Source organism: Micromonospora sp. NPDC049240, from assembly GCF_040647835.1.
In the GTDB taxonomy this organism is placed as follows: domain Bacteria; phylum Actinomycetota; class Actinomycetes; order Mycobacteriales; family Micromonosporaceae; genus Micromonospora.
On the sequence record NZ_JBEZCX010000033.1, the window covers coordinates 1 to 54,393 of the forward strand.

Consider the following 54,393-nt stretch of genomic DNA (forward strand, 5'->3'; position numbering starts at 1 on the left):
ACAGTGACGGGACCTCTTGCACAGGCTCCTATCAGGTCACGAACGCCCAGCAGGTGAGTGCAGGAACGGGTCACCCGGGCAAGTCGACGAATCCCTAGGACACCACGGTCAGTCAGAGGGTGAGTCAGACCGGCCGGGTGACCCGCTCCCACATCATCACTGTCAGGGGGCCTGGTCGGGGGAGCGGGTGAGGACGAACGTGGCGATGTCGAGTGCGACCGCCTCGCCGGAGTCGTCGCGGACGACGGTGAGGACCTCCCCGTCCTGCGGGCCGGACCGGCCCCGCCAGCGGTCCGGCCCCTGCGGGGTGAAGCGGAGCGGCGGGCCGCCCATCGGCCCACCCACCAGGTCACCGGCCGGATCGGCGCGGAACTCGTACTCGATGCCCATCCACCACCAGCGGCCGGTCAGCTCGGCCGCGTCGGCGGCGGGGGGAGCGGCCGGGCGCCACGGGGCGGGCGCGGGCGGCTCGGCGTCCAGCACCCGGGTGAGCACGTCGCGGGCCATCCCCACGACGTGGTGCCCGCGCAGCCCGTACGCGTTGGCGAAGTCCACCACCGCGGTCCGGGTGGGGCGGTGCACCACCAGGCCGGCGACGAAGCCGGGCATCGACCCGCCGTGGCCCACGTACACCCGGTCGCCGACCCGGTAGAGCTCCACACCGAGGCCGTGGCCGCCGGTCCACGAGTCCAGGTCGCTGATCGCCACCGGGACACACATCTCGGTCAGCGTGGCCGGGTCGAGCAGTGCCGGGTCCGGGTCGGCGAGGAACGCCGCCCAGCGGGCCAGGTCCTGGACCGTCGACCAGAGCTGCCCGGCCGGCGCCATCGCCCCGGTGTCGGTCAGCGGCTCCTCGCGCAGCGTCTGGTGCCACGGGTGCACGACGAAGCCGCGGGCGTACGGCTCGGTCGGCAGCACGGTGGTGCGGCGCATGCCGAGCGGGGTCAGCAGCCGCTCGGTCAGCAACGCGCTCCACGGGGTGCCGGTGATCCGTTCCAGCGCGCCGCCGAGCAGTCCGTACGCCAGGTTGGAGTAGTGGTAGACCCGGTGCGGCGGGTGGGCGATCTTGTTCGGGGTCAGCCCGGCGAGCAGCGTGTCGAGGTCGGTGCCGTCGGCGCGTTCCCACCATCCGCCGTCCGGCTCGCGTTGCAGCCCGCTGGCGTGCCCGAGCAACTGGCGCACGGTGAGCGCGCCGACCGGGGTGCCGGGCAGGTGCTTGTCGAGCGGGTCGTCGAGGGTCAGTCGCCCGGCGTCGCGCTGCTGCATCACCAGCACGGCGGTCATGGTCTTGGTGATCGAGCCGATCCGGTACTGCGTGTCGACGTGAGGGCGGGGCTGTTCGCCGGCGACGGACACGTGTGCCAACTCGCCGTCGCGGACCACGCCGAGGGCGACCGACGGCCCGCGTCCGTCCGCCTGGGCGTGGGCGACCAGCAGGTCCACCTGACGTGCGGTCTCGGGCAGCAGAGCCATCTCGTCCTCCTCGTCGCCGTCGGCCCGGCCAGCCTAGCGATCATGACAGTTCGATGACACGTGCTCCGACGTGTCACGATTGGCCACGTGGACGCCGTGTTCTGGATCGTTCTGGGTGTGGTATTGGCGGTCGCCGAGATCTTCACGACGACGCTCTTCCTGATCATGTTCGGGGTCGGGGCGTTCGCCGCGGCCGGCGCCGCGGCGCTCGGCGCGCCGGTGGCGCTCCAGGCGGTGATCTTCGCGGTGGTCTCGGCGCTGTCCCTGGCGCTGGCCCGGCCGGCGCTCCGCCGCAACGCCCGGTCGGCGCTGGAGAACGGCGAGCAGCCGTTCGGCGTCGAGGCCATCGAGGGGGCCAGCGCGGTGGTGCTGGAGCCGGTGGACGCCGACCGCGGCATGGTCAAGATCGACGGCGAGTTGTGGACGGCCCGTTCGTTCGACGCGACGCGGGCGTACGCCGTCGGCGCACGGGTGCAGGTGATAAAGGTCCGGGGCGCGACCGCCCTGGTCTGGCAGGACGACATTTCCGCCCCGGGCGAGCTGCCCGAAGCGAGAGGGTGAAGATATGGAGTTTGCAGCGGTCCTGTTGATCGCCGTGGCGGTGATCGTCGTGGTGACCCTGGCCAAGGCGGTGCGGATCGTGCCGCAGCAGCGCCAGGACGTGGTGGAGCGGCTCGGCAAGTACAAGCGCACCCTGAGCCCGGGCCTCAACCTGCTGGTGCCGTTCGTCGACGCGGTGCGCACCAAGGTCGACATGCGTGAGCAGGTGGTCAGCTTCCCGCCGCAGCCGGTGATCACCTCGGACAACCTGGTCGTCTCGATCGACACCGTCCTCTACTTCAAGGTGGTCGACTCGGTCCGGGCCACCTACGAGATCTCCAACTTCCTCCAGGCGATCGAGCAGCTCACCGTCACCACGCTGCGTAACGTGATCGGCTCGCTGGACCTGGAGCGCGCGCTGACCAGCCGCGAGGAGATCAACCGGCACCTGTCCGGCGTGCTGGACGAGACCACCGGCCGCTGGGGCATCAAGGTGACCCGGGTCGAGATCAAGGCGATCGAGCCGCCGCCGAGCATCCGCGACTCGATGGAGAAGCAGATGCGCGCCGAGCGGGACCGCCGCGCCGCCATCCTCAACGCCGAGGGGCACAAGCAGTCCCAGATCCTCACCGCCGAGGGTGAGAAGCAGGCCGCGGTGCTGCGCGCCGACGGTGACCGGCAGGCCCGGATCCTCCAGGCGGAGGGTCAGGCCAAGGCGATCCGTACCGTCTTCGACGCGATCCACACCGCCAACCCGAGCCAGAAGGTGCTCGCCTACCAGTACCTCCAGGCGCTGCCGCAGATCGCCAACGGCACCGCCAACAAGGTCTGGATCGTGCCGACCGAGCTGACCCGGGCCCTGGAGGGCATGGGCGGCGCGTTGGGCGGGCTGGCGAACATGGTCGGCGACCAGCCGTCGCCGGAGGCCGCCCGGACCGCCAGCGAGGTCGAGCGGGAGGCCGCCGAGGCGGCCCAGGCCGCGGCCGTCGCCGCCCAGGAGATCCACGACGAGGTACGCGTGGCGGAGGCGCAGGCCACCGGCGGCAACACGGCGAAGGGCCTGCCGGCCCCGGAGCCGGTGGCCCCGGAATCCCTGCTCAACGATCCGGTGGACCAGCGCGAACGGGGCTGACCCGGCAAATCCGAGAATCGCTCATCCGGCGCCCCGGCGCCTGCCACCATCGGTCTCAGGACGGGTGGTGACCAGGGCCGGGGCGTCGTTGCGCGTACCGGGCCACCCGTGGCGCGAGCGAGGTGGCGCATGACGGAACCGGCGAACCGGCTCTTCTCCCGTACCCCGGTCCCCGGCGCGCACGACCCCGGCGGACCGCTCGGCTCCCGGCGCACCGGTGGGGGGTTCCGGGTCCTGCCGTTCGTCTCCGAACCGGGGCCGGGGGCCCCGGCCACGGACGCGAGCTGGGCCTGGTCCGTCCGGCGGTTCGCCCGCGCGGCGGTCTGGCTGCTCCCGGCGTACGCGGTCCTCTACGGCGTGGTGGCGATGGCCAGTGACGGCGGGGTGGGCAACGACCCCTACCCGGCCGACGGCCAGCCGCTCTATCTGGTGGGCTGGGTGCTGTCGGTCTGGCTGGGGTTGCTGGCCCTGCTCGCGCTCACCGGCCTGCTCGCGGCCACCCGCTGCCGCCGCGTCGCGCTGGCCGGGCTGCTGGCCAGCATCGGCGGCATGGTGCTGATGCTGCCGTTCGCCGGACTGGCCGAGCAGACGCCGGTGTTCGGCCTGACCGCGCGCGGCATCGTGCTGTTCGGGGCCACCTGCTACAGCGCGGGCTGGTTGCTCACCGGCTGGTCGGTGGCCCGCTCCGGGATGTTCTCCTACGGCGACGGCACCATGCTGATGATCGCCGCGCCCCTGCTCGGCCTGGGCGGCGCGCTGATCGGCTCGTTGCAGACGTTCGGCGCGATCTTCGTGCTGGTCGCCGGCATCGGCATCGGCTACCGCAGCGGCCGGCTGGTCCCGGAGACCATCGCCCGCGACGCCGCCAGCGCCAGCGTCGCCACGCCCGCCGGGCCGGGTGGAGGCGGTGCGGTCCCCGGGGCCGGCGGCGGCCCGCTCGCCGCCGGCCGACCGGGCGCTGCCTAGCGCCAGCTCCACCGCTGGTTGTCGGCGGAGCCGCAGCTCCAGAGCACGATCTTCGTGCCGTTGGCGGTGGCCGCCCCCGACGCGTCGACGCACAGGCCGGACTGCACGCCCCGGATCGTCCCGTCGCTGTTGACGGTCCACTGCTGGTTCGCCTGACCGTTGCAGTCCCAGATGACCACCCTCGTGCCGTTCGCGGTGCCGGCGCCGTACGCGTCCAGGCACTTGTTGCCGTAGACCATGAGCTGCCGGCCGGTGGTGTACGTCCAGGTCTGGTTGTTCGCGCCGGTGCAGTCCCACAGTTGGGCCTGGGTGCCGTTGGCGGTGGCGAAGTTGTTGATGTCCAGGCAGCGGCCGGACTGCCGGCCGACAAGCGTGCCGGTGCGGTTGCCGCCGCCGGGGTTCTCGGTGCCGGTGACGACGAGCAGGACGGCCTCGCGGGCGGGCACGCTCGCGGTGTAGCTGGTCGTACGGGTCCCCAGGTCGGTGGCGCTCCACACGTTGCGCACGGTCGCGCTGGCACCGAGCCCGAGGTCGGCGAAGCGGGTCGTGACGTTGGCGGTGGCGCCGGTGCGGTTGAGCAGCAGGACCGCCCGCCGGCCGGTGGCGGCGAGCACCTTGCTGTAGACCTGGAGGCCGGCGGCGTCCTCGGCGACCTTGACGCCCTGCCGGCTCAGCGGGTCCTGGTCGATGGCGACGACCTCCGGGTTGCCCAGGATGGCCCGGGTCTCCGCGGACATGGTGGTGAGGTTGTTGCCGGCGAGCAGCGGGGCGCCGGAGATCGCCCACAGGCTCAGGTGGGTGCGGTTCTGGGCCGCGCTGAACCCGGGCATCCCGGCGACCAGCATGTCCGGGTCGTTGTAGTGGCCGACGCTCTGGGCGGCGGGATGCTGCGCGGAGTCGAAGTTGGCCAGCACGCGGTCCATCGACGGCTGCTGGCCGTAGTAGATGATGTCCCCGCTGGTGCGCCACATGGTGGACATGCCGGGGGCCCAGTCCCACGGGTTCTGCACGCCCCAGTTGCAGACCGACAGCACCATCGGCCGGCCGGTCTGCGCGGTGGCCCGGCTGATCGAGTCGCTGATGGCCTGGTACGCGGTCCGGGGGTTGAGCCCCTCGGCGGCGCCGCCGCACCAGTCGACCTTGACGAAGTCGAAGCCCCACCGGGAGAACGCCAGGAAGTCCTGGTCGTAGTGTCCCTCGCTGCCCGATCCGGGGGCGGCGGGCCGGCCGGTGGGGTAGTAGTACCCGCAGCCGTCCCGGCCGGCGTCGGTGTAGATGCCTGCTTTCAGCCCCTTGCTGTGGATGTAGTCCGCGATGGCCGTCATGCCGCCGGGCCACTCGGCGGTGTCCACGGTGATGTTCCCGGCCGCGTCCCGGGTGCCCTGCCACCAGCCCTCGTCGATGTTCACGTACTGGTAGCCGGCGGCGGCCAGGCCGCTGGACACGAGGCTGTCGACCTGCGCCTTGATCACGTTGTAATTGATCTTCGCGGCGAACGTGTTCCACGACGCCCACCCCATGGGTGGCCGGCTGACCACCGGGTCCGCCGCGGCTGCCGCCGCCGGGGTCTCGTCGGTCGTCGCCCGGGTCGCGCCCGCCGAGGCGCTGGCCGGCGTGGTCCCGCCGGCCAGCGTCGAGGCCAGCGCCAGGGCCACGGCCACCACCGCCCGTACGGTCGGCCCGCTGACTGCTCTCATCTGATGTCGCCTTCCGTTTCGGGGATGTTGCCGTCCGGTGCGCACCCCGTCAGTGTTAGCGTTAACATCGCTGTCTGTCAATTGCTGTCCGCGTTGTCCGGTCCCGGACCGGACAACGGCCCCCAGAGGCCACCCGACGCCGCGAAGGCGCTGGCAGTCCCCGGTGAATTAGCTGACAACCCGTTACCGGAGGTGGTCGGATCGCGACTTTCGTGGCAATCCTTGGCTCCATGCCGTCTCCCCGGTCGCCGCTGTCGCGGCTGTTCACCGTGCTGCTCGCGGGCCTGCTCGCCGGGCTCGTCCTGGCGCTCGCCGCGCTCCCGACCGGCCTGCTCGGCGGGTTCGTCGCCAAGGCGAGCCTCGGCGCGTACGCGGAGCTGCCCGACGCGCTGCGCACCCCCGCGCAGCCGCAGCGCTCCTACCTCTACGCCAACGACGGCAAGACGCTGATCACCACGTTCTACGACGTGAACCGCACCGACGTGCCGCTGGCCGAGATCGCGCCGGTGATGCGCCAGGCGATCATCTCGGCCGAGGACCGGCGGTTCTACTCGCACGGTGGCGCCGACCTGCGCGGCATCGCCCGCGCGCTGGTCGCCAACGTGAAGGGCGGCGGCACCGAGCAGGGCGGCTCCACGCTGACCATGCAGTACGTCCGCAACGTGCTCAAGACCGACCCCACCCGCACCGCCGAGGAGCGGCAGGCCGCCACCGAGCAGACCGTCGGGCGCAAGCTCCAGGAGATCCGGTACGCGAACGCGCTGGAGCAGTCGCTGTCCAAGGACGAGATCCTCAACCGGTACCTCAACATCGCGTACTTCGGCTCCGGCGCGTACGGCGTCGCCGCCGCGAGCCAGCGCTACTTCGGCAAGGCGCCGGCGGACCTGACGCTCGGCGAGGCGGCGCTGCTCGCCGGCCTGGTCCAGTCGCCCGACGAGTACAGCCCGATCGACGGCGACAAGGACGCGGCGCTGGCCCGCCGGGCGTACGTGCTCGACTCGATGGCCGAGACCGGCGCGGTAACCGCCGCGCAGGCGGCGGCGGCCAAGGCCGAGCCGCTGAGGCTGCGCCCGACCGCCCAGCCCAACGGCTGCACGGCGACCGCGCAGGGTCACGACGACTGGGGCTTCTTCTGCGACTACCTGCGCCAGTGGTGGCTCACCCAGCCGGCGTTCGGTGACACCGCCGACGAGCGCGAGCAGGCGCTGCGCCGCGGCGGCTACCGGGTTGTCACCACGCTCGACCCGAAGATCCAGCAAACCGCGCAGGCGCAGGCCACCAAGGTCTACGGGTACGACGACAAGCGCGCGCTGCCGATCGCGGCGGTCGAGCCCGGCACCGGTCGGGTGCTCGCCATGGCGGTCAACCGGCACTACAGCCTCGCCGGCAACCCGGACGGGCAGGCCAACCACCCGAACACGGTCAACCCGTTGATCTCCGGCGGCGCGAGCGTGGACGGTTACCAGGCCGGGTCGACGTTCAAGCTGTTCACCATGCTGGCCGCGCTGGAGGCCGGCAAGCCGCTCGCCACCGGCTTCGACGCGCCGGCCAAGCTGCCCACCCGGTACGCCTCCGACGCCGAGGGCAACTGCGACGGCATGTGGTGCCCGGGCAACGCCAACCCGGAGTGGATGGACGGCTACCGGATGATGTGGGACGGCTTCGGCCGCTCCGTCAACACGTACTTCGTCTGGCTGGCCGAGCAGGTCGGCGAGGACAAGGTGGTGGAGATGGCGCAGCGTCTGGGCATCACGTTCCGGGCCGACTCCGACGCCGCGTTCGCCCGGAACAACGCCGCCAACTGGGGCGCGTTCACGCTCGGCGTGGCCGCCACCACCCCGCTCGACCTGGCCAACGCGTACGCGACGGTGGCCGCCGAGGGCACGTACTGCACGCCGCTGCCGGTGGTCTCGGTCACCGCGCCCGACGGCGACGCGGTCGACGTGGGGCAGCCGAACTGCAAGCAGGTGCTCGAACCCGACGTGGCCCGGGCGGCCACCGACGCGGCCCGCTGCCCGGTGGGCCAGCAGTCGGCGTACGGGCAGTGCAACGGCGGCACCGCCACCGGCGTCGGCGGGATCGTCGACCGGCCGGTGGCCGGCAAGACGGGCAGCTCGGAGCGGAACGCCACCGAGACGTTCGTCGGGTTCACCCCGCAGGTGGCCGTGGCCGGCATCGCGGCCAACCCGGACGACGCGACCGACCTGGTCGGCTCCGCGGTGCAGGCGAAGGTGATCGACGCGGTGGCCCGGACCATCAAGGCGGCGGTCGCCGGCAAGCCGGTGAAGGACTTCACCGCCCCGAGCCGCGAGCTGGCCGGCAACCCGCAGCGCCCCCAGCCGCGCCCGCAGCCCCAGCAGCCCACCCAACCCCGCCCCGACACCCGCAACCTCCCCTCCGACGTCCTCCGCTGGCTCCAGGGCCGGGGGTAAGGCCGGGCCCCCGCTTAACGCCTCCGGTAGAGAAGGGGCCCCTTCTCACCTGAACCGGGGCGGTGAGTCGGATCCGGTGCGGCGGCTCCGACCCACCGGTGAGCGCGTCCGAGACCGGGCGCACCGGTGAGTGGAGGAGCGCGGCATGGGCAAGGTCATCTACTGGGTGCACCAGTCGGTCGACGGCTTCGTCGAGGGACCGAACGGCGAGTTCGACTGGCCGGCGATGGGGGACGAGCTGTCCGCGTACTCCCTGGAGCTGGCCGGGCGGGCCGGCGCGTTCGGGTACGGACGGCGGGTGTGGGAGCTGATGGCCGGCTACTGGCCGCAGGTGGAGTCGATCTCCGACCACCCGCACGACCTGGCGTTCGCGCCGATCTGGCGGCGTACCCCGAAGGTGGTCGTGTCCCGCACGCTCGCCGCGGCCGACCACGGCGCCCGGGTGATCGGCGGCGGCGACCTGGCGGCGGAGCTGGCCGAGGTGCGGGCCGGGCTCGACGGCGACCTGCTGGTCACCGGCGGCACCGGCGCGGCGGCGGCGCTGGCCGCGCTCGGGCTGGTCGACGAGTACCAGGTGATCGTGCACCCGGTGCTGCTCGGTGGCGGGAAGCGGTTGCTGCCCGGCCTCGACCGGCAGGCCCTGCGGCTGGTCGCCACGCGCGGCTTCGACGGCCGGTCGGTGCTGCTGCGCTACGAACGGGCGTGACCGGCCGGCGGCGAGCATCCCGACCGGGCGGCGGGAACGGTCAGCGACCGCGCCGGCGGGGCCGGTAGGTGGCCACGGTGGCGGGCAGGCCACGCCGGAGGATGCCCGCCCGGTCGCTGTCGCCGCGCAGCAGCGCGGCGGCCGTCTTGCCGGCCTGCTCGGCGGTGAAGTGCGGCGGCAGCATCAGCTCCGCCGGGTCCACCACCGCGTTGACCACCACCGGCCGGTCCGCGCCGAGCACCCGTGGCCACAGGTCGGGCACCTGCTCGGGCGCGTCGACCAGCTCGCCGCCGAGCCCCAGCACCTCCGCCCAGCGGTGGTACGCCACGTCCGGCAGGTCCTGGCTGTCCGGGAACCGCGGCGTGCCCTCGCCGGAGCGCTGCTCCCAACTGACGAACGACAGGTCCCGGTTGTTGAGCACCAGCACCACGAACCGCGGGTCCGCCCACTCCCGCCAGTACTTCGCCACCGTGATCAGCTCGTTGACGCCGTTCATCTGCATCGCCCCGTCACCGAGCAGCGCGATGACCGGACGGTCCGGGTGGGCGAACTTCGCCGCCAGCGCGTACGGCAGGCCGCCGCCCATGGACAGCAGCGTGCCGGAGAGGCTGGCCAGCATGCCGGGCCGGACCCGCAGGTGCCGGGCGTACCAGGCGGTGGCCGTGCCGCAGTCCACGGCGAGCATGGCGTCGTCGGGCAGCGCGTCGTCGAGCGTGGCGAACAGCGACTGCGGGTTGACCGGGTCGGCCGGCTGGCCGGCCAGTTCCCGCTGGGCGGCCCGCCACTTGCCGGTGGCATCGGCGATGGTGGCCCGCCAGGCGGTCGGCGCCGGGCCGGGGCCCAGCTCGTCCAGGAGGGCCCGCAGCGTCGGGCCGGCGTCGCCGGTCAGGTTCACCTCGGTCGGATAGCGCAGCCCCAACCGGCTGCCGTCCCGATCGATCTGCACCGCCCGGGCCTGCCCCTCCGGCGGGTAGAACTCCGAGTACGGCATCTGGCTGCCGACGATCAGCAGCCGGTCGCACTCCTGCATGAGCTGCCAGCTCGGGCGCGTGCCGAGCAGGCCGATCGCGCCGGTCACCCAGGGCTGCCGGTGGTCCACGGCGGCGAAGCCGAGCAGCGCGGTGGCCACCCCGGCGCCGAGCCGGTCGGCGATCCGGCGTACCTCGTTCTCCGCGCCGAGCGCGCCCTGCCCGACCAGCATGGCCACCCGCTCGCCGCCGCGCAGCACCTCGGCCGCGCGGCGTACGTCGGCCTCCGGCGGCACGGTGGGCGGGCTGCTCGGCACCGCGCTGGTGTGGTAATAGCCGTGCGCGTGCGGCGGCTGCGGCACCGCCGGTTCGTCCTGCACGTCGGAGGGAAGGACCAGGGCGGTCACGGTACGCCGCGCGAGCGCCGTGCGGCAGGCCCGGTCCACCAGGTGCCGGACCTGGGACGGGTCGTCGAGCTGGGCCAGGAAGCCGCCGGCCACGTCCTTGTAGAGCGAGAGCAGGTCCACCTCCTGGTAGTAGCCGCCGCCCTCGGCGGGCAGCGCGGTGTGCCCGAGCAGCGCCACCACCGGCTGGTGGTCGAGCTTGGCGTCGTAGAGGCCGTTGAGCGCGTGGATCGCCCCCGGACCGCTTGTCACCACCACGCAGCCCAGCGGCCCGCCGCCGTACTTGACGTGCGCGCCGGCGGCGAAGCCGGCGGTCTCCTCGTGGCGTACCTGGATGAACCGGGCGCGCCCCTCGGCGCGTTGCAGCGCCGACGTCAGGCCGTTGATGCCGTCCCCGGGATAGCCGTAGTAGCGGTGCACGCCCCACTCGGCGAGCCGGGCCACGATGTGATCGGCCACGGTGGCGCCGCGGGGCAGCCGGCCGTCGTCGGGGTGGTCCGCGCCCATCGTGGTGGTCCCTCCGTCGGTGTCCGCTTCCCCGGCTCCGTTCCCCGCCTCGGGCGGCGGAAACCCGGCCCGCGCCGGGGGACGGGTCGGGGCACCGGGCAGAATCGTCGGGTGCCCGTCCACGAGATCACCGACCCCGACGACGACCGGATCGCCGACTACCGCGCGTTGACCGACGTGGAGCTGCGGACCCGCTGGGAGCGCCCGCACGGGTTGTTCATCGCCGAGGGGGAGCTGGTGCTGCGGCGGGCGCTGCGGGCCGGTTACCCGGCCCGGTCGTACCTGGTCGACGCGAAGCGGGCGGACCAGCTCGCCGACCTCGACACCGGCGACGCGCCGGTGTACGCGGCCACGCCGGCGGTGCTCCAGCGGGCCACCGGCTTCCACGTGCACCGGGGCGTGCTGGCCTCGTTCCACCGCAAGCCGCTGCCGTCGACGGACGAGGTGCTGGCCGCCGCCCGCCGGGTGGTGGTGCTGGAGGACGTCAACAACCACACCAACCTGGGCGCGATCTTCCGGGCCGTGGCGGCGCTCGGAGTGGACGCCGTGCTGCTGTCGCCGACCTGCGCCGACCCGCTCTACCGACGCAGCGTCCGGGTCAGCATGGGCGAGGTGTTCGCGGTGCCGTACGCGAAGCTGGAGCCCTGGCCGGGCGGGCTGGACCGGGTGCGCGCGGCCGGCTTCACGGTGCTGGCCCTGACGCCGGCGCCGGACGCGGTGCCGATCCAGCGGCTGACCGCCGACCAGCGGGCCCGCGCGGCGTTGCTGCTGGGCGCGGAGGGCGCCGGGCTGACGGCGGCGGCGATGGCCGCCAGCGACGTACGCGTGGTCATCCCGATGCGTCGGGGCGTGGATTCGCTCAACGTCGCCGCCGCGACCGCGGTGGCCTGCTGGGAACTCGGCCGCGACGACCCACTGTGACCGTCGCTTGCATGACCATGCGGCTTGGTGCATAATCTTCCTGTGTCCAAGGTCCTCACCTCCCTGCCCACCGGCGAACGTGTCGGCATCGCCTTCTCCGGCGGCCTCGACACCTCGGTCGCGGTCGCGTGGATGCGCGACAAGGGCGCCGTGCCCTGCGCCTACACCGCCGACATCGGCCAGTACGACGAGCCCGACATCGCCTCGGTGCCCGGCCGCGCGCTCAGCTACGGCGCCGAGATCGCCCGGCTGGTCGACTGCCGAGCCGCCCTGGTCGAGGAAGGTCTCGCGGCGCTGACCTGCGGGGCGTTCCACATCCGCTCGGGCGGGCGGGCCTACTTCAACACCACCCCGCTCGGCCGGGCCGTCACCGGCACGCTGCTGGTGCGGGCGATGGTCGCCGACGACGTCCAGATCTGGGGCGACGGCTCGACGTTCAAGGGCAACGACATCGAGCGGTTCTACCGGTACGGCCTGCTGGCCAACCCGCAGCTGCGCATCTACAAGCCGTGGCTCGACACCGCCTTCGTCACCGAACTCGGCGGGCGCAAGGAGATGTCGGAGTGGCTGCTCGACCGCGACCTGCCCTACCGGGACAGCACCGAGAAGGCGTACTCCACCGACGCCAACATCTGGGGCGCCACCCACGAGGCGAAGACGCTTGAGCACCTGGACACCGGCATCGAGACGGTCAGCCCGATCATGGGCGTCCGGTTCTGGGACCCGACGGTGGAGATCCCCACCGAGGACGTCACGATCGGCTTCGACCAGGGCCGCCCGGTGACCATCAACGGCAAGGAGTTCGGCAGCCCGGTCGACCTGGTGCTGGAGGCGAACGCCATCGGCGGCCGGCACGGCCTGGGCATGTCCGACCAGATCGAGAACCGGATCATCGAGGCGAAGAGCCGGGGCATCTACGAGGCGCCCGGCATGGCGCTGCTGCACGCCGCGTACGAGCGGCTGGTCAACGCCATCCACAACGAGGACACCCTGGCCAACTACCACACCGAGGGCCGTCGCCTCGGCCGGCTGATGTACGAGGGACGCTGGCTCGACCCGCAGGCGCTGATGCTGCGCGAGTCGTTGCAGCGCTGGGTCGGCACGGCGGTCACCGGCGAGGTGACGTTGCGGCTGCGCCGGGGCGAGGACTACTCGATCCTGGACACCACCGGCCCGGCGTTCAGCTACCACCCGGACAAGCTGTCCATGGAACGCACCGAGGACTCGGCGTTCGGCCCGTCGGACCGGATCGGCCAGCTCACCATGCGCAACCTGGACATCGCCGACTCGCGGGCCAAGCTGGAGCAGTACGCCTCGCTCGGCATGGTCGGCGGCACCGCCCCGCAGCGGATGGTCGGCGCCGCGCAGGCGGCCTCGACCGGCCTGATCGGCGCGATGCCCGAGGGCGGCGCGGAGGCCATCGCCTCCCGGGGCGTCCCCTCCGCGGAGGACGAGTGGCTCGACCGCGCCGCGATGGAGTTCGGCGTCGACTGAACGGGGACCGCACGGACGGGGCTTCGGTTCCGGTGGTGACGCAGGGTAGCGTGTCGCCCGTGTTCCCTACCGTGCGTGAGGTGCTCGGCCTGGTGCCGGTGCGCCACGGCGCGCCGCGCCTGGTCGCCGGCGACGCCGGGCTGGACCGCCCGGTGCGGTGGGTGCATGTCACCGAGGTGCCGGACATCGCCACCCTGCTCGGTGGTGGCGAGCTGGTGCTGACCACCGGCATCGGGCTGCCCGCCGACGACGCCGGGCTGCGCGCTTTCGTCGGCGACCTGGCCGACGTCGGGGTCTCCGGGCTGGTCGTGGAGCTGGGCCGCCGCTACGTCGGCGGCGTGCCCCGGGTGATGGCCGCCGCCGCCGAACGGCGCGGACTGCCACTGGTCGAGCTGCGCCGGGCCACCCCGTTCGTGCGGATCACCGAGGCGGTGCACGCGCTGATCGTCGACGCCCAGCTCACCGAACTGCGGGCCACCGAGGAGATCCACCAGCGGTTCACCGAGCTGTCCGTGGAGGGTGCCGAGCCGGCCGAGGTGCTGCGGCAGGCCGCCGAGCTGGCCGGCTGCCCGGTGGTGCTGGAGAACCTGTCCCGGCAGGTGCTCGCGTACGACCCGGCGGGGGAGAACGCGGAACTGCTGCTGGACGGCTGGGAGCAGCACTCCCGCCGGATCCGGCCGGCCGGGCGGACCGCGTACGACCCGGACAGCGGCTGGCTGGTCACCACCGTCGGCGCGCGGGGGCAGGACTGGGGTCGGCTGCTGCTGCGCTGGCCGGCGGCCGAGGCCGCGCCGCCCACCCGGCTCACCATCCTGATCGAGCGGGCCGCCTCCACGCTCGCCCTGGGCCGGCTGATCCGCCGCGACGCCGAGGGCCTGGAACGACAGATCCACCGGACGCTGCTGACCGCGCTCATCGACCACTCCCGCCCGGTGGACGAGGTGGCGCTGCGGGCCAAGGCGCTCGGCGTCACGCTGGACCGCCGGCACCTGGTCGGCGTGGTGGTCCGGCACCGCAGCGACGACCCGGCCGGGGACGTCGGGCCGGACGGCCACGACGATCCCGCTACGGCGCGCCGCCGTGATCCGGAGGCCGTCGGCCCGGAGGCCGGCCCGGCCCGGCTCCGCGATCTCGCCGAGGCGGTCGGCCAGGCCGTGCGCGAGGCCAACCTGACGGCGCTGACCAGCGCCGTCGACGACCACGCGGTCGGCGCGCTGCTGGCGCTGCCCGACCCGGCCGCCGAGGAGAGGGCGCTCGCCGCGTTCGCCGCCGCGTTGCGTCGGGTACGCCTCGACGCCGCCCCGCCCCGCCCGCCGACACCCCGCCCGGCCCGCCCGACGGACGGGGCCGGCCGGGCTGCGGCCACCGGGGGCGTGCGCCCGGTCGACGGGGCGGGTCGGGGTGCGGCTCCCGGCCCGACGCGCCCGGTCGACGGGACCGGCCGGGGCGGTGCCCCGGGGGTCGTGCGGCCGGTCGACGTGTCGGCCCGTCCGGCGGTCGTCGTGGCGGCCGGCTCGGGGGTGAGCAGCCTGCGCGAGGCACGCCGGTCGCTGGTCGAGGCGCGGCAGATCGCCGAGGCGGCCCGGCGGGACCCGCGTGACCTGCCCTGTTTCCGGCTGCCCCACGTCGGGCTGGCCGGCCTGCTGCACCTGCTGCGGGACGAACCCCGGTTGCAGACGTTCGTGGAACGGGAACTCGGCCCGTTGCTGACGTACGACGCGCAGCATCCCCGGGAGCAGTTGCTCGGCACGTTGCGGGCGTACCTGGAGCAGGGCCGCAACAAGTCGGCGGGCGCGGTGGCCGCGCACCTGTCCCGACCGGCGTTCTACGAGCGGCTGGCTCGGATCGGCCGCATCCTCGACGCCGACCTCGACTCGGTCGACCAGTGCCTCTCCCTGCACGTCGCCCTGCTGGCCCTGGACGCCGTCCGCACCCCCTAGCCCGAGTTGATCAAGGAGTTTGCGTCAGGAATTCGCGCCGCGATGACGCAAACTCCTTGATCAACGGCAATTGAGGGGTCAGGTGAGGGACTGGAGAGCCTTGGCGTAGGGGGTGGGGACGAAGGTCTCGGCGGTGGGGGTGAAGACGTCGGAGGTGGTGGCGGCCTGCCAGGCGGTGTCCGGCAGCGCCGCGACCAGGGCGCGCACCACCGGGGCGTCCCGCCACTGGTCCTGCTGCGCGAGCAGGCTCAGCGCCACCACCGACTCCTCCACCTCGCCGACGCACTCGAACGGCTTGTGCCCGTCCACGCCGAGCAGCTCCCGGTAGCCGGGGACCTGGGACTCGTCGGCCAGCAGGTCACCGCCGAAGATGCCGGTGAGCCGCTCGCGGGGCATGAACGGGGCCATGGCCAGGAACACGAAGCGGCACTTCGGGCAGTTCCGGCACCAGCGCTCGCTCGCGTCGTGCAGCTTGAACGCGGCGTTGCAGCTCGTCACCACCGCGTCGTACCGGTCGATCTCGGCGAACAGCCGGGCGATGTGCAGCTCGGACAGGGAACGCAGGAGCGAGAAGTACGGCTCGGTGAGCCCGGCGTGCTCGGCCAGCGCGGCCCGCAGCAGCCCCTCCGCCTCGACGCCCTTGGACCACTGGTGGTTGATCTCGTGGCCCTGCCAGACCAGGTTCGGGTCGGACGCGGAGCGCTCGTTCGACATCACCACCGGCCCGAGGTCGTGCAGCACGGCGGTGGCGACCGCGATCAGCGAGTTGATCGCGGTGACCGGGATGTGCCCGTTGCGGGCCCCGGCCCGGTTCAGCTCGAACAGCACCGGGTCGAGTCGCCGCCGGGCAGCGAGCGGCACCAGGTCGGACGCCTCGTTCACCGAGACGATCACGTGGTTCGGGTTGACCGAGAACGGCACCGGGTCGAGGCCGGCCCGGCGCAGCGCCTCCAGCGTGACGATGGAGTCCTTGCCACCGCCCACCGCCGACAGCGGACGCCGGTCGGAGTTGTCCCACGGCGCCGCCGACTCGACGGAACCGGCCGGGACCTCCGGGCGCAGCGTCAACACGTGCGGCAGCGCGTTGCGGTACGCGTACTCGGCGAGACCCTTGGTGTAGACGGCGGTGACCAGCTCGACAGCGGCGGAGCCCAGCGGCGCCGGCAGCACCAGCCGGGGCGGCGCGGCGGCCTTGTAGTAGCTGACGCCGGCGACCACGTGCAGCAGCTCCAGGACCCGGGCCAGCCGCGCCGCGACGGCGTCGGAGACCGGCTCCGCCGGCAGCGGAAGCGTGATCACCTCGGTGAACCGCTGATCGCCGTCGGGGCCGGTCAGGGCGTAGTCGAACAGAACCTCACCGGTGGCGAAGTCGATCGAGTACGACGGGAAGGTGAAGGCGGCCATCCGTCCGAGCTGTCCGTTAAGCACAGGTCATACTAGTCCGGACCCACCGGGACGCGAGCAAGGAGATTCAACGTGCGCCTGTCTGACCTGCGCGGACGCTCTGTGGCGATCTGGGGTACGGGGCGTGAGGGCATGGCTGCCGCCCGAGCGGTCGCCGCGCACGGTCCGGCCGGTCTCGTCGCGGTGGACGACCGGGCGAACTTCCTGTCGCTGCCCTGGGAGGGGGCGCTGGCCGAGGCCGCCCCACTGGTCACCGGCGAGCAGGGGCGGCACGCGCTCACCGCCGCCGACGTGGTGGTCCGTTCGCCGGGCGTGCCGCAGACCCACCCGTGGATGATCGAGCTGCGGCAGCGCGGCATCCCGGTGACGCAGGGCACCGCGCTGTGGATGGCCGACCACGCCGACCGGACCGTCGGGGTGACCGGCAGCAAGGGCAAGAGCACCACCTCCAGCCTGGTCAGCCATCTGCTGGTCGCCGTCGGCCGGCCGAACGTGTTCGGCGGCAACATCGGCGTGCCCACGCTGGAGCTGCCCGACGCGGAGCTGTACGTGCTGGAACTCTCCAGCTACCAGTGCAGCGACCTGACCGACTCGCCACGGATCTCCGTGGTCACCGCGTTGTTCCCGGAGCACCTGGACGCGCACGGCGGGGAGCGGGAGTACTACCGGGACAAGCTGAACCTGCTGGCGCACGGACCGGACGCCGTGGTGGTCAACGGGGCGGACCCCCGGCTCGCCGAGGAACTCGGCGACCGGCCGGCGGTCCGCGCCGGCTCGCCGGACACCACCCACGTGGCGACCGGCCCGGACGGCACGCCCTGGTTCCACCTGCGGGACACGCCGCTCTTCCCCCGCGCGGTGCTGCCGCTTGTCGGCCGGCACAACGAGGGCAACCTCTGCGTCGCGCTCGCCGTGCTCGACGTGCTCGACGTGGACGTGGCGGCGTACAAGGACACGCTGGCCGTCGCGGTCGCGGAGTTCCAGGGGCTGGCCCACCGGCTCACCGAGATCCCCGACCCGTCCGGGCTCACCTTCGTCGACGACACGCTCGCCACCAGCCCGTACGCGGCCATGCACGCCATCGACGCGTACGACGGGCGGCCGTTGACGGTCATCCTGGGCGGCACCGACCGGGGGGTGGACTACGCGCCGCTCCGCGACCACCTGGCCGAGCGGGAGATCGCCGTGATCGGCATCCCGGACAGCGGCCCGCGGATCATCGAGGCGCTGGCCGGACTGTCGGGCGTGCGGTGCGAGATCGTCGACGACCTGTCCGACGCGGTGCGCCGGGCCCGCAAGATCACCCCGGCCGGCGGGGTCGTGCTGTTGTCGCCGGCCGCGCCCAGCTACGGCCGGTTCCGCAACTTCGAGCACCGGTCGGAGGCGTTCCGCGAGGCCATCGCGGAGACGGCGGCTCACTGATCGGTCTCCCCCGTCTGCGGGCGTTCCGACAATCGGATTCCGGCAGTCGCGTTAGCGGATAACTGACACCTTTTCGCGGCACGCGATCGGGATGTTTTTTGATGAGCTGAATCGCTCGGACCCATCAACCTGACGGTGGATGGCAAGCGTTCACGTGCGCCTCTAATCTCTCAGACGCGCATCGAGCAGCTCATTCTTGATCATTCCCCTCGATCGGAAGAGGAGCCGTCCCGCTTATGTGGACCCTTGAGGAAATGGAAGCGATCTGCCGTGCCCTGCGCGCGGAGTCCGAGCGTCGGGAAGAGCCTGACGTCGGTCGCCGCGCCGCCGACGAGGCACTCGTCGAGGCAATCGAGAGGGAGGTGCGGGAGTATCGGGAGTGGTACGCCAAGCACCGTGCGTCCGAGTCCATCGAGGACTCCGTCGAGCCCCCCGACGAGCTGCGGGAGCGCCTGTGGTTGATCGGATGGATGATCTACGAGGCGAGCTGGCAGATCGTCCAGTGGGCGCGGCCAGAGGACGAGGGTGCCGAGATCAACGTGCGGGCCGCTCGGCTCGTACGGCAATTGGCAGAGATCGCTGGCATGCTTCCATGGCCGCATTTTGCGCCGCGTGCCCTCGGCGCGATCCGCGCCCACGCGCTCGTTTCCTCCAAGCGAGACACGGCTCAGGGCTACAACGAGGCATTTCTGCTGCACAAGGATGCCCGAGAACGCTACGAGCGCTATATCGAAAATCACGGGCGGGCCCCTGGTCGCGAACAGGAACTGCTGGGCCTGGAGGAGATCTTCGTTCAGCTCGTGCTGGCCGAGACCGGCACCGCCTGCCGCACGGCCGAGCGGATCATCGGCCGGTGGCAGGAAGAGATCGAGAAGGACGAGCGCGAGCAGCAGTGGACCGCTGACGATGAGGAGCACTGGGTCGAGATGCTGTACCGGCAGCTCTCCCTCGGCGTCGTCATCGGCGAGGAGGCGCTGGACAGGGTCGCCGAGGTCGAACGAGCGTACGGCCTCGCCAAACGGGTGGACCGGAGCCGGCTCACTCTGCGCACCGCTTTCCGGAACCCCGGCATCATGACCGCGCGGGCCGCCCTGCACCTGTTGCCACTGACCTACGAGATGGAGGCCCTCGGGTTGAGTCCCGGCTCCGACTACGAGGACTGGGCCGAGGCACGGGAGGCCACCATCCGGCGCTTCGTCAAGGCTTATCAGGCGATCGAGAAGGAGATCCTCGACGAGCAGGGCAATCCGGTTCCGCTGATCACCGACCACCGACGCTCGGTCGCCCAGCTCCGGCTCAACGCCGCGCTCGTACTGCCCGGTCTCGACCTCCCTTCAGCTTTGACGTTCGCCGACTTCCTCGAGCGCAACCCGCTCGACGACGAAGCGGTCGAGGCGCTGTCGAACTGGCTCGCCGAGGTGGACTCCGCCGGAAAGATCAACGGGAACACGAACGCTATCGGCAGCGCGACGATGCCCGCGTTCCTCCGGGGCGTCGCCGCCTGCCGCGCCGAGCGGGGCGTCTCCGTCGGCTATCAGGAGTGGCGCCAGTCGTGGCTGAAGCTTGACCGCTACATCGCCGACGACGGGCGCGCCGAGCGAGTGGCGCGTGCGCTGGCGGACTACTGACCCGGATCAGTTGATGGCGACCTCCGCAAGCTGCTGCGGGGACGGCCGTCGGACGGTGAGCGGGGTGGCAGCCGGCGGTGCTGCCACCCCGCCGATCCCCCGAGCGCGGCAAGGCGCACCGGGTCAACGCGTGTAGGCGGCGAACAGCGTCCAGGCGATGTCTGGCCAACGACCCTTCACCCAATGAAGTTGTGCGTCGTGGAGGGCGACGTCGAGTCGAGTGCCGTTCGTCCGGCTCCTGCGGACGATCTCTGCCGCGGCCCTGCCGGCCGAGTAGTCGGGCACCTCATCGATGCACGCCACCACCTGTTCCGCGCCGCCCGCCAGCGCCGCCATGACGAAGTTCAGCGGTTCGGCGTGCTCGATGTTCACCAGCCGGCCGACCTTGCAGGACACGATGAGGAGCGACTGTGGCCAATGCAGGGTGAGCGCCCTTCCCGCGCTGATCGGCGCGCCGGGCAGCAGGAGCGTCTGGCCGAGACCCTCGCCTTCACCGTGCGAGGCGACGTGCGCGTAGCGCCAATGCCCCCTACGGGACAGGGTGTCCGCGAGCGTTCGCGGCAGGTCGGTCGGCCGTCGGCCCAGTTCCAACGCGCACTCGACAAGCGGGACGTGCCCGTCGTCCCGTAGGCGGATGCCCCAGGCGGCGCGCTCACTCTCGACATTCAGGTCGATGCCTCCTTCCGCCTTCGGTACCAGGTGGATCAGGGCGGGGCCACTCGCGGGCGCGGTCGACGGACCGGACAGACAGGTGAGCACTGGCGTCTGCGTGATGACGGCTCGTTCCACCAGCCGGGTGTTCGTGTCGATCCCCAGCGCGCCCCACGGCATCAGACTGAGCGCCGAGTGCGCCGAGATGACCAGCGTGACGGGCGCCTCGGCCACGGCGAGGCCGTCGCGCAGCGACCGGGGCAGGAGTTGCTCGCCGAGTGCCGGCCAGTCGACCCCGGCGGACAGGACATCGGTCAGGGCAACCGTCGCCGGCTCAACTGCGGTGAGGAACGCCGAGAGCGCCGCACCGCTCGCGAGATGGTCGAACGACAGTCCGCCGCTCGGCTCGACGAGGGTCCGGAACCAGGTGGCCTCGCCGGTGACCGTGTCGGGCAGGCTGACGTAGTCGAGGGCGTAACGGTGGCCGACTGCGTCGATCACACGGGCGATGTTTGCCGGAACCGGCACGACGACATCCGCGAGCAGCGGCGAGACCGCCTGTTCGATGCGCTGCCGCAGGTCGTCGAGGCGCTTCTCGTTCTCCGCGGCGGCACCGCCGAGCTGTGGACCGGACTCGGCCTCGACCACCTGATCGAGCAGACTGCGCAGTCGTCGACCCTTCCACCATCTGTTCTCCACGTCGAAGCGGTCCGCGCGCATCCGACCGGCGAAGCCGGACTGCTTCGCCGACAGCGCCACCCGTAGCCCCAACTCGGCGGCCTGCCGGCCGTTCAGCGCGGCGGCTGCGCGGGCGATGTCGCCGTAGACGCGTCGGATCGCCGCAGCCAGTGGGCTGCCGGACCGGGAGATCACCCGCCACCGGTCCCGGATCCCCTCGATGGTCCGTAGCGCCTCGTCGAGGTGGTCGATGACGCGATTGACCGTCGGCAGGGTGGGCCCGTGGCCGTCGACCAGCAGCTCCGCTCGCGCCAGCGACAGCAGGAGGTCCTCGACGTCGTAACGGGCGGCGCGCCGGCCGGTGCGGTGCAGATAGCGATGGGCCCGGGCCAACTGGCTCGCGGCCTCGTCGAGGTCGCCCTCTGCCCAAGCTGCGAGCGCGAGCGTGTATTCGATGCGATGACGGCTCACGTACTCGCTCGCCGCGACCGCCTTCCAGTAGCCTTCCTCGATCGCCTCGCGGAGCATCGTCCGGACCTCTGCCACCCGGCCGCATAGCAGATAGCTGGCGGACAGCTCGAAATGGAAGGCGGCGCGAAGGATGTCGGCGCCGGTGCCGACGAACTCTTTGTCGCCCCGCTCGACCAAGTCGATGGCCGCCGCGTAGTCGCCGCCGATCCGCAGATCCCGGCCGGCGTGGTAAAGGATGATCCGACCCTGGTAGAGGTCTCGGTCGACGGGATCGCCCGCCAGGGTCTCGCGGGTGGCCGCCAGTTCGGCGACCGCCTGGGTGTGAAAGGTTCCCACGTCGACGTCGTGGATGGCTCCTGGGTGGAGCTTGAGCAGACGGCAGAGCCGGACGATGACCCCTGCGTTGTCCCGCGCGAGCTGGGCGACGGACGAGCAGTCCGATTCGACCGCCGCATTGCGGGCGGTGTACCAGTACATCCGCAGGGCTTCGGAGAACAGTTCGCTCTCGTGCCGGAAAACGTGTTCGTCGGTCATGCCTTCGCGCACGATGTCGACGGCCGCTTCCGCCTCTCGGGCCAACATCATCAGATCATCGCGTGCGAGGACCCGGCGGACCGCATCGGGTAGGGCGCCATTGACGGGCATCGGCCGAGTATTGAAGCGGCGCACGATGGCGTCAATCGTGCGATCGGAGTCCCGGGTAGTCAGGTTGCCGATACTCCGGAGCCATTGACTCAAGATTCATTTCTGATGAAGTGAACGACCATGGACAAAGTGGAGCGTCGGGAACTGGGCGACCTGTTGAACGAGATCGAGACCAGCAGGTTGGACGAACCCGGCTGGAACCGTGTCGATGACGCCCTCACGCTGATCGAGCGGTCGCTCAACACCGGTGACGACGAGTGGGTCCTGGGCCGAAACGAGCTGTTCAACCTGTTGGCATCGGGAAGGTCGAGGGCCCGTTCGGGAGTGCGCGACGTGCTGGCCGAGCCCGGCGATGAGCGCGAGTCACCGGCTGACCGGGGCCGCGGGCGCGTTCCCCAGCGGACCCGAGAGCACCTGGTCATCGTCCTGCACCGGATCGGTTACGTGCCCACTCAGCGGCAGCGTGGCGATGAATCCGCATAAGCCCGGGCTCATCGTCCACACCTTCTTCGTCGTGACGCAGGGTACGGGTCGGGGGAGCGAGCCGGAACCGCTGATCCCGGCCCTGTCGGCGTTGTGGAACGGACTGGCAGCCCTTGGGCTGACGGATCCCATCCGGAGGCACCCGACGAATCTGCCGTCGCTGAGCGGGCCCGCCACCGACGAGGTCAAACTGCTCGCCGCCAAGCAGCGGATCGTTCCTGGCGCGCTGTACGAGGCGCTGGCGTACCGGCGGGGCGACATCGTCTGGGTGAGCGTGCATCTCGCGCCAAACGACGACGAGGTCGGGTGGCAGGAGTTGAGCGATCGGTGGGAAGCGGCCGCCCCGGCGGTGTCCGGCGCGGAACTGAGCACGACGACGATCTACAGCGGCCTCTCGGGCGAGTCGGGCGTCGATCGGGTCGAGAAGCGCACCGGTGCCCCGGGGAGGTCGGCGAGGCGGTTGCGCAGGCAGGTGCCGGGGCCATCAGCCGACCCGGACTGGACGCCTTCGTGGTGTCACGTCGCCGATCGCCTGCTGCTGTCGGACCTGCCGGCCGACGCGAGCTACGGTCAGCGCCGCCACCTGCTGCTGGCCGCCCGGACCGACGAACAGGTGCTGGACCGCTTCGCCTGGCTCAGCGACGGCCGGTCCTTGCCGCCGCTGACCCGATATCTGCTGTACGTGGCCGAACTTCAACACCAGCAGGACGTGCTCGGCGCGGCCGTGCCGCGTCTGCGTGAGGCGGTTGCGCGGACGGAGTCGGCGTGTGCGACGCTCGTCGACCTGTTGGACTCGACCGAGCCGTCCAAGCGGCAACTGCGGGCGGCGGCGCTCGACCTGACCGTCGTACAGGCGCAGCAGGGAGGGCTCACCTCGGCTTGGGCCGACGCCAGCACGATGGCCGGGACGGTGCGGGGCATCGGCAACAACATGGAAGCGGTGCTCGTCCGCGACCTGCGGTGTCGGGCCGGCGAGCCGTGGGAGCGTGACCGGGAGTGCGCGGCGTGGCTGTCGGAACAGATCCGGATCGAGTTGACCTACCTCGACGCCGCCGGGCAGAGAGCCGAACAGATCGGTCGCCTCGCAGCGGCGGTGATCGACGACCGGCAACAGCGGCAACAGGACAGGCTCAATCTCCTGCAGGCGTCGATCGTCAGTGGCCTACTGACGGCACTGGCCGCCATCCAGAGCCTCGGGTACCACGTTCCGCTGGCAAAGCCGCTGGTGCCGCCGCTGATCTGCGTCCTCGGGATCCTGGCACTGGTGCTTCCCGCCGCTGTGCTCTACTGGCCGCGCCCCGGCGGTCCGCCACCCCCGCGCCGGTGGTTCGGCTACGGTGGGTTGGCGCTGGGCGCCGCCGTCGGGTGGTTCGTGGCGAGCGTCGGTTGGTGGCTGGCGGGTGCGGCGGCGACTCCACCGTCCTGGTCGGTGCTCCTGGCGGCCACCGGTGCGGCGGTGACCACGTCGGTCGCGGTGAGGCTGACCCGGCGGTCAGGGTCGTGACGCGTCGTAGGGGGTGGTGCGGTGGACTTCGCCTTCGCCACTGAGCCCGGCCCCGGCCGACCCAACGAGGATCACGTCATCGTGTCGGGCGGCTTCGCGATCGTCCTGGACGGAGTCACCCGACCACCCGACCTGGACACCGGTTGCGTTCACGGTGCGGTGTGGCTGGTGCGGACGTTGGCCACCTGTCTGGTGGAGGCGTTGGCGGCAGAGCCGGCGGCAACACTCGACCTGATTCTGGCGAGTGCCATCGACCGGCTCCGCGGACGGCACGCGGGTAGGTGCGACCTGACGAATCCGAACAGTCCGTCCTCCACCGTCGCGATCGTGCGTGAGCGCGGCGACCAGGTGGACTACCTGGTGCTGTGTGACTCATCGGTGGTGTTCGAGGACGGGAACGGGATCACCGTCGTCCAGGACGATCGCACCGCGAGGCTGCCGGCGTACGACCGGCACACGGTCGCTCGACTGCGTAACCGACCGGGCGGATTCTGGGTGGCGTCGACGGATCCGTCGGCTGCCGCCGAGGCGTTGACGGGCAGCGTGGCCCGTGACAATCTGCGCCGGCTGCTGTTGTGCACCGACGGTGTCTCCCGACTTGTCGAGTTCTTCGGGCTCGACTGGGCCGAGATTTTCGTGTTGGTCGAGCGGTCCGGCCCACGCGGTGTGATCGACGCCGTCCGGAGGTACGAGGAGACGTGTCCGGGGTTGCTCACCCGGCCGGGACATGCTCGGGGCAAGCGGCACGACGACGCCACGCTCGCCGTGTCCCTCGTCCGTACTCGAACCGGCATCGGAACTCCGCCGTCGCGGTGACGGAATTCCGACGGTGTGGTTGCGTGCCGCGACCACTGACTGTTCAATACTGCCGATCTCACCGCACGGAACGATCATCATTGCACGCGCCATGCCGATACCGCGGTCGTCTCACGAGCAGCATGTCCGGATGTTGGGCAACGCGGTATGCGGTGGCCGGTTCGACGGGATGTGCCAGTTGTGATGGAGGAAACGGGCAGCTCGACGTCCTTTGACGATCTGCACCGCATGGCGGCGATGGATGCCAAGACGTTGCAGGACCGGATCCTGACGGCAGCTCGACCGGCGATCGACGTCAGCGACAGTCAGGCGGTGGCGCTGATGCTCGCCCACGTACTCCTCGGAGTGGTGCAGGAATATCTCGAACGGACGTCGGGTGAGCATGACGTGGAGTTGTTCCTGGAGGTGAACGGCCGGCCGCCGGCGGACGTCGCGTCCTGGCCGGTGAACATTCTGACGGGTCTCAGGCTGCGGCAGATTCCGGCGGACGACTGGCACCGGATCTGCGAGCAGTCGGTGCGGACGGCGGTGCGGCGACTTCGCTCAGCCTCGGAGACCACGGCCTGACCGTGGCGAGCAGCGGCGAGCTGCCCGGGGGTCAGTAGGCTGGCAGGGTGACAACCACGTTTGCTGATCTGACCACGATGCGGGTCGGTGGTCCGATCGGGCACCTCCATGTTGCCGAGACCGGCGCGGAAGCGATCGATGTCCTGCGTGCGGCCACCGCCGCCGGTGATCCGCTGCTCGTGATGGGCGGCGGATCGAACCTGATCGTGGGCGATGTCGGCTGGGACGGCACCGTGGTGAAGATGGCCTCCACCGAGCTGGAGATGGACGGTCAGCTGGTCACCGCGGCCGCCGGCGTCGAGTGGGACCGCCTGGTCAAGGCGACCCTCGACGAAGGGCTCGCCGGCCTGGAGGCGCTGTCCGGCATTCCCGGGCTGGTCGGCGGCACGCCGGTGCAGAACGTGGGCGCGTTCGGCACGGTGACCTCGGACGTTCTCGATTCGTTGTCCGTCTATGACCGGCAGACCGGCCTGCTGGAGCGCTGGACGTCGGACCGTTGCGGCTTCGGCAGCCACCGGCAGTCCGTCTTCAAGCGCAGTGACCGGTGGGTTGTGCTGGAGGTGACCTACCGGCTGAGGCGAAGCGACCAGTCGAGGCCCGTGGAATACGTGGATCTGGCGTCCAAACTGGGCATCGAGGTGGGTGGTACCGCGCCGGCGAGCGATGTCCGTGAAGCGGTCCTGGCCCTCCGTCGCACCAGGGGCATGGTCCTTGACCCGGAGGATCACGACACCTGGAGTGTGGGGTCGTTCTTCGTCAATCCGGTCCTCACCGAGGTGCCGGACCGCGCCCGGGACTGCCCTCGATATCCGGATGTCAAGGGCACGAAGCTGCCGGCGGCGTGGTTGATCGAGCGTGCGGGCTTCCCCCGTGGCTACGGCGAGGAGTGGGGGAACGGCACGGTGGCGCTTTCCCGCCGCCACGCGCTGGCCGTGACCAATCGGGGCGGTGCCACCACCTCCGAGATCATGAAGTTCGCGGCACACATCCGTGAGGGCGTCGAGGGGTGCTTCGGCATCCGGTTGGGGCCGGAGTGCGACCTGGTGAACTGCTCGTTCTGAGGGAAGTCGCCGGCGGCGGGCGGGTCTCCGGCCGATCGACGTCGTGACCGGTCGACAGCATTGTGGACTAGCATCTGGGCGGGCCGTCGTCACTCCTTCCGTCCGTCCGCCACGAGTGCAGTGAGGGAGAAACATGGTCAGTTTCGACGCTGTCGCCCTTCCGACTTGCGAGCCGAAATTCCGTCCGCGGGCGACAGCCGAGCAGATCCTCGCCTGGATCTCGTCGCCGCCGATGCGGGCGCTGGTCGAGGAGTACGGCGACGCCCTGCCGTCGGCCGGCGTGGGCGAGCTGCTGGAGTGGCTGGACGCGTTCTCCGACCGGCACTGGGACTTCCGCAAGCGGGGCAACGTCGAGCGCGACCAGGTGACCGCGCCGACGTTCGAGCCGGCCCGGGCGGCGCTCGTGCTCGCCGCGGCGACCGCCCTGCGTCTCGTCGAGCCGGTCGACCCGCCCCGGGCGGCGTACGACCACCTGCTCGTCCTGGGTGGTCTCGGGCGGGCCTGCCTGCAACGCACCGAGTACGCTGCCCGGCTCGTCCGCGACGGTGTCGTCTCCGTCGGCGAGGTGGCGGCGCTGGGCAGCTTCCGACCGCTCACCGAGCCGGAGACGACACTGCCCGGCCTGGCCGATGGTCGGTTCGAGATGGACGCGATGGACGTCGGCGCGCGCCACGCGTTCGGGCTCACCGAGCCGGCGCGCGACGAGTCCTCCGAGGGGGCCGTGACGCACCGGTCCTGGCGGGTGCGCACCTACCGCCCCGCCGACGGTCCGCCGGTGCAGGTGCTCGCCGCGCCGTCCAGCGAGCCCGAGCTGCGTCGCGCCAACACCCCCGACACGTACGACTTCTGGGCCCGGCGCTCCCGCCTCCGCCCGTCGGACCGGATCCTCGTCGTCACCTCGCCGATCTACGTGCCGTTCCAGCACAGCGACGCGATCCGCATGCTGGCGGCGCGCTACGGCTGCGGGATCGACACGGTCGGGTTCGATCCGGCGCGGGCCACCGTGCCGCTCGCGCCGGACGCCACCAACCCCGACCGCTACCTCCAGGAGATCCGGTCCGGGATCCTGTCGATGCAGCGGCTGCACCGGGCGCTGGCCGGGAGTCTGGCCGCGTGACGGCGACGGTCTTCGCCGCGGTGCCGTTGCCCACCACCGGGCCGCCGGCGGGCCGGGCGGACGGGTCCGGCGTCGGCTCCGGTCCACCGGACCGGGCCGGGATCGCCGAGGGGATCGCCTCCTGGGTGGACTCACCGGCCATGGCCGCGCTGCTGGCCGAGTTCGGTGGTGGACCGCGGCCGGTCGGTCCGCTCGGCGAACGGCTGGACGCGCTGGAGGAGTTCTCCGCCCGGTGGGACCACCGCAAAGGGCGGCTGGAGCGCCACCAGGTGGTGGGGGAGAGCTTCGCCGCCGACACCGACGCGCGCATCCGGTCGGCGGCGAGGTCGTTGGGTCTGGCCGGCCGGGTGACGCCGCGGGGCCGGTCGTTCGACCACGTCCTGGTGCTCGGTGGTGGCGTCCGCACCATGATGGCCCGCGCGCATCTGGCCGCCACGATCCTGCGCCGGGGGGTCCGCGCCGGCTCGGTCGCGGGGCTGGGCAGCCTGCGGCCGATTCCGGAGCAGAACGTGGTCGCCGCCGGGCTCGGGCTGGGCGCCGTCGCGACCGAGGGCGACGCGGTCGACGAGGCGCTGCGGCACGCCTTCGGCGCGGGGCCCGCCACCGAGCGGCGCTCCGGCACGACCGGGGCCGGCCAGCCCTGGTGGGTCCGGTCCCACCGGGACGTGGACCCGCCGGTGCACGTGCTGGCCGCACCGTCGACCCGGCCGGGGGAGCGGGCCAACACGGCGGACACGTTGGTCGGCTGGGCGGAACTGGTGCGGCCGGCGTCGGTCGGCGTGCGGCTGCTGGTGGTCACGACCGACATCTTCGTGCCGTTCCAGCACTGTGACGCGGTCCGGCTGCTGGGCCTGCGGTACGGCTGCGCGGTGGAGACGGTGGGCTTCGACAGCGGCGACGATCCCTGGGTCCCGCCGCCGGCGACCTCCGCGATCCTTCAGGAGGTCCGGTCCGCCATCCGGTCCATGCGGGTGTTGTACCAGGCGGTCGCCTGAGCGGTCAGCCCCGGTCCAGCGGGAAGACCTCCGTCGGGTCGTCGGCCGGCTCCCGGGGCGCGGGTGGTGGCGGCGCGGTGACCGGCGGGGCGCTCCCGGCCCGCTGTTTGTCCGGTGTCCAGGCGAACGCGAGCGCGCCGCCGACCAGCGCCAGCAGCATGCCGATGACGAACCCGCCGAGGTTCGAGGTGAGCCAGGAGACCAGCCCGAGCAGCAGCGACAGCAGCGCGTAGAAGACGCGTTGCTGCGGGGTGGCGACCAGCAGCGCCCCGCAGAGCACGAGGACCGCCGGGACCAGGTAGGCGGCCAGTCCCTGCGGCCCGACGTGCAGCAGCACCCCGAGCGGCGCGCGCAGCGTCACCAGCATCTCGATGCCGCCGAGCGCGATGAGCAGGCCGGCGGTGAACGGGCGGGCCCGCCGCCAGCGGCGCCAGCGCCCGCCGGGGCGGGCGGCCTGCGCCGCGTGCTGTCCGACGGTCATCGTCAGCACCCGTCGGAGCTGAAGCCCATGTGCAGGTTGGGCAGCGTGAAGACCGCGGCGGTGGTGGCGTAGTTGTTCTGCCGCAGGTTGGTGATGGTCACCGAGTCGGCCTGCTGGGCGAAGACGCCGGGGTTGCCCTTCACGCCGGGGACCTGGTCGACGGTGCTGGCGTCCTGCCCGACGTTGATGTTGCGGAACGAGGCGTTGCCGGCGACCTCGTCGCCGTCGACGACGAGCGTGCGGGCGGAGACCGGCTTGCCGGAGCCGCCCGCGGTGATCCGCAGGTTGATTCCGCCCAGGCTGATGCTCTGGCAGAGGTTGGTCAGTTCGGCCTTGTCGATGGCCGACACGATCACCACCACCTGGCCGCCGGTGTCGCCCTGGTTGGGGCTGTCCGGGATCATCTGGTCGAGCGTGGCGAACTGCTCGAAGCCGGTGCCTTCGAGTTTGTCGGCGGTGACGGTGAACGGCATGCCGGAGATGGCGAACTGCGCGCCGAGCACACCCTGCGCGGTCAGCACGACCATGCCGGCGGCGCCGGCCGCGACGGCGCCGAGCGTGACGGCGAAGCGGCGCCAGCGTACGCCGCTGCTCGGCTGGCCGGGCTCGATCGGTGCGGTCTGCTCCGACATGGCGGCTTCCTTTCGAGATCAATTCATTTGCGACGATGTGAATTGGCTTCGCAGGATTTCGCGCCAGGGGCGCAGGCCGAAGTTACCGCTGAGTAAAGTGGCGGTCAACAGAGAGTTCGCCGGCATGTGCCAAATGCGGCCAAAGTGAAAAACCGCAGCGGTTTCTCACCGGATCGTCAGTCGGCCGCACACGGCGCGGTCGTGCTCGGGCCGTCGTCCGGGCCGGCGTGCCGGGTGGCCCGGCGCGCGCCCTCGGGCCCGAGGAACGGCGCGGTGGCCGCGTACGTGAGCACCGGCAGCAGCAGCGGCAGCTCCTCGGCCCGTCCCTGCGCCACCCGGGCGCGGATGGTGGCGTGGATGCCGCCGACCACGGTGGACACCAGCACGTCCCGGTCCACCCCGGCGACCGCCGGCCCCGGTCCGGCGTCGGCGAAGAACCGGCGGAAGCTGTGCAGCAGCGCGTCGCGTTCCCGGCGGGCGTCCGGGCCGGCGGCGTCCACCTCGACCAGCGCCATCCGGGCGAAGGCGGGCACGCTGGCCAGCACGTCGAGCAGGGTGCGCAGCGCGGCCCGGGCGGCGTCCGGCCAGGCCGGCCCGGCGTCGGCGTAGGCGGTCTCCATGAGTTGCGAGACCACCGCGATGCCGTGCCGGTAGGTGGCGAGGAACGCGTCCTGCTTGCCGCTGAACAGGGCGTAGAAGGCCGGCCGGGTGACGCCTGCGGCATGGCAGATGTCGGTGACCCGGGCGTTGTCGTACCCCCGGGTGGCGACCTCGCGGACCAGCCCGTCGAAGAGGCGGTCGCGCTGGGTCGCGGCCACCTCCTCGGCCGGTACCCGCCGGGGCCCGCGCTTGATGGCGCGGTCCGGATCGCGGCCGTGCCGGGCACCCGGCAGTGGTGCCGGCGGCGGCGGGCTCTGCATGGTCAAGATATCGCCCTTCCGTGATGCGTTGACTTTACGACCCTCTGAGGTTTATAACTTTCGACACGCTCAGTTCACAGCCCGTCACCATTGGTGATCACCACGGAAGGGCTCGAACGGCGTCATTATCGCCGTCCGGCTCCACCACCACCCCCGTCCCACCGCCGGAAGGAACCACCATGCCCAGGTACGGACGCATCGGCGCGGGCCTCGCCGCCCTGGCGCTGCTGACCGGTCTGGTCGGCGCCACCCCCGCCACCGCCGCCCCCTCCACCTCGCTGGCCAGCGCCGTGCTGACCTACCCCACCGCGGCCGGCACCGCCGTGTCGGTAAACGACGTCATCCAGGCCAGCCTGAAGACCGGCACCAACGCGACGTTCTACTCCTCGGCCAGCGGCACCACCGGGGTCAAGTGCGCCGCGTCCACGTTCAGCGCCAAGGTGCTGACCAACCCGACCGCTCCCGGCACCGCCACCGAGAGCCTCACCGCGCAGTCGTTCACGAGCTGCACCAGCAACATCATCGGCACCACCGGCGTGCAGAGCGTGACCGTCAACAACCTGCCGTACACCACGTCGGTCACCAGCGGCGGCGTGGTCACCATCTCCGGCACCGCGACCGCGCCGATCCAGAGCACCGTGGTGCTGAACTCGCTGCTCGGCCCGATCACCTGCGTCTACCGGACCAGCACCAACAAGCTGACCGGCGTGGCGGCCAACGCCACCAACTCGATCGCGTTCACCAACCAGACCCTGACCAAGTTCTCCGGCACGTCGCTCTGCTTCAGCACCGCGTACTTCACCGCGACGTACTCGCCGGTGCGCGACACCAGCAAGACCGGCAGCCCGGCGGTCTTCGTCAACTGACCACCCGGCCCACGGGCCGGTGCGCGGCGGTTCGCCGTGCACCGGCCCCCCGCCGTGCCGACCTGATCGGGTACGTGGTGTCAGGTGGGCGGGGTCGCCGCGCGACACAGTGACAGTTGTCCCGGCCCCGGCGCGGTGGCAGCGTGCGGGAACCAGACCCGCCGCTGAAGGGTGCGCGATGACCGACGACCTGCTGGCCCGGCACCGGGCCGTGCTCCCGTCCTGGATGCCGCTCTACTACGCGGAACCACTCGAACTGGTCGCCGGCTCCGGCCGCCGGGTGACCGACTCGGCCGGCCGCAGCTACCTGGACTTCTTCGGCGGCGTGCTGACCAACATGATCGGCTACGACATCCCGGAGATCCGCGAGGCGGTGGAGCGGCAACTGCGCACCGGCCTGGTGCACAGCTCCACGCTCTACCTGATCCGGCAGCAGGTCGACCTGGCCGAGAAGATCGCCCGGCTCTCCGGCATCCCGGACGCCCGCGTCTTCTTCACCAACTCCGGCACCGAGGCGAACGAGGCGGCGCTGCTGGTCGCCACCAACCACCGCCGCTCGCACCAGATCCTCGCGGTGCGCAACAGCTACCACGGCCGGTCGTACGCGACCATGGGCGTCACCGGCAACCGCGGCTGGACGGCCAGCGCGCTCAACCCGTTGCAGGTGGCCTGGCTGCACTCCGGTGAGCGGCTGCGCGGCCTGCTGGCCCGGCTCGACGCCGCCGACCGGGTGGACGCCGCGGTCGAGGACCTGCGCGAGGTGCTCGCCACCCAGACCGCCGGCGACGTGGCCTGCCTGATCGCCGAGCCGATCCAGGGCGTCGGCGGCTTCACCTACGCCCCGGACGGGCTGTTCGCGGCCTGGAAGAAGGTGCTCGACGAGCACGGCATCCTGCTCGTCAGCGACGAGGTGCAGACCGGCTGGGGGCGCACCGGCGAACACTTCTGGGGCTACCAGGCGCACGGCGTCACGCCGGACCTGCTCACCTTCGCCAAGGGCATCGGCAACGGCTTCGCGCTGGCCGGCGTGGTGGGCCGGGCCGAGGTGCTGGAGACGGTGCCGGCGATCAGCTTCTCCACGTTCGGCGGCAACCCGGTCTCCACCGCCGCCGGCAACGCGGTGCTCGACTACCTGCTCGACCACGACCTCCAGGCCAACGCCGCCCGGGTCGGCGCGATCCTCGCCGACGGCCTGCGGGCCGCCACCGCCGGCCTGGACCGGGTCGCCGAGGTCCGCGGCAAGGGCCTCATGCTGGCCGTCGAGTTCGTCCGCCCCGGCACCGTCGAGCCGGACCCGGAGCTGACCACCCGGGTCTTCGAGGCGTGCCGGGCCGGCGGTCTGCTGGTCGGCAAGGGCGGCCTGTACGGCAACGTGGTGCGGATGGGCCCGCCGCTGACGCTGACCGAGGACGAGGCCCGCGAGGGCCTGGCCGTCCTGGTCGACGCGATCCGGACCTGCGTGGCGGTGGTGGCATGACCGTCATCGGGCACTACGTCGACGGCAAGCGGACCACCGGGGACTCCGAGCGGCGCGCTGACGTCTTCGACCCGGCCACCGGCCGGCGTACCGGTCGGGTGGCGCTCGCCGGGACCGCCGACGTGGCCGGCGCGGTGCAGGCCGCCGAGCGCGCGGCCCGCGGCTGGCGGGACGCCTCCCTGGCCCGGCGCACGGCGGTGCTGTTCGCCGTCCGGGAGCTGGTGCACGCCCGCCGGGACCGGCTCGCCGAGGCGATCACCGCCGAGCACGGCAAGGTGCTGGCGGACGCCGCCGGCGAGGTCCAGCGCGGCCTGGAGGTGATCGAGTACGCCTGCGGCATCGCCCCGGCGCTGCGCGGCGGGTTCAGCGAGAACGTCTCCACCGAGGTCGACTCGTACAGCCTGCGGCAGCCGCTGGGCGTGGTCGCGGTGATCTCCCCGTTCAACTTCCCGGTGATGGTGCCGCTCTGGTTCGTGCCGGTGGCGATCGCCTGCGGCAACGCGGTGGTGCTCAAGCCCAGCGAGAAGGACCCGAGCGCGGCGTTGCTGCTGGCCGAGTGGTTCACCGAGGCGGGCCTGCCCGACGGGGTGTTCAACGTGGTCAACGGCGACAAGGAGGCGGTCGACGCACTGCTCGACCACCCCGGCGTCCGGGCCGTGTCGTTCGTCGGCTCCACCCCGGTGGCCCGGTACGTGCACCAGCGCGGCGCGCTGTCCGGCAAGCGGGTGCAGGCGCTGGGCGGGGCGAAGAACCATATGGTGGTGCTTCCCGACGCCGACCTGGACCTGGCCGCCGACGCCGCGGTCAACGCCGGTTTCGGCTCGGCGGGGGAGCGGTGCATGGCGATCTCCGCGCTGGTCGCGGTGGAGCCGGTGGCCGACGCGCTGGTGGCCCGCATCGCCGCGCGGATGGGCCGGCTGCGCACCGGGGACGGCCGGCGCGGCTGCGACATGGGGCCGCTGGTCACCGCCGCGCACGCGGAGCGGGTCCGCAGCTACGTGGAGTCCGGGATCGCGGCCGGCGCGGTGCCGGTGGTGGACGGGCGGGACGTCACCCCGGACGGCGAACCCGGCGGCTTCTGGCTCGGCCCGACGCTGTTCGACCACGTCACGCCGGAGATGTCGATCTACACCGACGAGATCTTCGGCCCGGTGCTGGGCGTGCTGCGGGTCGGCTCGTACGACGAGGCGGTGGAACTGGTCAACGCCAGCCCGTACGGCAACGGCACCGCGATCTTCACCAACGACGGCGGCGCGGCCCGGCGCTACCAGCACGAGGTGGAGGCCGGCATGGTCGGCATCAACGTGCCGATCCCGGTGCCGATGGCGTACTACTCCTTCGGCGGCTGGAAGGCGTCGCTCTTCGGCGACCTGCACGCGCACGGCGCCGACGGGGTGGCGTTCTTCACCCGGGGCAAGGTGGTCACCAGCCGCTGGCTCGACCCGCGCCACGGCGGGGTCAACCTCGGCTTCCCCACCCAGACCTGAGCAGCCGCAGCAGCCCCGCCCCGGCCAGGTACGCGACAAGCGCCGGGACGGGCAGGCCGAGCGGCTCCGACGCGGCCTTCGGCGCGAGGCTGTTCAGCAGCAGGCCGGCGACCAGCCCGGCGTACCCGATGACGGCGAGCGTGGTGCGCAGCCGCCGGCCGCCGTCGCCGGCCGGCCCGGTCGGGGGTGGGCGGCGGGTGCGGGCCTCGACCGGGCCGAAGACGGCGACCAGCGCGGCCAGCGCCACGGTCAGGGCGAGCAGCCACGGCACCCGCCAGCCCCACCAGGCCGCCGAGCCGACCGGGGGAGTGGGCAGCACGCCGAGCGCGGCCAGCAGGCCGATCAGCAGGATCGCGGCGGTCAGGTGCCACAGGAAGACGGTGAGCACCACCGCGTTGACCGCGATCACCGCCTGCCACCGGCCGGGCCGCCGCAGCCAACGGCCGGCCGGGCGGCGCAGCAGCAGGATCAGCCCGAGCTGGGCGGTGGCGGCGGCGAGCAGCGCCAGGCTCGGCGGCGCGGCGTTGTCCAGCCGTTCGCCGGGCACGTGCAGCATCGCCACCGGGTACGGCCCGACCACGGTCAGCAGCACCAGCGCGACCAACCCGACCGCCAGCAGCGTGCCGCCGGCCCGGCGGCCCAGTGGCAGCCGGCGACGGCGCAGACCGGCCCGTTCGGCGGCGGCGCCCGGGTCGGGGTCGGCGGGCGCGGCCGTGCGGTCCGGGCCCGGGGCGGCAGTTCCGGCGGGGTGGGCCGCCGACCGGCTCGCGTCGAACCAGGCGAAACCGAGCTGGTGCACGGCCAGCCAGGCGAACAGGTAGTTGCCGTCGGCCAGGACCGCCGGGCCGAGAAGCCGACCGAGGTCGCCGAGCGCGACGAGCGCGACCAGCACCACCGGCACGGCCAGCCCGAACCGGCGGTGCAACGCGGTCATCGGCGGGGTCAGCGCCACCACCACGAAGTAGGCGACCAGGAACCAGAGCGGGATGGTCGCGAACCAGACCACGGTCCGGACCTGCGCCGGGTCGGCGCCGCGCGCCGAGGCGACCGCCGCGCCGGCGGCCAGCACCAGCAGCAGCGTGGTGGTCGGCCGGACCAGCCGGGCGCTGCGGTCGACCAGCCAGCCGGTCGCGGTCCCGCCCCGGCCGCGGCGGGCGGCCAGCGAGGCGGCGTTGGCGTAGCCGCCGACCAGGAAGAACACCGGCATCACCTGGGCCAGCCAGGTCAGCGGCCAGGCCCAGGGCAGGTCGGCCAGCGCCGAGTGACCGGCCGGGCGGCCGTGGTCGTACCCGATCGCGGTCACGCCCCAGTGGCCGAGCACGACCATCGTGATGGCCAGCGCCCGGAGCAGGTCGACGTAGCGCTCCCGCTCCGGCGGCGTGCGCTCGGCGAGCTGCCGCAGGCGGCGCATGGACCCAGGCTATGCCAGTCGGCTCCGGCCGGGACGGATAACGGATCGGTCATGAGGTCTTGTGGTCCGCGTCGCGTCGGCGTAGAAATTCTTCAACGAAAATGTGCCCCGTGAAGAGAAGCGACGGAGTCACCGAGGAGATGCGATGAACAGGCGTGAGATCCTCCGGCGCAGTGCCGCCGCCGGTCTGCTGGCCACCCCCGCCGCCGGGCTGCTCGCCGGCTGCGCCACCTCCGGTGGCGACGACAAGGGCGACGGCGGCACGTACCAGGGCACCAAGAGCGAGCAGAACCCGCTCGGCGTCAAGGAGGACGCGCCGCTGGAGGTGGTGATCTTCAACGGCGGCTTCGGCGAGGAGTACGCCAAGGCCCACGAGGCGATGTACAAGGAGAAGTACCCGAAGGCGGAGATCAAGCACTCGGCCACCCAGGAGATCAGCAAGACGCTCCAGCCGCGCTTCGTCGACGGCAGCCCCCCGGACGTGGTCAACAACTCCGGCGCCGGCCAGATCGACTTCAACGGTCTGGTCTCGCAGAACGCGCTGGCCGACCTCGGTGAGCTGCTCGCCGCGCCCAGCCTCGACGTTCCGGGCAAGACGGTCAAGGACACGCTGCTGCCCGGCACCGTCGAGGTCGGCTCCTACGACGGCAGGTTCCTGGTGCTCAACTACACCTACACGGTGTACGGCATCTGGCACTCGACCAAGCTCTTCGCCGACCGCGGCTGGAGCTACGCCAAGACCTGGGACGAGCACATCGCGCTCTGCCGGCAGATCAAGGCCGCCGGCATCGCCCCCTGGACGTACGCCGGCCTGCACCCGCGCTACATGAGCTGGCCGGTGATCTCCACCGCGATCAAGCTGGGCGGCCCGTCGGTCGCGCTGGCCATCGACAACCTGGAGCCCAACGCCTGGAAGTCGGACGCCATGAAGACGGCCGCCGACGCCTGGCACCAGATCGTCAAGGACAAGTTCATCCTCGCCGGCTCCCCGGGCCTGGACCACAAGCAGTCGCAGACCGCCTGGTGCCAGGGCAAGGCCGCGTTCATCTCCTGCGGCTCCTGGCTGGAGAGCGAGCAGAAGGACGTCACCCCGGCCGGCTTCAACATGACGGTCGCGCCGACGCCGAGCCTGGGCAGCGGCGACAAGCTGCCGTTCGAGGCGATCCGGGGCACCGCGGGCGAGCCGTTCATGGTGCCGGCGAAGGCGAAGAACGTGGCCGGTGGGCTGGAGTACTTCCGGACCATGCTGTCGCGCAAGGGCGCCCAGGACTTCACGAAGAAGGTCGCCAGCCTGCCCGTGGTCGCCGGCGCCACCGACGGCGTCGAGCTGCCGTTCGGGCTGGCCACGGTGGTCAAGGCGCTGGACGCGTCCGGCGCCAACGGGTTCAACTGGGTCTACAACAACTACTACCGCAAGCTGGAGCGCAACCTGGTCGACGCGGCCTGTGGCGAGTTCTTCAGCGGCCGGATCTCCCCGACCGAGTTCCTCGACCAGTGCCAGCGGGGCGCCGACTCGATCGCGCAGGACAACTCCGTCAAGAAGTACAAGCGGGCCGCGTGACGATCGGATGCGACACGGCCGACTCCCGCTGATCCTCAGCTTCCTGCTGCCACCGCTGGCGATCTACGGCATCTTCGTGCTCTCGCCGTACCTCCAGGCGTTCCAGATCTCGACCACCGACTGGCTGGGCTACTCCGCGCAGGCCGACCAGGTCGGCCTGGCGAACTTCCGCACCCTGCTGCACGACGGGTACGTCTGGAACGCGTTGAAGAACAACGCGATCCTGCTCGCGGTGGTCCCGGTGGTGACCATCGCGCTGGGTCTCTTCTTTGCCAGCATGCTCACCATGGGCGGGCGCAGGGGCCGCGCCGGGGTGACCGGGGTACGCGGCACCGCGCTCTACCGGCTGGTCTACTTCTTCCCGCAGGTGCTCTCCGTGGTGATCATCGCGTTGCTGTGGAAGGAGATCTACAGCCCGACCAGCGGCCTGCTCAACGGCGCCCTGCGCGCGATCGGGCTGGCCGACCCGCCGGCCTGGCTGGGTGATCCGCGGTTCGCGTTCTGGTGCGTGCTGGCCGTGATGGTGTGGAGCAACGTCGGGTTCTACGTGGTGCTGTTCGGCGCCGCCATGCAGGCCATCCCGCGCGACATCTACGAGGCGGTGCTGCTCGACGGCGCGTCCCGCGCCACCATGCTGCGGAAGATCACCATCCCGCTGCTCTGGGACACCATCCAGGTGGCCTGGATCTACCTGGCCATCGCCGCGCTTGACGGTTTCATCCTGGTGCAGCTCATGACCAACGGCGGCCCGAACTTCTCCTCCGACGTGATCGGCCTGCGGATGTACGACACCTCGTTCGGCAGCGAGAACAAGTTCGGGTACGCCTCCGCGATCGGCGTGGCCATGTTCTTCCTGACCCTCTCGGTGGCGGTGCTGGCGCTGCGCACCGCCCGGCGTGATCGGATCGAGTACTCGTGAGCACAGCGCAGGCCCGGGTGCCGGCCGACCGTCCGCCGCGCCGCGAGACGGGCGTGGCCAACGTCTTCTCGCACGGCTTCCTGCTGCTCTGGGCCGCGATGACCATCCTGCCGCTGGCCTGGATGCTGCTCAGCTCGTTGAAGAGCAACGGCGAGATCATCGCCGACCCGTGGGGCCTGCCGGAGGCGCTGCGGTTCGACAACTGGGCGCGCGCCTGGACCACCGCCCACATCGGCCGGTTCTTCCTGAACAGCCTGGTGGTGGTGGCCGGCTCGCTGAGCCTGACCATGCTGCTCGGCGCCACCGCCGCATACGTGTTCGCCAGGTACGAGTTCCGCGGCCGCCAGGTGGTGTACTACCTGTTCGTCGGCGGCATGATGTTCCCGGTGTTCCTGGCCCTGGTGCCGCTCTTCTTCGTGGTGCGCAGCGTCGGCCTGCTCGGCACCTGGCCGGGGCTGATCCTGGTCTACACGGCGTACTCGCTGCCGTTCACGGTGTTCTTCCTGACCGCCTTCTTCCGGACGCTGCCGACCTCGGTGGCGGAGGCCGCGATGATCGACGGTTGCGGCCACTTCCGGCTCTTCTTCCGGGTGATGCTGCCGATGGCGCGACCGGGACTGATCAGTGTCGGCATCTTCAACTTCCTCAGTCACTGGAACCAGTTCCTACTGCCGCAGGTGCTCATCCCCGGCGACGGGCCGAACCGGATGCTCGCCCAGGGCCTGAGTTCGCTGGCGGTCAGCCAGGGTTACGCCGGCGACTACGCCCAGCTCTTCGCCGGGCTCACCATCGCGGTGCTGCCGGTGCTGGTGGTCTACGTGGCGTTCCAGCGGCAGATCCAGGCCGGCCTGACCGCCGGGCAGCTCAAGTGAGGTGGTGGTTGCCACAGGCAACGGGACAGTGTTTTCTCATCTACACGCTGTTGTTGCTGCTCGGCGGCATCGCGATGGTCGCCGTCGGCGTCGCCATCAAGGAGCAGGGGACCGGGTCGCGCGTCCTCAACGTGATCGTCGGCCTGGCCTTCTTCGCGTACGGCTTCTACCTGCTGTTCCTCTTCGACGGCGGCAGCTACCGGATCTTCTTCTACGTCTTCATCCTGCCGATCCTGCTGATCGTGCGCGCGGTGAAGGCCCGCCGGGAGGCTCGCGAGCAGGCCGCCGCGCACCAGTTCGCCGGCGCGCCGCAGCCCCAGTACGGGCAGCCCGTGTCCCAGGGCTGGCAGCCGGCCCAGCCGGGGAATTCGGCCCAGCCGGGTCACCCGACTCAGCAGGGATGGTCCGGCGGCCCGATCGGCTGACCAGGCTTGCCCAGGGCGCCGGTCGACCTCGTGTCGGCCGGCCCCTCGCTCGCCCGGCGACACGCGCCGCCTGTCCGTTTTTGATCCGCGCGGTGGACAGGGTGACCCGTGGCGTCGGCCGCGCCCGGATCGGGCAATGCGTCGAGGTGAGTTCCGGGCGTCGGACGGTGAGCCCTCAGGGCGGTACGAAGTGCCTACGAACTTGAGTACAGGGATGGGTCACCGCGTTGACCCACCTATGCGCTCAAGTTCGTAGGCACTTCGACCGGAGGTACGTCCCGGGACGGTCGCCACCGTTGCTCCCGCCGGTGCGGGGTGGTCAGGCGGGGGGCGGGACGAGTCGGGCGTGCAGCGCCGCCGGGTCGGTGGCCTCGGGCAGGTCCCGGGCGGCGAGCCAGGCCGCGGCGGCGGCGCCGTCCCCGGCGGAGTGCAGCGGGGCGGCCGGCCAGCGGCGGGCCAGTTCGGCGCGGACGACGGTGGCCAGCGGGGTGTCGCCGGTGAGCAGGCCGCCGCCGAGCACCACCGGGTCGGTCGCGTCGGCGGGACGGATCCGGGAGACGCTCTCGGCCAGCAGCGCGGCGGCCTCGGCGATGATCGCCCTGGCGGCTTGCTCGCCCTGGCGGGCGGCGGTGACGACGAGTGGCGCGAGTCGGGCCAGGTCCACCGGCGGTCGTCGGGTGACCGCCTGCACCACGGCCCCGGCGGTCTCCCGGGGGCGGGCGGCCACCTCGGTCGAGCCGGTCAGTTCGGCCAGCACGCGGCGGGCCAGTTCCCCCGGCGCCTCGGCCCGGTCCAGGTCGGTCAGGAGCCGGCGGACCGCCTCCCGTCCCAGCCAGAACCCGGAACCCGCGTCGCCGAGCAGCCAACCGTGGCCGTCGGCGACGCGGTCCAGGCGGAGCGCGTGCACCTGGGCGGCGATCGCGCCGGTGCCGGCGATCAGCACGGTGCCGTCCGGGGCGGCCGTGCCGGAGGCGTACGCGACCAGGGCGTCGCCGTGCACCGTGTACGGGCAGCGCAGCCCCGCCTCGGCCCACGCCCGGTCGAAGGCGGCGCGTCCCTCGGGATCGGCGCGGAGGCGGCCGGCGCCGGCGAGGCCGATCACGCCGGCGCGTACCCGGGTCGGGTCGACCTCGGCGAGCGCCGCGCGGAGGGCGGCGAGCAGCTCGGCGGCGGCCCGGTCGGCGCCGTGGCTGGTCGGGTTGCCGCCCCCGGCCCGGCCGGTGCCCAGGCGTGCGCCGTCGAGGCTCACGGCGGTGGCGCGGGTGGACGTGCCTCCCACATCGAGGCCGACCACGACGGTGTCCGACATGGTCCTCATGCTGTCCGGCCAGGCCCTCCGCGCGCAAGATCGCGGCCGTGCGCCAGGTAACAGTTTGAAAACTTCGCCCACGCTCTTGACACGGAGGGGCCGTCAGTAAGAACTTTTACCACTAACAGTTAACACTCTTTTCCGAAAGGCTTTCGCCGATGGTCGAGCACGAGGTCGAGACTTCCGCGGCAACCGCGGTGGTCGATGCCGCGCCGGCCGACCGGCGGAGCGTCGACGGGGTGCTGGCCCGGGTCCGGGCCGGCGCGGGGGAGCTGACCGGGGCGCTGCGCCGGGTGGCCGAGCACGTGCTCAGCGACCCGGAGGCGGCGGCCCGGGCCACCATCGTCGAGCTGGCCGAGCGGAGCGGCACCTCACCGGCGACCATCACCCGGTTCTGCCGGGCGATGGGCTTCGAGGGCTACGCCGACCTGCGGCTCGGCATCGCCGCCGAGACCGGCCGGGCCCGCTCGGCGGGCTGGACCGTCGACATCGGCCGGGAGATCCAGCCCGGAGACCCGCTGTCCCGGGTGCTCGACCAGATCATGGCCGCCGACACGCGGGCCATGCACGACACCGCCGCGCTGCTCGACCTGCACGAGGTGGAGCGGGCGGCGATGGCCATCGCCGGGGCGAACCGGGTGAACATCTTCGGCGCCAGCGGCAGCGCGCTGGTCGGCGAGGAGATGCAGTTCAGCCTGCACCGTATCGGGGTGGCCGCCTGGGCCTGGAGCGACGTGCACGAGGGGCTGGCCAGCGCCGCGCTGCTGGGCGTCGGCGACGTCGCGCTCGGCATCTCGCACACCGGCCAGACCCGGGAGACGATCGAGCTGCTCGCCGAGGCGGGCAGTCGCGGGGCCACCACCGTCGCGCTGACCGGCTTCCCGCGCTCGCCGCTGGCCGAGCTGGCCGACATCGTGCTGGTCACCGCCAGTCAGGCCACCACGTTCCGGCCGGACGCGCTCTCCGCCCGGCATCCGCAGCTCGTCGTGCTCGACCTGCTCTACATCGCGGTGGCGCAGCGCACCCACGACCGCGCCCACGCGGCCTTCCGGCGTACCGCCCAGGCCGTCGACGGGCACAAGGCCGCCAAGGGGGCCCACTCATGATCAGTGCCCAGCGGTACGCGGACGCCGTCCGACCGGTCCTCGACCGGCTGGTGGACAGCCAGGCGGACGCGGTGGACCGGGCGGCGGACCTGATCGCCGGCGGACTGCGTGCCGGCGGCGTCCTCCAGGCGTTCGGCGCCGGCCACTCGGAGGCGTTCGCCGCCGAGCTGGTGGCCCGCGCCGGTGGCCTGGTCCCCAGTAACCGGCTCTCCCTGCACGACCTCGTGCTGCACGGCGACGCGCCCCGCGACGTGCTCGCCGACCCCAAGCTGGAACGGGACCCGACGGTGGCGCACCGGCTGTTCGGGTTGGCGGCGCCGCAGCCCGAGGACGTGTTCGTGGTCGCCTCGCAGTCCGGCATCAACGGCTCGGTGGTCGAGCTGGCGACGCTGGTCAAACGCGGTGGCCACCCGTTGATCGCGGTCACCTCGGTCGAGCACACCGCCCGGGTCGCCTCTAGGCACCCCTCCGGGCACCGGCTCGCCGACCTCGCCGACGTCGTGCTGGACAACGGCGCGCCGTACGGCGACGCACTGCTGCCGCTCGAGGGCGGCGGCGCGGTCTGTGCGGTCTCCTCGGTCACCGCGGCGCTGCTGGCGCAGCTGCTGACCGCGGAGGTCGTACGACGGTTCCACCAGGCCGGAGAGGTGCCCCCTGTCTACCTCTCCGCCAACGTCCCCGGTGGGGACGAGCACAACAACGCCCTCGAGTCGCGGTACGCCGGGCGCCTCCGGCGAACCGCCTGACCCGACACCACAAGGAGAGACAAAGATGTCGGTTATCCCCGAGAAGTCCGACCTGAGCCGTCGGACGCTGCTCCAGCGCGCCGGCGCGGCCGGTCTGCTGGCCATCCCGGCGGCCGGTCTGCTCAGCGCCTGCGCCGGCAGTGAGCCGAGCAAGTCCGACGGCGGCGGCGCGGCCAAGAGCAAGGACAACCCGTTCGGCGTCAAGGACGGCAGCGCGGTCAAGGTGGTCGTCTTCAACGGCGGGCTGGGCGACCAGTGGGCCAAGGAGGACAAGGTCGTCTTCAACGCCAAGCACCCGAACGTCACGGTCAACATGTCTTCCACCCAGAAGATCAAGACCGAAGAGCAGCCCAAGATGGCGACCCAGCCGAGCGACCTGGTGATGAACTCGGGCGCCGACATGATGGACCGCAGCACGCTGATCAACGAGGGCGCCATCGAGCCGCTCGACGACCTGCTCACGGCGCCCGCCTGGGACGGCGAGGGCACGGTCGGCGACTCGCTGCTGCCGGGCACCGTCGGCGACGGCACCCAGAACGGCAAGTTCTACGTGGTGAACGTCGCGTACACGGTCTGGGGCAACTGGTACAACGCGGCGCTGTTCAAGAAGGAGGGCTGGACGGCGCCGACGACCTGGGACGAGTTCTTCGCCCTGGCGCCGAAGATCAAGGCCAAGGGCATGGCGCCGTACGTGCACGACGCGGCGCACGGCTACTACCCGCGCTGGGCGCTGTTCGCCAGCATCTGGAAGGCGGTCGGCAAGCAGGCCGTCGTCGACATCGACAACCTGAAGGACGGCGCCTGGAAGGCTGACGGGATCGTCGCCGCGCTGGAGCCGTGGGAGAAGCTGGTCAAGGACAAGCTGCTGCTGCCGGGCAAGCTCGACCACACCCAGTCGCAGCAGGCGTTCCTCGACGGCAAGGCGGCGTTCATCCAGGTCGGCACGTGGCTGAAGAACGAGATGGCGGCGACCATCCCGCCCGGCTTCGAGCTGACCATGTCGGACTACTGGAGCAAGGCCGGCGACAAGGCCGCCAAGGACGTCTTCGCCGCCTCCGGCGAGGGCTTCGTGGTGCCCAGCAAGGCGCCGAACAAGGAGGCCGCGAAGGAGTTCCTGCGGGCCATCCTGTCCAAGGCCGGGTCGGCGAAGTTCGCCGAGCTGACCAAGTCGCTGGCCTCCACCAAGGGCTCCGGCGACAACGTCCAGGACACGGCGCTGGCCAGCGCCAACAGCCTGGTCAAGGGCGGCAGCGGCGAGCTGATCTCGGTGAAGTTCCCGGACTTCTACGCCGACCTGGACAAGGAGAGCCAGAACCTCTCCGAGGAGCTGATGGCCGGCCGGCTCACCGCGGCGCAGTTCGTCGACAAGATGCAGGCGGCCGCCGACAAGGTCGCCAAGGACTCGTCGATCAAGAAGCAGACCCGCACCGCCTGACGCTGTTCGAGGAAGTGAGTCCAATGCGGCACGGAGTCGCGCGTTTCGTCACGGGCTTCCTGGCCCTGCCCGTCGCGCTGTACCTGTTCTACGTGGTGTGGCCGTTCGCGCAGGCGGCGGGTTACTCGCTGACCGACTGGGGTGGGTACTCGGATTCCCAGCGCTTCGTCGGGCTGGACAACTACGTCCGGCTGTTCTCCGACGAGCTGATCCGGAAGGCGTTCTGGCACAACGTGTTCTTCCTGGTCACCGTGCCGCTGTTCACGATCGCGCTGGCCCTGTTCCTCGCGTTCCTGCTCAACGTGGGCGGACGCGAGGACAGGGCCGGCATCCGCGGGGTCTTCGGCTCCGCGCTCTACAAGGTGATCTTCTTCTTCCCGCAGGTGCTGTCGCTGGTGGTCATCGCCGTGATGTGGCAGCAGATCTACCGGACCGACGGGCAGGGCCTGATCAACGGCCTGCTGATCAAGATCGGGATGGTAGACGCGGACAACCCGATCGCGTTCACCGCCGACCCGGAACCGTTTCTCGGCGTGCCGGCGGTGCTGTGGTGGCTGCTGCTCATCGCGGTGTGGAGCGGCGCCGGGTTCTACATGGTGCTCTTCTCGGCCGCCATGCAGTCGATCCCGAAGGACATCTACGAGGCCGCGATCCTCGACGGCGCGGGCCGGTTCCACACGTTCTTCAAGGTGACGCTGCCGCTGCTGCGGGACAGCATCTCGGTCGCCTGGGTCTACCTCGGTTTCATCGCGCTGGACATGTACGCGCTGGTCTTCGTCATGACGCCCAGCCAGGGCGGGCCGAACCACGCCAGCGAGATCTTCGCGTCGGTGCTCAACTTCACCGCGTTCCAGAAGGGCCAGTTCGGCTACGCCTGCGCGATGGGTGTCGCGCTGGCCATCTTCACGATCCTGCTCGCCGCCGTGCAGTTGAGGATCACCCGTCGTGACCGTATCGAGTACTGAAGGAGGCGCGGCGATGAGCACGGCGACATCCGATCTCGACCGGGCCGGACAGGCCACCAGCGGGTCCGGGGCTGCCCCCGTACGCCGGGGGGAGCGGCACCGCGGCGGAGTCGGCGCCCGGATCTTCAACGGCTTCTCCCACATCTTCCTGGTGGTCTGGGCCGTGATGGTCATCTACCCGCTGTTGTGGGTGGTGATGTCCGCGCTCAAGGACGACTCGGAGGTCATCCGCGAGCCGCTGTCCCTGATCCCGGACAAACTGCACTTCGAGAACTTCGGCCGGGCGTGGACCGAGGGGCACCTCGGCTCGTTCTTCCTGAACACCCTGCTGGTGCTGGTCGGTAGCGTCACGCTGACCATGCTGCTCGGCTCGATGGCCGCGTACGCGCTGGCGCGGTTCGAGTTCCGCGGCAACCGGCTGATCTACTACATGTTCCTGTCCGGCCTGACGCTGCCGATCTACCTGGCCGCGGTGCCGCTGTTCAAGGGCGTCTACAACACCGGGGTCAGCTTCCCGCTGCTCGGCCCGAACAAGCACGTCATGCTGATCCTGGTCTACGTGGCCTGGTCGCTGTCGTTCACGATCTTCTTCATGCACTCGTTCTTCCGGACGCTGCCCGACTCGATCGCGGAGGCGGCCTCGGTGGACGGGGCCTCGCACACCCGCACGTTCTTCAGCGTGATGCTGCCGATGGCCAAGCCGGGCCTGATCAGCATCGGCATCTTCAACGTGCTGGGCCAGTGGAACCAGTGGTACCTGCCGACGCTGCTCATGCAGTCGGTGGCCGGTGAGCCGAAGCACCAGGTCATCGCGCAGGGGCTGATCGAGTTGTCGGTCAACCAGGGCTACAAGTCCGACTGGTCCGGTTTGTTCGCCGGCGTGACCATGGCGATGCTGCCGGTGCTGATCGTGTACATCGTCTTCCAGCGCCAGGTGCAGTCCGGCCTCACCGCCGGCGTCGGCAAGTAGCCCCACGCTCGCGGGTAAGGAGGGGCCCCCTTCTAACGCGTCGCGGTGAGAAGGTGCCCCTTCTCTACCGCAGGCGTTAACAAGGGGCCCCTCCTTACCCGCGCAGCGTGTCGGTGGGGCGAGGCAGAATCGCGTCCGTGGGGGCGGTGGCGATGGTGGCGGGGGAGCGGGGCGGCGGCGTGCTGCAACCGCTGGACGGTGACGGCCGCCCCACCGGGCCGGTCGAGGAGGTGGCGGATCTCGCCGCCGCCGTCGCCGTCCGCGAGGCTGCCGAGCGGCCCCGCTGGGTGTGGGCCAGCGGGGCGGCGGTCTATCCGGCGCTGCTGCGCGCCGGCGTCCGGCTCGACCGCTGCCATGACGTCGAGCTGACCGAGACGTTGCTGCTCGGGCACGCCGGCCGCTGGGGCGAGCCTCGTGCGTTGCCCGCCGCCTGGGCCCGGCTGACCGGGGCGCCGGTCCCGCCGGACCCGACGCCCCGCCCGCCCGAGCCGCCCGGCCACGGCCAGGGCGCGCTCTTCGACCCGCCGTCCGGCCCGCCGGGCCCGGGCATCACGGCGTTGACCCGGGTGTACGCCGACCAGCTCGCCCGGATCGCCGCCACGGCCCACCCCGGCCGGTTCCGGCTCCTGGTGGCCGCCGAGTCGGCCGGCGTGCTGATCGCCGCCGAGATGGGTGCGGCCGGCCTGCCCTGGCGTGCCGACGTGCACGACGCGATCCTGGCCGAGCTGCTCGGCGAGCCGTCCCCGGTCGGCGGGCCACCCCGCCGGCTGGCCGAGCTCCAGTCCCGGATCGCCGCCGCGTTCGGCGTACGCCACCTGCACGCCGACTCGCCCGCGGAGCTGTTGCGGGCGTTCGCCCGGGCGGGGGTGGAGCTGCCGAACACCCGGGCCTGGGTGCTGCGCGGGGTGGAGCATCCGGCGGTGCCGCTGGTCCTGGAGTACAAGGAGCTGTACCGCGTCTGGACGGCACACGGCTGGGCCTGGCGCGACGCCTGGGTCTCCGGCGGCCGGTTCCACCCGGAGTACGTCCCCGGCGGCGTGGTCTCCGGCCGGTGGGCGACGCGCGGCGGCGGCGCGTTGCAGATCCCGAAGGTGATCCGACGGGCCGTGGTGGCGGACCCGGGGTGGACGTTCGTGGTGGCCGACGCCGGCCAGCTCGAACCACGGGTGCTCGCCGCGGTCTCCGGCGACGAGCGGCTGGCCGCCGCGGGCGGTGCCGGCGACCTGTACGCCGCGCTGGCCCGGGACGCGTTCGCCGGTGACCGGGCCCGGGCCAAGGTGGCGCTGCTCGGCGCCATGTACGGGCAGACCGGCGGCGCGGCGGTGCCGGCGCTGGCGGTGCTGCGGAAGAACTACCCGACCGCGTTCGGGTACGTCGAGGCCGCCGCCCGCACCGGCGAGGCGGGTGGGCTGGTCCGGTCGTGGCTGGGGCGCACCTGCCCGCCGGGCGCGGTCGGGTTCACCGACGGGGACGAGGCGGCGTCGGACGGCCCGGTGGACCCGCACGGCCCGGCCGCCCGCGCGGCCCGGTCCCGGGGGCGGTTCACCCGCAACTTCGTCATCCAGGCCACCGCTGCCGAGTGGGCGTCGACGCTGCTGGCCACGCTCCGCACCGAGCTGGCCGGCACCGCGGCCGAGCTGGTCTTCTTCCAGCACGACGAGGTGATGGTGCACTGCCCGGTCGACGAGGCGGACGCGGTCACCGAGGCGGTCTCCGCCGCCGGGGCGCGGGCCACCCGGCTGTTGTTCGGCGACACCCCGGTCCGGTTCCCGCTCGACCTGTCCACGGTGGACTGCTACGCCGACGCGGCATAGTCACACATTTTTCCGTTTTGCCCCGCTACCCGCTCGCCGCCGTGCTCGTTGGGCCCGGTGTGCGTACGACGGGACGGACCGGGCGCGGCTGTGCCCGGTCCGTCCCCCTGGTCGAGGGGGCACCGCTGAACCGGATCGCTGCAATGATCATCGCCGCGGGTGGGGGACGCCGCATCGGCGGTCCCGAGGCGCTGCTGCACCAGGGCGAGAAGCCACTGGTCCGCCGGATGATCGACACGATGACCGACGCGGGCTGCGCGCAGGTCGTGGTCGTGCTGGGCGCGGCGGCCGAGCAGGTGCGGCGGACCACCGACCTGACCGGCGCCACCGTCGTGGTCAACCGCGCCTGGGGCACCGGCGTGGGCTCCTCGATCCGGGCCGGGCTCGCCGCACTGACCGACGACGGTATCGAGGCGGTCGTCGTGGTGCCGGTGGACATGCCCGGGCTCACCGAGGTGGCGGTCCGCCGGGTGACCGCGCTGCCGTACCCGGACGTGCTGGTCTGCGCCACCTACGACGGCCTGCGCGGCTACCCGATGCTGTTCGGCCGCCGGCACTGGCCCGGCATCGCCACGCTGGCCAGCGCCGACGTCGGCGCCCGGCCCTACCTGCTGGCGCACAAGGACCAGATCGTCGACATCGCCTGCGACGCGGTGGCCGACGGCAGCCGGATCGACAGCCCGGAGCTGATGGCGCTCTACGGCCTCTCCATCCCCGAGCAGCGCATCGGCGCCTGATCGGTCCGGGAGATGTTCCTGGCCGCCCAGACCCTCGAGAGGGCGAACAAACTGGCCGGCGTGTTCGGGGTGTTCTTCGCGCTCGCCGGTGTGGGCCTGTCCGTGTACGAGCTGATCGGTGAGCCCGAGCACTGATGCCACCCCCGCCTGCCGATATTCGGCTGTGGGTGGCGGCGTTCTTCCCTAGTCTGAGCCCCCAGCCGGACCGGGCCGGACGGCGGAGCGGAGACGAACAGCGCGATGACGAGCCACCTTTACGCGATCAGTTACGACGCGCGGGAGCCGCTGCGGCTCGCGTGCTTCTGGGCGGCGTTGCTCGGCCGGGAGGTGGTCGACGACCCGCACGAGGGGGTCGCGCTGCGGCCGGACGGCGACGCCGGCCTGCGCATCCGGTTCCTGCCGACCGAGGCGCCGAAGGCCGGGCAGAACCGCATCCACCTCGACCTGACCAGCGCGTCGCCGGACGCCCAGCGGGGCACGGTCGCGCGGGCGATCGAGTTGGGCGGGCGGCACGTCGACATCGGCCAGGGCGCGGAGGAGGACCACGTGGTGCTCGCCGACCGCGAGGGCAACGAGTTCTGCGTCATCGAGGCGGGCAACAACTTCCTCGCCGGCTGCGGGTCCGTCGGCGCGGTGAACTGCGACGGTACGCAGGCGGTGGGCTACTTCTGGAGCGCGGCGTTGGATTGGCCGCTGGTCTGGGACCAGGATCAGGAGACCGCGATCCAGTCGCCGCGCGGCGGGCCGAAGGTCACCTGGAGCGGTCCGCCGCTGATGCCGAGGCACGGCCGGGACCGCGTACACCTGGATCTCGCGCCGCCGGCGGACGGCGACCGGGAGGCGGAGATCGACCGGCTGCTCTCGCTCGGGGCGGCGCGGGTCGGCCGGGGCCGGCACACCGCCGACGACGTGGTGCTGGCCGATCCGGACGGCAACGAGTTCTGCCTGCTGACGCCCCGCTGAGGCCGGCCGACGTCGAACACCTGCGAACCTGATGGCGTGGACGGTTCAGACCTGGCTCCCGCCGGCCGACGGCCCTGAGTCGTTTACGCCCTCAAGTTTGCAGGCGGTCCGAGGCCAGGTCCGGGGGCGCCGCCGCCGCGGTGATCGACCCGGCCACGCCGGGCGCGCCGCGTCGCTGCCCCGCGTCAGACCTGGATGTCGAAGCGTTGCAGCACCGAGGGCGCGACCAGGCCCAGCGCGGCGAGCACGGCCAGCACGGTCAGCGCGCCCCGCAGCACGACCGTCTCGGCCTTGCTGCCGGTGCGCAGCGCGATCTTGTTGGGCAGCCCGATCATCGTCCACATCCGCCGTCTGATCGGGATGGGCCAGAGGATCGGCACCCCGGCCCTAGTGATCATGTCGCCGAGGATGTGCACGAAGCAGCCCACGCCGACCGCGAGGCCGATCATCGGATAGCCCCGGTCGCCGGGCAGATTGGCGAACGTGAACCAGGCCGCGGCGGCGGACACCAGCGTGACCACCACCCAGCCGGCCCGCTCGGCCCACTCGTCGAAGAGCCCGCGCAACGCCAGGCCGATCATGAAGAACAGGATGCTGACCACCGCCCACTTGCCGTAGTGGGCGCAGAGCGCGGTGGTGCCCCACCCGACCAGCACGGTGAACGGCACGGTGTGGGTCAGCGTGCGGTGCCCGTTGTTGCGGCGCGGATCCTTGCTGAGCTTGGTGGCGTAGTAGACGCCGAGCGAGATCTTCTCCATCACCTCGGCGACGAAGAGGCTGAACACGCCGAACGTCCGGGCCACGGTGGCGCCGCCCTGGTTGCGGGTCACCTTGCCGGAGAGGTCGAGGTCGGGAAAGAGCGCCCCGCCCGCGCAGACCGCGGTGCCCACCGCCAGCGCCAGCGGCGTCTGGTGATAGTCGGCGAACTGGTCCAGCGCCCAGGAGCCGGTCAGCCACACCGCCGCGCCGGACAGCGCGTGGGACGGTCCCATCATCTCGGCTCGCCCTTTCCGAAGATCTTGATCGACGAAACTACGCCACTGTAGTCAGTCGGTGCGACTGCGGGACGCCACGGTCATCCCGCCGTACGGGTGGGTCGGATCGGCCGGATGCTGTCCCGGATCAGCGCGAACTGGTCCTCGGCGGCGGCCCAGTCCGCGTCCGAGGTGGTCAGGCCCAGCGTCCACCCGGCCTCCTCGCCGGGCAGCACCCGCAGCGCGTGCATGCGTTCCCCGTACGGCGCGTCCCAGCGGCACTCCCACTCCGCGCCGTCGCCGTCGGCGGCGAGCCGGACCTTGTCGTAGCCGGGGAGGCGGCCGGCGGAGGTGAGGTCCCGCTCGGCCGAGCGCAGCCGACCGACCGGATCACCACCCGGGTACGGCTCGACGCCCAGGATGCGCCGGGTGGCCGGGTCCTGGAAGCAGGTGGTGTCGCCGGAGCGGAGCTGGAGCCACCCGGCGGGCAGCGCGATGTGGAAGCCGCCGGTGTCGGCGGGCCAGACCCAGCCGGCGGGTATGGTCACCGCCGGGTCGACCGGCGGCGGGCCCTTCTGCACCGGCGTGCCGGCCACGTCGGGGCGGATGCAGGGGAACGGCGGGGGCGGCGGCCCGCCCGGACCGTTGCCGGGCGGGGGCGGTCGCTCCCAGGGCTGGCCGGGCGGCGCGCCCTGGTCGTCACCGTCCGGCTGATGCCGGTGGTCACCGTCGACGGCGAGGGCGGTGCCGACGCCGGCCAGCACCGCCAGCAACGCGGCCCCCGCGGCGAGGAGCCAGCGCCGGGTGGCCGCCCGGCGCCGGTCGCCGTCGGCGGCGTCGTCCGGCGAGCCGATGCCGCCGGTCCCGCGCCGGCCGGGCACGCCGGGCGTCAGGCCGCCGGAGGTGGCGCCGCTGTCGCCGACCAGGCCCGCCGGTGCGTTCCCTCGCGCGCGGTCGTCATGGAGCGCGCCACTGCCGGTCAGCCGGCCTGCTGCCGGGTCGACCGGGCCGCCGGAGGTGACCGGGGGCGGGCTCGTCGTGGGAGCGCCGCCGAGCCCCGGCGTGTGCACCGGGCTGGCCGCGTCGGCGCGGGCGGCCGGCCCCTCCGGGCCGGTGGGACTGCCCGGGTCCACGAAGCTGGTCAGGACCGTGGGCCCGAACCCGCCCACCGGCCGGTCCGGAGTGTCCTGGACCCGGCCGCCGCTCTCCGGCTGCTCCGGCTCGCCCGAGTGGCGCTCCCGGCCGGGCCGCGACTCCGGCTCGCCGTCGGCCGGGCGTGCCCACTCGCTGCCCAGCGCCGCCCGGCTCCACGCCCGGGCCGCCGCGGCCGGCGGCATCAGGTCCGGGTAGGCCACGGTCGGCTGGACGGCGGGGTCCGCGTCGTCCGGAGCGGCAGCCGAGCCGGCGGGTGCTCGCCGAGGCGGGCCGTCGGCCGGGCCCGGGCGGCCCGGCGCTACGGCGTCCGGCTGCGCCCGCACCTCGCCGGAGGTCGAGGGCGCCCCGGCCCGGCCGGTCGGACCCGCCGGTGGCGGCCCGGCCCCACCGTCGGGCGGAACCGGGGACCGGGCCCCGTTGGCCGGCGGGACGGCCCGTGTGCTCCCGCTCGCCGGTGGGGCGCCGCCGCCGGTTCCGCTCGCCGGCGGCTCGGCCGGGTCGGACCGGGGCACCGGCGGGACGCCGATGCTGGAGCCGCTCAGCGGTGGGACGGTGGGGGCGGGCCGGGGGACCGGCGGCACGCCGACGCCGGACCCGCTCAGCGGCGGGACGGCCGGCCCGATCCCGGACCCGCGCCCGGCTGCGGACGCGCGCCCCGATCCGGACTTGCGGCGGTCGGGCGGGAGGGGCTGGTTGGGCACGGTCGGGGCGTCGATGGCCGGCCGGGGTGGGGCGTCGGTGACCGGCTCGGCGGCGTCGGCGAGCAGCCCGGCGACGTCGTCGTGGCCGAGCCGGTGGCGCGGGTCGCGGCGCAGCAGCCCGACCAGCACCGGCATCAGCGGGCCGGCGTGCGGGGCCGGGTCCGGCGGTTGGCTGGCCAGCGCCGCCAGCGTCGCCATCGCGGTGCTGCGCGCGTACGGGGACCGGCCCTCCACGGCGGCGTGCAACGTGGCGCCGAGCGACCACAGGTCGGCCTCGATGCTGGACACGCCCTCGGCGGCGCGCTCCGGCGCGACGTACTGCGGGGAGCCGAGCACCAGCCCGGGACGGGTCATGGCGCCGTCCCCGCCCTCGAACACGGCCAGCCCGAAGTCGGTGAGCAGCACCCGGCCGTCCCGGGCCAGCAGCACGTTCGCGGGTTTCACGTCGCGGTGCAGCACACCGGCCTCGTGCGCGGCGCGCAGTGCGGCGTGCACCGCCATCCCGATCCCGGCGGCCCGCCGGGGCGGCAGCCGGCCGTCGGCCTCGATCAGCTCCTGCAACGACCGGGACGGGACGTACTCCATGATCAGCCATGGGTCGCCCTGGACCCGCACCACGTCGTAGACCCGGACCACGTTGGGGTGGTTGAGCCGCGCGGCCGTGCGCGCCTCGCGCAGCGTCCGGGCGCGCAGCTCGTCCCGCTCGTGCTCGGCCAGCCAGTTCGGTGGGACGACCTGCTTCACCGCGACCTCGCGCTGGAGCTCCTCGTCCCGGGCGCGCCAGACCTGGCCCATCCCACCGCGGCCGACCAGCTCGATCAGGCGGTATCGTCCGGCGATCACCACGTCCCGCACCGCACTCCTCACCGCTGGTCGTGGTCCACAATAGCCAACGGATCGGACGGTACCTATCCCGTCCGGGCGGGTCGCCTCAGCTCGCCGCTCCGGCCAGCAGATTTCCCTCCGGAATCGCGACCGCGGACCGGCCCCCGGCCAGCATCGCGGCGGCACGCCGGGTCTGGAACGTGTGGTGCTCCCGCCGGGCGGCGGCGTAGCTGGCGGCGGTGCGGGCCGCGATGGCCGACCAGGCGTACTGCCGGGACACCATGGCGCGCGCCTTGCGCGCCACCCGGCGGGCGAAGACCTCGTCGCCGAGTAGCCGGTCGACGGCGCCGGCCAGCGCGTCCGGGTCGCCGTGCGGGAACGTCACCCCGGTCACGCCGGGCTCGACGATCTCGGCCAACCCGCCGGTTTGCGCCACCGCGAGCGGTGCGCCGGCCGCGGCCGCCTCCAGGGCGATCATGCCGAACGGCTCGTAGAGGCTGGGGATCACGGTGGCGTCGGTGGCGGCGAGCACCGCGGGGAGCTGGGTGGCGTCCAGGAAGCCGGCGAACCGCACGGTGTCGCCGAGGCGCAGCCGGTGCGCCTGGTCGACCAGCTCGTCCTTGTACGGCCCGTCCCCGGCGATCACCACCCGCAGGCCGGGGTGCCGGTCGGCCAGGTGCGGCACGGCGTGCACCAGGTGCTGCACCCCCTTCTCGTAGACCAGCCGGCCGGCGTACCCGACCAGTGGCCCGTCACCGGCGAAGCGGGCGCGGGCGGCGGCGACCGCCTGCGGGCGGGCCCGCCAGGCGCGGTCGTCCACGCCGTTGGCCACCACGTCGATCCGGCCGGTCGGCAGCTCGAACAGCCGGGCCACCTGGTCGCGCATGTAGCCGGAGCAGGCGATCACCCGCGCGGAGGCGTTGCTCAGCCAGTGCTCGACGCCGTGGATGGTGCGGTTCATCTCCTCGGGCAGCCAGCCCTGGTGCCGGCCCGCCTCGGTGGCGTGGATGGTGGTCACCA

46 protein-coding genes are annotated in these 54,393 nt (G+C 72.3%); 33 read left to right on the forward strand and 13 right to left on the reverse strand.

All coding sequences use genetic code 11. The features are described from left to right. Positions 1-162 precede the first annotated feature (162 nt). Entirely contained in the window at positions 163-1,473 is a 1,311-nt protein-coding gene (locus AB0B02_RS30985) for a serine hydrolase domain-containing protein (protein ID WP_357306430.1), read from the reverse strand. An 87-nt stretch (positions 1,474-1,560) separates the two neighbouring features. Between AB0B02_RS30985 and AB0B02_RS30990 the strand changes: the two genes are divergently transcribed. The 3 genes from AB0B02_RS30990 to AB0B02_RS31000 all read left to right on the forward strand — a co-directional run bounded on the left by AB0B02_RS30990 (position 1,561) and on the right by AB0B02_RS31000 (position 4,111). After that, the gene (locus tag AB0B02_RS30990; protein WP_281938728.1) at positions 1,561-2,034 is read left to right on the forward strand and encodes an NfeD family protein; all 474 of its coding nucleotides are present in this window, start codon (positions 1,561-1,563) and stop codon (positions 2,032-2,034) included. 4 nt (positions 2,035-2,038) lie between these two features. Then, positions 2,039-3,145 carry an SPFH domain-containing protein gene (locus AB0B02_RS30995; RefSeq protein ID WP_281938730.1) on the forward strand — a complete coding sequence of 369 codons (1,107 nt, stop codon included), beginning with the start codon at positions 2,039-2,041 and terminating at the stop codon, positions 3,143-3,145. A 129-nt stretch (positions 3,146-3,274) separates the two neighbouring features. Next, on the forward strand, positions 3,275-4,111 hold the full coding sequence (locus tag AB0B02_RS31000) for a hypothetical protein (protein ID WP_357306435.1): 837 nt from the start codon (positions 3,275-3,277) through the stop codon (positions 4,109-4,111). On the opposite strand, the gene AB0B02_RS31005 is transcribed toward AB0B02_RS31000, so the two are convergent. Further along, positions 4,108-5,808 carry an RICIN domain-containing protein gene (locus AB0B02_RS31005; RefSeq protein ID WP_357306438.1) on the reverse strand — a complete coding sequence of 567 codons (1,701 nt, stop codon included), beginning with the start codon at positions 5,806-5,808 and terminating at the stop codon, positions 4,108-4,110. The genes AB0B02_RS31000 and AB0B02_RS31005 overlap by 4 nt on opposite strands. A 230-nt stretch (positions 5,809-6,038) precedes the next feature. Between AB0B02_RS31005 and AB0B02_RS31010 the strand changes: the two genes are divergently transcribed. Both AB0B02_RS31010 and AB0B02_RS31015 read left to right on the forward strand, forming a co-directional pair. Next, on the forward strand, positions 6,039-8,240 hold the full coding sequence (locus AB0B02_RS31010; protein ID WP_357306441.1) for a transglycosylase domain-containing protein: 2,202 nt from the start codon (positions 6,039-6,041) through the stop codon (positions 8,238-8,240). Positions 8,241-8,385: 145 nt separating this feature from the next. Then, complete coding sequence (locus AB0B02_RS31015) at positions 8,386-8,946, forward strand: dihydrofolate reductase family protein (RefSeq protein ID WP_281938737.1); 561 nt, start codon at positions 8,386-8,388, stop codon at positions 8,944-8,946. 40 nt (positions 8,947-8,986) lie between these two features. Here AB0B02_RS31015 and AB0B02_RS31020 read toward each other — a convergent pair whose 3' ends face one another. Then, a complete protein-coding gene (locus AB0B02_RS31020) occupies positions 8,987-10,825 on the reverse strand; it encodes a thiamine pyrophosphate-requiring protein (protein WP_357306445.1) in 1,839 nt (612 codons plus the stop codon). 111 nt (positions 10,826-10,936) lie between these two features. On the opposite strand from AB0B02_RS31020, the gene AB0B02_RS31025 reads away from it, so the two are divergent. From AB0B02_RS31025 to AB0B02_RS31035, 3 genes are read left to right on the forward strand one after another with little or no spacing between them, the layout of a single operon-like run. Then, on the forward strand, positions 10,937-11,746 hold the full coding sequence (locus tag AB0B02_RS31025; protein WP_357306448.1) for an RNA methyltransferase: 810 nt from the start codon (positions 10,937-10,939) through the stop codon (positions 11,744-11,746). Positions 11,747-11,788: 42 nt separating this feature from the next. Continuing rightward, positions 11,789-13,240, forward strand: a complete 1,452-nt coding sequence (argG, locus tag AB0B02_RS31030) for an argininosuccinate synthase (protein ID WP_281938741.1) — start codon at positions 11,789-11,791, stop codon at positions 13,238-13,240. Positions 13,241-13,290: 50 nt separating this feature from the next. Continuing rightward, positions 13,291-15,180, forward strand: a complete 1,890-nt coding sequence (locus tag AB0B02_RS31035) for a PucR family transcriptional regulator (RefSeq protein ID WP_357306452.1) — start codon at positions 13,291-13,293, stop codon at positions 15,178-15,180. 78 nt (positions 15,181-15,258) lie between these two features. Here AB0B02_RS31035 and AB0B02_RS31040 read toward each other — a convergent pair whose 3' ends face one another. Continuing rightward, a complete protein-coding gene (locus AB0B02_RS31040; RefSeq protein WP_281938745.1) occupies positions 15,259-16,608 on the reverse strand; it encodes a hypothetical protein in 1,350 nt (449 codons plus the stop codon). Between the two features lie 48 nt (positions 16,609-16,656). On the opposite strand from AB0B02_RS31040, the gene murD reads away from it, so the two are divergent. Continuing rightward, positions 16,657-18,006, forward strand: a complete 1,350-nt coding sequence (gene murD / locus AB0B02_RS31045) for a UDP-N-acetylmuramoyl-L-alanine--D-glutamate ligase (RefSeq protein WP_357306456.1) — start codon at positions 16,657-16,659, stop codon at positions 18,004-18,006. A gap of 254 nt (positions 18,007-18,260) precedes the next feature. Further along, complete coding sequence (locus AB0B02_RS31050; protein ID WP_357306460.1) at positions 18,261-19,634, forward strand: hypothetical protein; 1,374 nt, start codon at positions 18,261-18,263, stop codon at positions 19,632-19,634. A gap of 123 nt (positions 19,635-19,757) precedes the next feature. On the opposite strand, the gene AB0B02_RS31055 is transcribed toward AB0B02_RS31050, so the two are convergent. After that, positions 19,758-22,079, reverse strand: coding sequence for a CHAT domain-containing protein (locus AB0B02_RS31055; protein ID WP_357306463.1), 2,322 nt, complete (start codon positions 22,077-22,079; stop codon positions 19,758-19,760). Between the two features lie 120 nt (positions 22,080-22,199). Here AB0B02_RS31055 and AB0B02_RS31060 point away from each other — a divergent pair, with 120 nt between their 5' ends. From AB0B02_RS31060 to AB0B02_RS31090, 7 genes are all read left to right on the forward strand, one after another. Continuing rightward, entirely contained in the window at positions 22,200-22,562 is a 363-nt protein-coding gene (locus tag AB0B02_RS31060) for a hypothetical protein (RefSeq protein ID WP_357306466.1), read from the forward strand. Next, the gene (locus tag AB0B02_RS31065; RefSeq protein WP_357306541.1) at positions 22,549-24,066 is read left to right on the forward strand and encodes a CATRA conflict system CASPASE/TPR repeat-associated protein; all 1,518 of its coding nucleotides are present in this window, start codon (positions 22,549-22,551) and stop codon (positions 24,064-24,066) included. The genes AB0B02_RS31060 and AB0B02_RS31065 overlap by 14 nt, the downstream gene beginning before the upstream one ends. A 21-nt stretch (positions 24,067-24,087) precedes the next feature. Further along, positions 24,088-24,882, forward strand: coding sequence for a protein phosphatase 2C domain-containing protein (locus tag AB0B02_RS31070; protein WP_357306469.1), 795 nt, complete (start codon positions 24,088-24,090; stop codon positions 24,880-24,882). Between the two features lie 180 nt (positions 24,883-25,062). After that, positions 25,063-25,449: a hypothetical protein gene (locus AB0B02_RS31075; RefSeq protein WP_357306472.1), complete on the forward strand. Its 387-nt coding sequence runs from the start codon at positions 25,063-25,065 to the stop codon at positions 25,447-25,449. Positions 25,450-25,496: 47 nt separating this feature from the next. Next, entirely contained in the window at positions 25,497-26,510 is a 1,014-nt protein-coding gene (locus AB0B02_RS31080; protein ID WP_357306475.1) for a UDP-N-acetylmuramate dehydrogenase, read from the forward strand. 232 nt (positions 26,511-26,742) lie between these two features. Next, positions 26,743-27,627, forward strand: a complete 885-nt coding sequence (locus AB0B02_RS31085; protein ID WP_357306479.1) for a hypothetical protein — start codon at positions 26,743-26,745, stop codon at positions 27,625-27,627. Beyond that, a complete protein-coding gene (locus AB0B02_RS31090; protein ID WP_357306482.1) occupies positions 27,624-28,622 on the forward strand; it encodes a hypothetical protein in 999 nt (332 codons plus the stop codon). The genes AB0B02_RS31085 and AB0B02_RS31090 overlap by 4 nt, the downstream gene beginning before the upstream one ends. 4 nt (positions 28,623-28,626) lie before the next feature. On the opposite strand, the gene AB0B02_RS31095 is transcribed toward AB0B02_RS31090, so the two are convergent. From AB0B02_RS31095 to AB0B02_RS31105, 3 genes are all read right to left on the reverse strand, one after another. Further along, positions 28,627-29,103: a DUF6114 domain-containing protein gene (locus AB0B02_RS31095; protein WP_357306486.1), complete on the reverse strand. Its 477-nt coding sequence runs from the start codon at positions 29,101-29,103 to the stop codon at positions 28,627-28,629. 2 nt (positions 29,104-29,105) lie between these two features. Further along, positions 29,106-29,735, reverse strand: a complete 630-nt coding sequence (locus AB0B02_RS31100; RefSeq protein WP_107156882.1) for a DUF6230 family protein — start codon at positions 29,733-29,735, stop codon at positions 29,106-29,108. Positions 29,736-29,911: 176 nt separating this feature from the next. Beyond that, on the reverse strand, positions 29,912-30,655 hold the full coding sequence (locus tag AB0B02_RS31105) for a TetR/AcrR family transcriptional regulator (RefSeq protein ID WP_281939322.1): 744 nt from the start codon (positions 30,653-30,655) through the stop codon (positions 29,912-29,914). A 179-nt stretch (positions 30,656-30,834) separates the two neighbouring features. On the opposite strand from AB0B02_RS31105, the gene AB0B02_RS31110 reads away from it, so the two are divergent. The 3 genes from AB0B02_RS31110 (at position 30,835) to AB0B02_RS31120 (ending at position 34,485) form a co-directional block, all read left to right on the forward strand. After that, positions 30,835-31,521 carry a Tat pathway signal sequence domain protein gene (locus tag AB0B02_RS31110; protein WP_281938772.1) on the forward strand — a complete coding sequence of 229 codons (687 nt, stop codon included), beginning with the start codon at positions 30,835-30,837 and terminating at the stop codon, positions 31,519-31,521. Between the two features lie 178 nt (positions 31,522-31,699). After that, positions 31,700-32,998 (forward strand): aminotransferase class III-fold pyridoxal phosphate-dependent enzyme, encoded by a 1,299-nt coding sequence (locus AB0B02_RS31115; RefSeq protein ID WP_357306493.1) that lies wholly within the window; start codon positions 31,700-31,702, stop codon positions 32,996-32,998. Next, positions 32,995-34,485 carry a CoA-acylating methylmalonate-semialdehyde dehydrogenase gene (locus AB0B02_RS31120; protein ID WP_357306496.1) on the forward strand — a complete coding sequence of 497 codons (1,491 nt, stop codon included), beginning with the start codon at positions 32,995-32,997 and terminating at the stop codon, positions 34,483-34,485. The genes AB0B02_RS31115 and AB0B02_RS31120 overlap by 4 nt, the downstream gene beginning before the upstream one ends. Here AB0B02_RS31120 and AB0B02_RS31125 read toward each other — a convergent pair. Continuing rightward, complete coding sequence (locus tag AB0B02_RS31125) at positions 34,457-35,896, reverse strand: acyltransferase (RefSeq protein ID WP_357306499.1); 1,440 nt, start codon at positions 35,894-35,896, stop codon at positions 34,457-34,459. The two genes, AB0B02_RS31120 and AB0B02_RS31125, sit on opposite strands and share 29 nt — an antisense overlap. A gap of 145 nt (positions 35,897-36,041) precedes the next feature. Between AB0B02_RS31125 and ngcE (AB0B02_RS31130) the strand changes: the two genes are divergently transcribed. The 4 genes from ngcE (AB0B02_RS31130) (at position 36,042) to AB0B02_RS31145 (ending at position 39,673) form a co-directional block, all read left to right on the forward strand. Further along, entirely contained in the window at positions 36,042-37,457 is a 1,416-nt protein-coding gene (ngcE, locus tag AB0B02_RS31130; protein WP_281938779.1) for an N-acetylglucosamine/diacetylchitobiose ABC transporter substrate-binding protein, read from the forward strand. A 7-nt stretch (positions 37,458-37,464) separates the two neighbouring features. Continuing rightward, positions 37,465-38,376, forward strand: a complete 912-nt coding sequence (locus AB0B02_RS31135; RefSeq protein WP_357306503.1) for a sugar ABC transporter permease — start codon at positions 37,465-37,467, stop codon at positions 38,374-38,376. A 98-nt stretch (positions 38,377-38,474) separates the two neighbouring features. Further along, positions 38,475-39,248, forward strand: a complete 774-nt coding sequence (locus AB0B02_RS31140; protein WP_199199721.1) for a carbohydrate ABC transporter permease — start codon at positions 38,475-38,477, stop codon at positions 39,246-39,248. Between the two features lie 8 nt (positions 39,249-39,256). After that, entirely contained in the window at positions 39,257-39,673 is a 417-nt protein-coding gene (locus tag AB0B02_RS31145; protein ID WP_357306506.1) for a hypothetical protein, read from the forward strand. A gap of 319 nt (positions 39,674-39,992) precedes the next feature. Here the strand turns inward: AB0B02_RS31145 and AB0B02_RS31150 are convergent, their stop codons facing one another. Continuing rightward, the gene (locus AB0B02_RS31150; protein ID WP_357306509.1) at positions 39,993-40,982 is read right to left on the reverse strand and encodes a BadF/BadG/BcrA/BcrD ATPase family protein; all 990 of its coding nucleotides are present in this window, start codon (positions 40,980-40,982) and stop codon (positions 39,993-39,995) included. 158 nt (positions 40,983-41,140) lie between these two features. On the opposite strand from AB0B02_RS31150, the gene AB0B02_RS31155 reads away from it, so the two are divergent. The 9 genes from AB0B02_RS31155 to AB0B02_RS31195 all read left to right on the forward strand — a co-directional run bounded on the left by AB0B02_RS31155 (position 41,141) and on the right by AB0B02_RS31195 (position 49,718). Beyond that, entirely contained in the window at positions 41,141-42,088 is a 948-nt protein-coding gene (locus AB0B02_RS31155; RefSeq protein ID WP_281938786.1) for a MurR/RpiR family transcriptional regulator, read from the forward strand. After that, positions 42,085-42,834: an SIS domain-containing protein gene (locus tag AB0B02_RS31160; protein WP_281938788.1), complete on the forward strand. Its 750-nt coding sequence runs from the start codon at positions 42,085-42,087 to the stop codon at positions 42,832-42,834. The genes AB0B02_RS31155 and AB0B02_RS31160 overlap by 4 nt, the downstream gene beginning before the upstream one ends. A 25-nt stretch (positions 42,835-42,859) precedes the next feature. After that, complete coding sequence (gene ngcE, locus AB0B02_RS31165) at positions 42,860-44,269, forward strand: N-acetylglucosamine/diacetylchitobiose ABC transporter substrate-binding protein (protein WP_281938789.1); 1,410 nt, start codon at positions 42,860-42,862, stop codon at positions 44,267-44,269. Positions 44,270-44,292: 23 nt separating this feature from the next. Then, the gene (locus AB0B02_RS31170; RefSeq protein WP_357306517.1) at positions 44,293-45,234 is read left to right on the forward strand and encodes a sugar ABC transporter permease; all 942 of its coding nucleotides are present in this window, start codon (positions 44,293-44,295) and stop codon (positions 45,232-45,234) included. Between the two features lie 166 nt (positions 45,235-45,400). Then, positions 45,401-46,204 carry a carbohydrate ABC transporter permease gene (locus AB0B02_RS31175; protein WP_308447834.1) on the forward strand — a complete coding sequence of 268 codons (804 nt, stop codon included), beginning with the start codon at positions 45,401-45,403 and terminating at the stop codon, positions 46,202-46,204. A 107-nt stretch (positions 46,205-46,311) separates the two neighbouring features. Then, on the forward strand, positions 46,312-48,018 hold the full coding sequence (locus tag AB0B02_RS31180) for a bifunctional 3'-5' exonuclease/DNA polymerase (RefSeq protein WP_357306520.1): 1,707 nt from the start codon (positions 46,312-46,314) through the stop codon (positions 48,016-48,018). Positions 48,019-48,161: 143 nt separating this feature from the next. Then, entirely contained in the window at positions 48,162-48,755 is a 594-nt protein-coding gene (locus AB0B02_RS31185; protein ID WP_107156896.1) for a nucleotidyltransferase family protein, read from the forward strand. Between the two features lie 12 nt (positions 48,756-48,767). Next, a complete protein-coding gene (locus AB0B02_RS31190) occupies positions 48,768-48,890 on the forward strand; it encodes a hypothetical protein (RefSeq protein ID WP_357306525.1) in 123 nt (40 codons plus the stop codon). Between the two features lie 105 nt (positions 48,891-48,995). Next, complete coding sequence (locus tag AB0B02_RS31195) at positions 48,996-49,718, forward strand: VOC family protein (RefSeq protein WP_357306528.1); 723 nt, start codon at positions 48,996-48,998, stop codon at positions 49,716-49,718. Between the two features lie 185 nt (positions 49,719-49,903). Here AB0B02_RS31195 and AB0B02_RS31200 read toward each other — a convergent pair whose 3' ends face one another. The 3 genes from AB0B02_RS31200 to AB0B02_RS31210 all read right to left on the reverse strand — a co-directional run. Further along, positions 49,904-50,713 (reverse strand): metal-dependent hydrolase, encoded by an 810-nt coding sequence (locus tag AB0B02_RS31200; RefSeq protein ID WP_281938795.1) that lies wholly within the window; start codon positions 50,711-50,713, stop codon positions 49,904-49,906. 80 nt (positions 50,714-50,793) lie between these two features. After that, the gene (locus AB0B02_RS31205) at positions 50,794-53,403 is read right to left on the reverse strand and encodes a protein kinase (RefSeq protein WP_357306533.1); all 2,610 of its coding nucleotides are present in this window, start codon (positions 53,401-53,403) and stop codon (positions 50,794-50,796) included. A gap of 76 nt (positions 53,404-53,479) precedes the next feature. Beyond that, positions 53,480-54,393, reverse strand: a 914-nt coding sequence (locus tag AB0B02_RS31210; protein WP_357306538.1) for a glycosyltransferase family 4 protein, incomplete at its 5' end; no start/stop codon positions are given.

Coding starts and splice junctions, on each gene's coding strand:
- AB0B02_RS30985 (WP_357306430.1), bottom strand. CDS start 1,473: ATGGCTCTGCTGCCCGAGACCGCACGTCAGGTGGACCTGCTGGTCGCC.
- AB0B02_RS30995 (WP_281938730.1), top strand. CDS start 2,039: ATGGAGTTTGCAGCGGTCCTGTTGATCGCCGTGGCGGTGATCGTCGTG.
- AB0B02_RS31000 (WP_357306435.1), top strand. CDS start 3,275: ATGACGGAACCGGCGAACCGGCTCTTCTCCCGTACCCCGGTCCCCGGC.
- AB0B02_RS31005 (WP_357306438.1), bottom strand. CDS start 5,808: ATGAGAGCAGTCAGCGGGCCGACCGTACGGGCGGTGGTGGCCGTGGCC.
- AB0B02_RS31010 (WP_357306441.1), top strand. CDS start 6,039: ATGCCGTCTCCCCGGTCGCCGCTGTCGCGGCTGTTCACCGTGCTGCTC.
- AB0B02_RS31015 (WP_281938737.1), top strand. CDS start 8,386: ATGGGCAAGGTCATCTACTGGGTGCACCAGTCGGTCGACGGCTTCGTC.
- AB0B02_RS31020 (WP_357306445.1), bottom strand. CDS start 10,825: ATGGGCGCGGACCACCCCGACGACGGCCGGCTGCCCCGCGGCGCCACC.
- AB0B02_RS31050 (WP_357306460.1), top strand. CDS start 18,261: ATGGAAGCGATCTGCCGTGCCCTGCGCGCGGAGTCCGAGCGTCGGGAA.
- AB0B02_RS31055 (WP_357306463.1), bottom strand. CDS start 22,079: ATGCCCGTCAATGGCGCCCTACCCGATGCGGTCCGCCGGGTCCTCGCA.
- AB0B02_RS31060 (WP_357306466.1), top strand. CDS start 22,200: ATGGACAAAGTGGAGCGTCGGGAACTGGGCGACCTGTTGAACGAGATC.
- AB0B02_RS31065 (WP_357306541.1), top strand. CDS start 22,549: ATGAATCCGCATAAGCCCGGGCTCATCGTCCACACCTTCTTCGTCGTG.
- AB0B02_RS31085 (WP_357306479.1), top strand. CDS start 26,743: ATGCGGGCGCTGGTCGAGGAGTACGGCGACGCCCTGCCGTCGGCCGGC.
- AB0B02_RS31095 (WP_357306486.1), bottom strand. CDS start 29,103: ATGACCGTCGGACAGCACGCGGCGCAGGCCGCCCGCCCCGGCGGGCGC.
- AB0B02_RS31100 (WP_107156882.1), bottom strand. CDS start 29,735: ATGTCGGAGCAGACCGCACCGATCGAGCCCGGCCAGCCGAGCAGCGGC.
- AB0B02_RS31105 (WP_281939322.1), bottom strand. CDS start 30,655: ATGCAGAGCCCGCCGCCGCCGGCACCACTGCCGGGTGCCCGGCACGGC.
- AB0B02_RS31110 (WP_281938772.1), top strand. CDS start 30,835: ATGCCCAGGTACGGACGCATCGGCGCGGGCCTCGCCGCCCTGGCGCTG.
- AB0B02_RS31115 (WP_357306493.1), top strand. CDS start 31,700: ATGACCGACGACCTGCTGGCCCGGCACCGGGCCGTGCTCCCGTCCTGG.
- AB0B02_RS31120 (WP_357306496.1), top strand. CDS start 32,995: ATGACCGTCATCGGGCACTACGTCGACGGCAAGCGGACCACCGGGGAC.
- AB0B02_RS31125 (WP_357306499.1), bottom strand. CDS start 35,896: ATGCGCCGCCTGCGGCAGCTCGCCGAGCGCACGCCGCCGGAGCGGGAG.
- ngcE (WP_281938779.1), top strand. CDS start 36,042: ATGAACAGGCGTGAGATCCTCCGGCGCAGTGCCGCCGCCGGTCTGCTG.
- AB0B02_RS31135 (WP_357306503.1), top strand. CDS start 37,465: ATGCGACACGGCCGACTCCCGCTGATCCTCAGCTTCCTGCTGCCACCG.
- AB0B02_RS31140 (WP_199199721.1), top strand. CDS start 38,475: ATGACCATCCTGCCGCTGGCCTGGATGCTGCTCAGCTCGTTGAAGAGC.
- AB0B02_RS31150 (WP_357306509.1), bottom strand. CDS start 40,982: ATGTCGGACACCGTCGTGGTCGGCCTCGATGTGGGAGGCACGTCCACC.
- AB0B02_RS31155 (WP_281938786.1), top strand. CDS start 41,141: ATGGTCGAGCACGAGGTCGAGACTTCCGCGGCAACCGCGGTGGTCGAT.
- AB0B02_RS31160 (WP_281938788.1), top strand. CDS start 42,085: ATGATCAGTGCCCAGCGGTACGCGGACGCCGTCCGACCGGTCCTCGAC.
- ngcE (WP_281938789.1), top strand. CDS start 42,860: ATGTCGGTTATCCCCGAGAAGTCCGACCTGAGCCGTCGGACGCTGCTC.
- AB0B02_RS31170 (WP_357306517.1), top strand. CDS start 44,293: ATGCGGCACGGAGTCGCGCGTTTCGTCACGGGCTTCCTGGCCCTGCCC.
- AB0B02_RS31175 (WP_308447834.1), top strand. CDS start 45,401: ATGGTCATCTACCCGCTGTTGTGGGTGGTGATGTCCGCGCTCAAGGAC.
- AB0B02_RS31185 (WP_107156896.1), top strand. CDS start 48,162: ATGATCATCGCCGCGGGTGGGGGACGCCGCATCGGCGGTCCCGAGGCG.
- AB0B02_RS31190 (WP_357306525.1), top strand. CDS start 48,768: ATGTTCCTGGCCGCCCAGACCCTCGAGAGGGCGAACAAACTGGCCGGC.
- AB0B02_RS31195 (WP_357306528.1), top strand. CDS start 48,996: ATGACGAGCCACCTTTACGCGATCAGTTACGACGCGCGGGAGCCGCTG.
- AB0B02_RS31200 (WP_281938795.1), bottom strand. CDS start 50,713: ATGATGGGACCGTCCCACGCGCTGTCCGGCGCGGCGGTGTGGCTGACC.